This window comes from Ammoniphilus resinae (assembly GCF_017873965.1).
GTDB lineage: Bacteria > Bacillota > Bacilli > Aneurinibacillales > RAOX-1 > Ammoniphilus_A > Ammoniphilus_A resinae.
In genome coordinates this window covers 57,672-113,232 of record NZ_JAGGKT010000006.1, presented here as the reverse complement: position 1 = coordinate 113,232, position 55,561 = coordinate 57,672, and the positions used below count along the sequence as shown (strand labels likewise).

The window sequence follows — 55,561 nt, the reverse complement described above, 5'->3', positions numbered from 1 at the left end:
GTTAGCCACGGAGCAAACAAAAATAAAAACATCAGCCCCAACGCAACTGCTGTTGCAATTATCGATTTCACTGGCACTGGTTCTCCCCCCAAATAAGCAAATCACCACTATCCCTTCTTTTCCTGAATGGTCTTTAAAATTTCTTTTAAGGTCGTATGGATATTGGTTAAACTTATTAAAATGATACCAAGCATCACAAATGTTACAATTTCACCTGTTAAAAAAGAGACGACACCGATCACGATAAAATACAATGTATATAACCAGCCGTTCATTTTCGTTCCTCCATTCATATAGATCATTTTACTGGCGTTTTTTAAAGGTTTACTGGCGAATTTGGAGGCTTTACTGTCATTTTTTTACCCGTTACTGGCAAAAATCATAGAAAGAGATGGTCTAGAGGAAGAAAGCGGGGGTATCTTTTCAGTCAAAGTGAAATATTTAAGTCTATACTAGACGCCATGTATTCTCCCCTAATTAATTGGCTGTGATTGATCTGTTTACTGGCTATTTTTAAGATTTTACTGGCGTTTTTGATGACTTTACTGTCATTTTTAACGGGTTTACTGTCAAATTCCCAACGCCACCTCAAAATATACCTACACAGGTATCTCAAACCCCGCTAATTTAACCCAAGCTCACTCCTTACTACTCCTCCACCCTCTGCACCTCTTTTGCAAACCAATGAATGAACCCACAGCGGGTGCAGGCCAAAGTGATGGCTGAGCCGTTCAGCCAATCTAAATCCAAAAAGGTTAGTCCCCTTGTATTTAGCAGGGCTTCCCCTTTTTCAAAGTGATCGTGCTGGCAATGCTGACAGACGATTTCCATATCTGCAGCAGATTTATATCTACCACCTTTGTTTTCCTTTTCCAGTTCTTTAAGCTGTTCTTCTCCTTTTTCGCGAATCTTCTTCAATTGTTCTTTGTTATAGTACATCATTCCATCCTCCCCACTTTCTCTCGCTTCCTTCTCTCCCGCAGCTCCCGAAAAAATTGCTTTAGGATCTCTGAACACTCCTCAGCCATAACCCCTTCGACCACTTCTGCCTGGTGGTTAAATCTCTGCTCTTCAAGCAGGTTCATTAAAGTACCCGCACACCCTGCCTTGGGGTCCCCCACACCAAAAACAACACGTTCGATGCGGGATTGGACGATGGCACCCGCGCACATTGGACAAGGCTCTAGGGTGACATACAAGGTGCTTCCTATCAGCCTCCAGCCACCTAAGTGCTCACTGGCTTCGCGGATGGCGATCATTTCCGCGTGGGAGGTAGGATCTTTTGTTGTTTCCCGGAGGTTATGCCCGCTTCCGATGATTTCTCCGTCACGGACAATAACGGCCCCGATTGGCACTTCTCCTTTTTCTTTTGCTTTTTCTGCTTGCTCTAATGCTTTCTGCATAAAATAACGATCATCATGAACCAAAATAAATCACCAATCTTCTTTAAACTTTCTGATTCTTTGTTTGTATCGTAACACGGTCCCTAATTTAAGGCAAAAAAGGTCTGAAATTTTTAGAGTTTCAAAGATTAGAGAGCAACTTTTTGCAACCTGCTGCGTATAACCAAATAACTAAACTATCGAATGGTTTAGGTTGAGAGCTTGGCCCCACACGAGTGGGGCCTTTTTTTTCTCCTAATAGGTAGTCCCCTACACCAACTTGTACCTCCATCCATATCATGTTAGTAAGATCAAAAAGGTGGTGTGGAGATGTCCAAACTATCCCATGCGATCGAAGATGCTTATGGACTGAGAATCGAAAAGCTAGATAAGATAAAAACGGTGAAAGAATCTAGCTATGTCGCTAAAATTAAAACAACGGACGGCAAAAAGTATGTAGTTAAAAGTCTATTTATCCCTAAAGACAGGCAGCAGTTTATTGCGGAAACGGAAGTTTTGCTCGGAGATAGAGGTGTAAAGCTAGCTAATCCTGTTCCTACAGAAAGAAACCAGCTATATATCATGTATGAAAATTCACCATATGTGCTGTACGAATGGGTAAAAGGAAAAAGTCAGAGCCTGAGGCGAAAAAAAGAGCTATATGGTGTAGTGAAGTCGTTAGGACGATTTCATCATTCCTCTGTCGGATTGTCCTATTCCCGACATACTAATATATACTCGGAAAATGACTGGGTATCTGATTATCAAAATCGATTAGATACGATGAAGAACTGGAAGGAAAGGCATGCCGGGAACAGAACACGAAAGCACAAATATATTTTAAAGACTATTCCGTTCTTCCAAAAGATGGGCAGACTGGCTTTAAAAAAATTAAAATCCAGCTCCTATCAATCCTTAATCTCAAAGCCCTATCCAAAACTAAGCCTTGTACACGGCGATTTCCACCAAAACAATATTATCGTCAATAAGAACCGAAAGTTCTTCATTGATTTTGAAGATGTCCGTTATGACTTGCCCTCTAAAGATTTGATCCGGATCTTTGAAATGTATACGAGAATTCACACATTTAACGGAAAAGAATTTAAAAAAATGCTAAAAAAATACGAAGAAACCAATCCTCTTTCCGCAAGAGAAAAACAACTTCTGTTTATCGATTTTCTATTCCCCCATATTTTCGAAAAAAACCTCCGCAAAGGGAAATACAGCAAACTCCCATTATCTCGAGTCAAGCATCAGATCGCACAAGAAAAAAGAAAGATCCGCTTTATTTATCGTGAGTATTTTAAATGAGTGAATAAAAAGTAGAAAGTTAGGGAATAAAGGAAAAGTGTAAAGGATGTTGGCCAACATCAGCTTTATGATTGGCATACACGAATCTACGAGCTCTAGGATGTTGGAATTGCGCCCTCTGCGCACTTCGCGAAGAATTCCACATCTAGCCTGATAACGACGGTTATCGGGCTATTCGTGTTTGTACTACACATTCCCCGCAATCGGCTGATCAACCCCATCGGTATCGAGCGTATTGGTTGCACTCACCCCATTAAGTGTATTAACCACATTTCCTGTATTCCCACCCCCTTGACCAGAGTAGGTCTTGGAGGAGCTTTTCGGTGAAATATTAAATACATCACCCACATTTAAATTTCCGGAGTTGCTGTTCACATTAATCGCTCCAACAACGGATGGCAAGGCTTAGACCTCCTCTTCTGTCATGTTTCCTTCCCTTATTAGATGACGAATCGTTACTACCCTGGCTTCCGCATGTAATTCTCGACTCGAACCGATATGAATGATTGAAGACGAGGCGACAAAGGGAACCTCCACCTTTCCAACCTGGATCAAAGGGTTTAGATGATAGGTTTCCCTTTCCATCTCCTCATCAGCTGATCTTACTGGAATGTCCCGGGCAAATATCGGATAATCCTCAAAGTTGAATTCATGTTTCCAAAAGACAGCCTGCTCTCGCTGCACGGAAATGGCCTTGGTCAGAGGGTTCAGACACTCCGAATCACCGATTTCCAGTATCGATGTATCGTCGAGTGAAATAATTTGAATCTGATCGACCTTCGATGTTCTTTCCATATTCTACCCCCTACTCCATTGTCCTTACCATAGGCGTCACACCAACAATTACATTTTCAGGTGGCGATTCAAACCACGAAGTAAGGGTAATCTTCGGAACATCCCCAATAATCAGATTGGAGGAAATTTCAATTCCATCAATTTTTATCTTTTCCACTGAGATTTCATGATTGATTACCGTGAATTTCATGGCTCCTTCGTATCCCTTCCAGGTAAGTTTCTAATAAAAGCTTCGAAGGTTTTTTCAATATCCCTTTTCACCGATTGGATCGTGGATCTCTCCAATTGTTTTAACTGTTCTTCACTGAGCGATTGGGATGGCGTTTGCTTTAAATAATAGTGAATTCGCTTGTCAATCTGTTTTTTCACATCGTCAACTATAAAATTCCGATAGGAATCGTCCAATGGATAGCCGCATCTTTTTTCAATTTCTTGCATCACAGTGAACGCTTCCTGTTTTAAATAATCATAAATTTGCCTTTGCACACCGGCAAACACGGGGTTTTGGTTCGGATTTTGGGGTACGTCCACAGATTGCTGAACGTCGAACTCCCCGACGGCTGAATCGGAACCGTTTGGATTTAATCCGATATTTAATGTCCCCTCCAGTTTCTCCACCTTTAATAGATCAAATTTATATTCATTGCGGACGACAGATGGCTGGCTTTTTTCTTTTAACTGGACTATTTCTTGACGAAGTTGATTGATTTGCTCATTTAGTTGCTCTATTTTTTGATTTTGCGCGTGTAGGTAGGCATTTAACTGTTGGAAATAATAGTGGAGTTCACGATTCATATACATCTTACCTCACCCCTTTGCCCCTTCCTAAAATGAATCACTGCTTAGCCCGATGGAGAAATTAAAGGAACGTATGGGACTGGCGGTATGACACCTTCACTCGTTGTTCCTGTCGTTATTCCGGGCCCTGCTGCAGGGGCGGGCCCTGTAAAACCACCTGTATTGTATAATTGGGATAAGGGCTTAATCATCCCTGCACTTCCAATCTGCAGTACAGAGGAATTCGATAATCCATCAATTTTTAATTGGTGGATCACGATGCTTTGATTAATGAAGAAATTCATATTCATCAGCGTACCCGCTCCTTTTGCGTATCAAAATCCAGCCGTGGGCTCCCCCTGTCATAAACATGGATCACACTATTTTCGTTATGGACATTGAGATTATCCCCTGAATTAAAGGAACCCCCGCCAGCAAAAGTTTTCGAGTAATTTCGTGGGGCAATCTTGTGGACATCACCAATATTCATAATTCCGCTCAGACTATTAATATTGACCGTCCCAACCATCGCCGGCATAATTATAGCTCCTTTTTTAGGGTACTTCATATTATCCTATGGCCCAGTCAGGCTGGGTGTTCATCCCGATTTCGCAAAATAACGGGAGTCTACACATCATCCTAATCACCCGCATACGTATGGTAGAAAAAGAGTGCAAAAAAGGAGGGGAAGTATTCGATGAATATGAAGGTAACCAATAAAAAAATAAGCGTTGAGCAGATTGACATTGGAGGGGTAAGCCGGTCTTCCATTGTGTTAATCGGAGATACAGAGATCATTCGTTGTTCTTCTATTTTTGACACACCGGAACATTCGCTGCACATCACGCCACAGCTTCCTTTAAAACCAACCAATCATCCCCCCATCTATGAGCAAATTACGATTCCTCCCCAACAGCCAAAATAGTCTCCTGTAAATGTTGGTTAAGGTCTGTCAAATGCTTTATCTTTTCTTTCAGGCTCCAATCAAACCTTTTGGCCATATAGGAAATAACGGGCTGCTTCCATTCTTCTACCCACTTTCTTCGAAAATATAAAGCACCTGTTCTTCTCACAAAGAAATCTGCCGGCGTCACCGCCATTTCCTCACGAATGGAATATTCGAGGATCGCTAGAAGCTCGATGGGCAAGCCCAAATCCTCTTTATTTTTAGCTAATTCTCTTGCAAGTGAAAAAATGGTTTTCGCATTTGACCCATATTGGCATACGATCTGCTTCGCCCATTGTAAAGAAAAACTTGATGCCTTTGCCGTTTCTTCTACATAATGAAGAAAATTATCCGCTCTACCTACCTCCCCTCCGGATATAGGCATTTGCCTCGTCTGACAGGGGCCCCAATTTCCTGGAATGCGATCCACAACCATTTCCGCCATTTTTCGGTATCCTGTCAACTTCCCACCAGCCACGGTTAGCAGTCCTGAAGAAGAATGCCAAATTTCATCCTTCCTGGAGATCTCTGAAGGCTTTTTCCCTGCTTGCGCGATCAAAGGACGTATCCCTGCCCAAGAAGATTCGATATCCTTTTCCGTTATATAGAGCCCTGGGAAGGTTCCACTGATTGCACCTAGCAAGTAGACTCGATCTTCCACTTCCATTCTCGGGTGCATGGGGTCCCCATGAAAAATGGTATCTGTAGTCCCAACATAGGTTTTCCCATCTCTTGGAATAGCGAAAACCATCCGTCCGTCGAAAGTATCAAAATAGATAGCTTGGCGCAATGGAAAGCGGCGTTGATCAAAAACAAGATGGATTCCTTTCGTCCACTGAATTGTTTTTTTACGGCTTCCATCCTTCTCCCTTACCAGATCCACCCACGGACCTGCGGCGTTGACAACCTTATTAGCTGGTATGACATATTCCTGTTTGGACAGCTGATCCTTCACCCGGACCCCTGCGATCAGCTCTTTGTTATAAACAAAGGATTCCACCTCTGTATAGTTCACGGCAAGGACTCCCTTGGCAACGGCTTTCTTGGTCACTTCAAGCGTTAAACGGGCATCATCTGTACGATATTCAACATAATAGCCACCGCACAGAAGACCCGTTTTATTTAATAATGGTTCTTTTTCAAGAACTTCTGCCACGGTTAACATCTTCCTTCGTTCCGACCGCTTCACTCCCGCTAAACGATCATAAAGCCAAAGCCCAAAAGATGTTCCCCACCTGCCCAATGTCCCACCCTGATAGATGGGGAGAAGCATCCACTCCGGCTTGGTTACGTGTGGCCCATTCTTATATACAATTGCCCTCTCCCTTCCCACTTCTGCCACCTGCTTGAATTCTCCTTGTTTTAAATAACGAAGCCCCCCATGGATCAATTTGGTCGACCTGCTGGAGGTCCCCCCGGCAAAATCCTGCATTTCTACAAGCGCCGTCTTCATCCCCCTTGTGGCCGCGTCCAGGGCAATCCCCGCTCCGGTAATTCCCCCTCCGATTACAAGAAGATCAAAGGAGGTATCTGACATCTCCTGCAAAATCTGCGATCGCTCTAAACCAGAGAACTTCAGAACATCCACCTCCTATTTCCAAAAGTAAAGAAGGGCTATCATCGAGGATATGGAACAAACCAACTCCCGAAACAATAGCCCTAATTAAATAAAATATATGTAAACAAAATCAAACAGATTCCTATTTCATTGCATGATTATTTATAAATTCATTAATTAATTTTACCTTTTTATATAAAATAAGACGGGTTTGCCAGCTTGTATTCTTGTCAACAATTTCGTCCTTAATTTGCTCTTTTAAAGCGAGCAGAGTATTCATATCCTGGATTGTTTTGATCTTTTCTGTGAAATCTAACATTCCTCTAGAATCCCCTTTAAAAGTTCTATATTTATACCATACAATTTTTGAGTCGAGTTGTCTACTATAGTTTTAGCATAACAAAAAAAGGGCATTCGCCCTTTTTCTTTAATCCACATTAGTGACTCATTGTTTTTCCGCCATGGTCCAAACCATCCTCAGTGACCCTTAAAACAGCAGCGGCTCCTTTTTGTACATCATTAAACTGGTGGGTTACAATCGTATAATCGCCTGCTTCTACCACTTTAAATTCTACAACAGCCCCTCCGCTCGCAGGCAACATAACCGTTTGCATGCCGTGTAACACGTTTTGCGGATTTCCATCTAAATATACAGTATCCAATACGGTTCCAACGACGTGGAACGAACTTACTCTGTTTGGTCCGACGTTATTAACATAGATCCGAACGGTATCTCCTACTTTAGCAAGCAATGGTTTTTCCTTTAAAGTAAAGGTATCACCGTTTGTATTCGGCATTCCCTCTTTCAATGCCTTGGTCGAGAATACAACTTGCGAAGGTTGCCCATTGGTCATATCATCTAAATCTTTTTCACGGTACCACTCGTTTTGGATGATCACATATTCTTTATCCACTTGTTTATCAGTTGGGTAGCCATTTTTCGGTTTTACAATAATGACACCATGCATTCCATTTGCAATGTGTGCAAGAACAGGTTTTGTTCCGCAGTGGTACATAAATACACCAGGGTTACTTGCTTTGTATGTGAAGTTCCCTTCTTCATTAGGCATCACATCGATGAATTTTTTGCTAGGTGCGGCATGCACGGCATGGAAATCCATCGAGTGCGGTACAGCGGGATCCATATTCTTCAAGTTGAAATGGATCGTATCCCCTTCATTTACTACCACTAGTGGGCCGGGCGCTTCACCATTGAAAGTCCATGCATTGTAGGTTACATTCTTATCGATTTGGATATTCGTAATTTGCGCAGTCATCTCAATGAAGACATCTGTACCCTTCCGATCCATCTTCATTGGGATTGGTGCTTGGTTAATTTTTTCCGGTGCCTGCTGTTGGTCAGCAGCTGCTTGTGCTTTTGGCGCTACGACTTCCGTTGGATTTACTCCTCCGCATCCAGTTGTCAAAAGAACAGTTGTTAACGATAATGCTAATGTAGCCTTTGCGAATGGTTTCATTGATAATCGCCTCTTTTCCCTTCAAGTGGTTAGTTGTTTTAGGGGCGCGCTCCTTATGCTTTAATTATATCCGGATAGCGATTTAATTTTGTGATTGATATCACAAAATCCGCGCACCATTGTTACAACTATGTGAATTCATTCACAATATACCATTACCACTTGTTATATGGGAAAAACGTTTGGCACTCTCTTCAATCGAGGTGGCATGGGTGATGGCGGAGATTACGGAAACCCCATCTGCCCCTGCTTGCATGACCAAATGGGCGTTATCTAAGGTAATCCCCCCGATCCCAACAATAGGCAGTTGGATCCCACTCTGGCGAAACTCGATGATCCCTTCAGGCCCCTTCACTTCCTTAGCATCTGCTTTACTTTGGGTAGGGAAAATAGGGCCTACGCCAATATAATCGGCTCCGTCTGCCATAGCTTGGCGAGCTTCTTGCGCAGTATGGGCGGAAACCCCTAAGATCTTATCCGGACCCATCCGCTCCCTAACAACGGAAGCAAGCTCGTCTTCCTGACCCACATGAACCCCATCTGCATCCAATGCTAAAGCAAGCTCGAGGTCATCATTAACAATGAAGGGAACCCCGTAGGATTGACACAGAGCCTGAAGCTCTTTGGCCAGCTCCAGCTTTTGTTCCCCAGTCCGGGCTGCTTTCCCCTTTTCCCGAAACTGAAACATGGTAATCCCTCCAGCCAAGGCTTGCTTTAAGACATCCACAGGATTTTGCAGGCAATCCTGACTGCCCGCGATAAAGTACACACGTAACGCGGCCCTTACTTTTTCGGAATCCATTCCATTTCTACTCATTGCATCATCTCCCCTCTACGTCGATTTTGATAGGCCCAATGGTTGGTTGGTCCATGACCACTGCCGATGCCTAATTGATCTTCAATCGCGGCTTTAATGAAAGATTTTGCTGTTTTTACTGCTTCGGCCACTGGGATCCCTTTTGCTAGTTCAGCGGTAATTGCAGCTGCGAAAGTACAGCCCGTACCATGCGTATGGCGGGTATTGATTCGTTCTCCTTCCAGATAATAAAATTGCTTTCCATCATAAAGGAGGTCAACCACCCGTTCCGATTGTTCGTCATGGCCACCTTTAATCATGACGTTTTGGGCTCCCATTTGGAAAATGGCTTTTGCTGCTTCTTCCCGCTGCGCCAAGTTTTCGATCGTCATTCTGGTGATGGTGGCAGCTTCCGGAATGTTAGGGGTCACGATAGCCGCTAGTGGAATGAGGTCACGGACCAAGGCGGTTAGGGCCTCTTCTTCCAGTAATGTTGCGCCGCCTTTGGCGATCATCACCGGATCAACGACTAGGTTGGTCCATTGATAATGCCGAATCTTTCTCGCTACCGCGGAAATAATTTCACTCGAGAAGAGCATCCCTGTTTTTACTGCATCCACTCCAAGGTCTTCCCCAATGCTATCCATCTGAGTCGTCACAGCATCTACAGGCAAAGGATAGACCCCTTGTACACCAAGAGTATTCTGTGCCGTCACAGCGGTAATCGCGGACATGCCATACACCCCTAGTTCCTGGAAGGTCTTCAGATCTGCCTGAATCCCTGCTCCGCCTCCGCTGTCCGATCCAGCAATGGTTAGTGCTTTATAAACCTTCATTTTCATTCTCCTCCTTCAGCTTGAAATTGCTCTACTCTTGCCAATTGTTCTATTTCCTTTGGGGTCACGAGGGATAGTTGATTTAACAGCTCTATTTGAAAGCTTCCTGGCCGGTTATCCCCTGTTTCTTTCACCGCACATTCTGCGGCTACCCCATAGTAAATTAATGCTGCAGCTGCAGCCTCCAGTTTATTTAATTCGACTGCTGCAAATGCTCCAATGACCGAGCTCAGCAAACACCCAGATCCTGTTACCTTGGTTAAAATCGGGTGCCCGTTGCGGATGGAATAGATTTGCGTACCATCCGTAGCAATATCTTCTTCACCGGTTATGACCACGATGCTTGAAAATTGCCGAGCTGCTTTCACCGCCAACTGTGCTACATTACCTGTCGCATCACCAGCATCTACCCCTTTAATGGACCAGTCCTCTCCGGTTAGATTGGCAATTTCCGCTGCATTCCCGCGAATAATCGTTACCTTCAGTTCCTCTAGGATCCGTTTCGCTACCGCTGTTCGATAGGGTGTTGCCCCCACCCCCACCGGATCAAAAATAATCGGTACTCCATATTCATTGGCTGATTTCCCGGCAATGATCATCGCTTGGACTTCACTTTCTGTTAGCGTGCCAATATTTAACACTAGGGCCCCGGCGATTTTTGCCATATCGGCAACTTCCTCCTTAGCATAGGCCATAACCGGAGAAGCCCCAAGAGCCAACAATCCATTTGCGGTAAAATTGGTAACCACTACGTTCGTAATGTTATGAATGAGTGGCTTTTGCTCACGAACAAGAACTAATTTCTGTGCAAGATATTGTATTGTCATCCCGATACCTCCTTTTTAATAAAACAAAAAAACCAGATCCCATCTTGGACCTGGCTTTGAACGAAAGAAATAGACATGAAAACACTACTTCCCTACGCTGGTATAATCCAGATCAGGTCCATAGGGTTAAAAAACTTCATCGCGTTTTTCTCTCAGTCCAGGCTTATGGACACCCCTAGTAGTTCCTTGTATTCTATTATGTTTATCATAGCAAAAAAGAAGAAATTTGAAAGTGTTTTTCCCCTTCTATAGAAAGGATGAGGGTACATGATGGAAAGGGATAGTGACCAAAGGGCGTGAAGTCATTCATCTAAACCACTTCAGATAACGCCTAACCCACTTGGTTAATTGGCCGCTAAATAATCTTTCCCGCCAATACAGGTCTGCTACCTGTTGAACTGCTCCGGCCTTAGTCGGATATGGATGGATCACATGGGATAGATCGCCAATCTTGTGTCCGTGTTGTTTGGCAAACACCACTTCCTGCATGAACTCCCCTGCCCCGTCTGCAACGGCATGGGCTCCTAATATATATCCTTTACGGTCCGTAATGATTTTGATCATGCCTTCACGCTCTCGATTGATGACAAAGCGGTCCACCTCATCCAACATAACTTTATAGACTCGTATGGCCCCTATCGTTTCCCGTGCTTCTTTTTCTGTCAATCCAAGATGAAAAAGCTCCGGATCACTGTAGGTAACCCAAGGCAAATGCTGATAGTTAGCCTTTCTCTTCCATCCAAACAAGGCATTCGAAACGACGATTTTCCCCTCGTATCCGGCCGTATGTGTAAATGGATATCTCCCGTTCACATCACCCACGGCATAAATATGTGGGACGTTTGTTTGCAGGTAATCGTTAACCTCAATAGAACCATTGGCTGCCGTACGGATGCCGGCATTCTCCAAATGGAGGCGTTTGGTATTCGGCTCCCGTCCCACAGCAACAAAGACTCGATCTACAGAAACTTGGCTTTCCTGACCGTTTTGCATAATGGTGACTCGGCTGTCGTTCACCGACGAAACCACCGCATTTGTCATCAACCGAATGTTTTCTCTTTCTAACGCCCTTGCCACGAAAGGAACCAGTTCGTCATCTTCTTTAGATAAAATCATGGGACCTTGTTCAACCACCGTAACCTCTGTCCCAAACCGTGCAAAAGATTGTGCAAATTCCACGCCAATCGGGCCGCCCCCGATGATTAGGAGGGAGTGCGGCCGTTCATCTAGCTGCAACACATTCTCATTGGTCAAATAATCGACCTGATCCAGGCCAGGGATTTGCGGAATAAAGGGTCTTGATCCGGTAGAAATAACGATCCGTTTGCCATAGATTGTTTCGCTATTTATGGTTATTTCGTGTGGTCCCATAAAAGAGCCAAAACCCTGATAAAGATCCACACCCAATTGACGAAAGCGGTTGGGATCATCATGTCGCCCAATTTGTTCAATGGCTTCCTGCATCCGGGTTTGCACCTGTTCGAAGTTGGGGACGCCTGTGAAATCCAGCCCAAATTCTGCAGCCCCTCTGGACTGATGGATGATTTCCGCTGAATGTATGAGGGATTTCGTCGGCACACATCCCGTCCAAAGACAGTCCCCGCCAAGGGGACCCGCATAGACGAGGGCAACTGCTGCCCCTAAACTAGCTGCCCCAGCTGCTGCGGTCAGTCCGCCGGCCCCTCCCCCAAGCACAATCAAGTCATACTTTTTCACCTTATTTTCCTTGCTGTCTTCGGGATGTGATCGATTCTCCTCCGATCCCCCAATTATCGGTATTCACCTCATCAATAACAACAAACGTGCGCTCTGGATTTTTCCCTAGAACATCTACCATGACTTGTGTTACCCCTTGAATCAGCTGTTGTTTTTGTTCAGAAGTTACGTTATCATCGGTGATTTTAATGTTTATAAATGGCATTTTGTTAACCTCTTTTCTAATTTTTTTTCTTAGAGGAATATCCTCTGTTATCCTTATTTAACAACATTTTTTAATTATGAAGCAACAATAAAGAAATGGCCATAGTGGAGAATGATATCTTTTTAAACAATGCTCTCGGTATAAAATGAATAGCCTGTAACAAGATAAATAACGTCAAATAATATTTTTGAAAGTGGAGGGAAAAATGAAGTTTTGGTTTAAAACTCTTATTGTTTTACTTCTTGTTTTCGGCTTTAGCCTTCCTGGTTCAGCACAGAATATTGGACAGCTTCAAGTGGATGGGACGAAGGCTAAAGACGCAAAACATCTAGTAGAGATGTCACCCTTAATTCTAGTCGGCTGGGCAGATGTACCAAACAGAGAGTACCCAACAGGAAAAAAGGTGCAGGGACGAGAAATTGTAAATTTTGTGCAGAAAATCGATGTCAAGCAAACTTTGAAAGGAACGGCGAGCCCTCTGATAGATCTCTTAACCACAGGTGTATCGCCACTTCCTGATGCCTCCGACCCTCTTAACCATTCTTATCCTGGTTCCGTAGCGGAAGGGACTTATGTTTTTTTCCTACGGCCTGTAACGGGAACAGACCTTTATTCGATCGTTGGGATTTGGCAGGGACTTTATCCCTTTGATGGAGGACAAACAGTAGGACTAGAGGGCTATAGTTACCCTGATTTCCTTAATCTAACAGCTAAGGAAATTGAGAGTAAAATTAAAGCTTATTCCCGATAATTTATTAAAAAATATTTGATCTTTCACGTGGTACGTAATATGATGGAATTATACTCTACGATAATAGCAAACTTAGCGAAAGATAAGGGCGCAAAGCCACGGGCCTAAGGTATTACCTATACTACGGCAGCCGGGTTACCGAAAGGAGAAGGGAAAAGTGAACCAGGTCATTAGCAATAGTACTTTAGTCAGGGTTTTAGAATGTCTACGCAAGGACATTAAAGACCCTATGCTGAACTGGGTAGAAAGAAATGAACTGCACCAGGTCATTCACAATCTCGAAAAGCTTGTGAAATAATAGTAGAGGGCTGCCCCTGAAGATGGGGTTAGCCTTTTTTATATTTTTACGGGATATTTGTAATAATGGGGGATCGATTCCGTGATGGTTTAGTAGGTCTGCGGGGTGGGGACCCTTTATCTATGTACCTTTGGCTTTGGGTACTATCCCTTTCCATCAGACGTTTTTGGAGTGGTATTAGCGAGGGCCTACCAACTTGCCCAATGTGGTGCGAATAGGAGATAGACCTATTCGCAACTAGCGGCAAGATTTTTTATGCTACCTTGTCTCGATTCCGGCCTATTCGGGACTAGTGGCAAAGTTTTTTATGCTAACCTGTCTCAATTCCAGCCTATTTGGGACTAGAGGCATAGTTTTTTATGCTATTTTGTCTCAATTCCGGCCTATTTGGGACTAGTGGCAAGGTTTTTTGTACTAACCTGTCTCGATTCAGGCTTATTCGCGACTAGCGGCAAGGTTTTTTATGCTAACCTGTCTCGATTCAGGCCTATTCGGGACTAGTGGCAAGGTTTTTTATGCTAACCTGTCTTGATTCAGACCTATTCGGGACTAGTGGCAAGGTTGTACTTACCTGTCTCGACGCAAAAACTCCTATTCAACTTTTTCAATTGAATAGGAGTAACATTCTTATGTATGGTGGAGCATAGCGGGATCGAACCGCTGACCTCTACACTGCCAGTGTAGCGCTCTCCCAGCTGAGCTAATGCCCCAGGATAGTAGTAAGATTTCTTTAAAGTTGCTACTGATATTATTCCAGCAAGATGCTTAATCGACGTAGTTGGAATAATTACTAATGGAGCCCTAAAGGACTTCTTTATTTCATCCAACGAAGATGTGGTTCGACGTAGTTGGAATGAAAATTAATGGAGCCCTCTTCGAGGACTTCTGATATTATTCCCGCAAGATGCTTACTCGACGTAGTAGGATTCATAGCATATGGAGCGGGTGAAGGGAATCGAACCCTCGCGACCAGCTTGGAAGGCTGGAGTTCTACCATTGAACTACACCCGCATATTTGGCGCGCTCGGAGGGATTCGAACCCCCGGCAGACGCGGTACCGGAAACCGCCGCTCTATCCAGCTGAGCTACGAGCGCCTAAAAATACGCTAAAACATATGGCATGTGAAACGGCTATAAGCCAGATTTTGTTCCTGTGTGCTACTGCGATGCCAATCTTGCACATCAGGTGTAGTCATTTGACTATCGGCAATGAAAATGCCGATCTATCCCTTCAGTTTGATTCCCTCGGGATAGTGCCCCTACCAAATTTGGGTTGCTCGCTCGTGGGGTTTACCTCGTTCCATCCCATCCTTTTCAAGACAGGTTCGTCTCTGTGGCACCTTCAGGTTACTCTTAGCATATCCAAAATGGACGTAGCTTATTTCACCGCCGTCAGTCAACTTCCGTTAACTGCCCTACCTTTCAGCAGGCACGAACACTCCGGGCATCTCAGCACCGGGCGAGTCCAGACTTTCCTCAGCTCATGAAATCATGAACCGCAACTACTCACCGTTTCAACTGATGTTTATCAGCGACAAGTAATAATTTATCATATTTCATCAATCATGTCATTAGGTGGTGATTGGGATTCATGGAAAATAACAGTATAACTTGCTAATCACTTAAATTATTGTAATGTAAATTTAAATCTTCGTCTATAAAAAAGTTCTACCAGAAAAAATGATTCAATTGCCTTCCGTAATTTGTCCCTTTCAAAACATAACAAAAATGCATTCATTGTAAGGAAACTGTTTTGAAAGGTGGTAATCGATTTATGGGGAAAAAAGCTCGTACTTCTCAAAGGTTTAGTCGAATTCAACACAGAATGCAAGGTGTGACAGCTGTTGCAGATGCACATCGGCATTTGTTTAGCAATGTCACGGATCTTCTCATTCGCATTCCTGGCGGAACGCACCGACACACTTTTCAGGGGGTAACCAACACCACTCTGAACCATAGGCACGCCTACTCTGGCAGCACTGGACCTGCCATTAACGGTCAGGGGGCAAACCATTTTCATCGTTTTCGAATCACCACGCAAGTTGCTGACGGCCATAGACATGTCATTACAGGTAGAACAACGGTCCCCATGCTAATTAATGGCGTGATGTCACATGGATTAATCGTTGAAAAGGTAAAAAGGGTAAAGGTAAAAAAATAAATGGTGAAGTATTTAAAAAACCGAGGAGCACCCTCGGTTTTTTAGTCCTCAGCAGCCATAGCAATAGCCTTTGTTTGGTGAACGGTACCAAAAGGATGATGAGGCGGTGCGTAGATCACGTAAACCTTAAGCGGTACATTTCCCGTATTCGTAACATTATGCCATTTTCCAGCTGGGATCATAATAGCATATCCGTCATAGGCCATCTGCTGAAAATCTAAGTTATTTTTTGTATCACCCATTTGCACAAGTGCCTGCCCTTGTTCAATACGTATAAATTGATCTGTCGTCGGATGGATTTCTAACCCGATGTCTTCTCCCACATTAATACTCATAAGGGTTACCTGAAAGTATTTACCCGTCCATAAAGCTGTGCGGTAATTATTGTTTTGCTTTGTCGCTTGATCGATATTAACCACAAACGGGTTTGGTCCATAATCTCGCAATGCAGTCTGTTGCTCCTTGGAGTGATAGTTCCAGTACATGTTGTTCCATTGTTGATAATAAGGGGCCCAGTTATTACGCCAATGATCGTAATGGCCGTTCATTTGATTTTGCCATTGATGGGGATAACATGATTGACAGTAGTACATATTGTTTCTCCTCCCAGGGTCTCATGTTTACCCTTTTATCCTATGCAGTTGCCTACCTATTGGGTTGGAAAATGGGTAAGGGCCCATCGCCTTAAAGAAAAACACCGGAAGGAGATAATGTTTTATCCTGCATCCGCTTGTCGTGTATGCATCTCAGAAATCTCTTCAGAACGAACAGTTCTTCTGCCATGAAGATATTGATAAAGAAAAATACAAGCAATCATTACGACTGCCATGGACACATATAGCCCACGGTAACCAATGGTTGGGATGAGCAAGCCTAAGATGAATGGTCCCACGCCGATCCCTCCATCGAGGAAAATATAGTAGGTAGAGGTTGCTAACCCTGCCCGTTTCTTTGGAGAGACCTTTATGGCAATAGCCTGGGCGCTTGCCGACAATGTTCCGTATCCAAGACCGACAAAGACACCTGCTAATAGAAGGAAAAATCCTTGATGAACTTGGCTTAGGATGACCAAGCCAACGCCAAATAACAAGAACGATGGATACATCACAAAGTTTTCGCCTTTCGTATCGAACCATCTGCCTGTAAACGGTCTTGATACTAAAACCGCTGCAGCATAGGCAATAAAGAAGAAGCTAGCCACATCCACTAAATCAAGCTCTTTAGAATATGATGTAAGAAAGGAGAGCACACTGGAATAACCCAAGCCTAAAAAAGCACTAATCATTGCAATGGGAATCGCATTGGGTTCAAAGAAACTGCTTAACTTAAAGCTTTGCATTTTTCCAAGTTCTTCTTTTGTTAATTCTATTTTGGGGATTTTTAAGAAAAGAGAAGCAACAAAGCTAATCACCAGCAGGATCGAACATAAAATAAAGTTCATGCTAAAGCCCGCATGCTCTGATAAAAACATTCCCAAAAACGGACCGATTGCAGCTGCAAGCGTAAGACTTAATGCATAATAACCAATTCCTTCTCCACGTCGCCCGCTTGGAATTATACTGGCTACGATTGTACCTGTTGCCGTGGAGGCCAAGCCAAATGCCGCACCATTTAAGAAACGAATAATTAATAAAAAGGGCAAATTATTTACAACAAAGTATAGTAGGGTGATGACCAGAGTAAAGACAAAGCCAGTGTAAAGCAATTTCTTGCGCCCAATCCGTTCAATGGATCTGCCCGCAAAGAGCCGTGCAACAAGAGCCCCAATCACAAAAATCCCAGATGCAAGACCAGCCACACTAGGTGGAGCTTCAAATGTTTCTGTTGCATATAACGTAATAACAGCCATTAATAAGTAAAATGTAAGATACAGGAAGAAATTAGCTGTGGAAACAATTAAAAAATCCTTGGTCCACAATTTCTCATTATTCATTCTGTCTACCTTCTTCGTTTATAATATTTTCTCGTAACTTTGGCAGGAGTCGAAATGCAGCTTCTTGTTCTTCCTTGGAAATTCCCTTCATTACCTCAAATTCCAATTCCGTTATCTTTTGACGACAGGTCTGATAAATCTCTTCCCCTACCTCGGTCAGCTGTATAATCTTTTCCCGCTTGTCTTTTCCAGGCACTTGCATCACCAGCCCTTTCTCCTCCAAGCGTTTAACTGATCGCGTAATTGTAGGCTTCTCAACATTGAAGTGATTGGAAATATCAACAAGCAATGTTTTTTTATTATTCTTTACGTAAAAAATCACCGTCCACAATGAGTAGGACAAGTCATATTCAGCCAATAGATCATTCAACTTTGTAATTAGAGGCCGGTAAAGCATCAAATAACGTTGAAAAAAACCCTGCAATTCACACCCCACCTTTAAAAATCGCAAAATAAAAATAATAGTTACCTAAGGTAACTATTTACGAAGGAAACTATACTCTCTTTGATAGAAAATGTCAATAAGCTGGATCAGCACAAAGTTATATTTACATTTTATATAAGTCTAAGTGAAATACTTTATTTACTTGGACAAAATATGGAGGTCAAATATGCAAACAGCACATAACATAAAGCTTACATCAGCAGAGATAGCGCATCTATGGATAAATTACATAAATGACAGCCTGTCTACATGTGTCCTTCGATATATGTTTGAGAAAACAGAGGATACACAAATGAAAGAAATTATTGGTTTTGCCTTGCAGCTTTCCCAAAAACACGTTGAAACGATTAAGGAAATGTTCGAACACGAGAACTATCCCATTCCTCTTGGATTTACTAATGAGGATGTATCCTTAAAGGCACCACGATTATTTTCAGATATGTTTCATATACAATATGTTTTTCACATGACCAAGATCGGGATTCCGTCCTATGGGGTCTCTCTAGGTATGGTTTCGAGGTCAGATGTACGAGCTTATTTTTCAGAATGTATTGCTTCCAGCACGGAATTACAAAATAAAACAGTCGATTTATTACTGGAGAAGGGGCTGTTGGTTAGACCACCTTACATTACTACACCAAAAAAAGTGGATTTCGTAAAAGACCAGAGCTTTTTAAAAGGTTGGTTTGGAGAGCGGAAACCACTACTTTCAATGGAAATTGCACAACTTTGGCACAATATACAAACAAATGAGATTGGAAAGGCACTCGTGATGGGGTTTAGTCAAGTAGCAAAAACCGCTGATGTACGAGATTACATGGTGAGAGGTAAAAAGATTTCAGCAAAACATATAGAGATTTTTGGTTCACTCCTCACTGATAATGATCTTCCATCACCGGTTTCTTCCGATGCTGATGTAACGGATGCCACAATTCCACCATTTTCTGATAAATTAATGTTATTCCATGCTTCGGCTTTATCTGCTGCAGGAATGGGAAACTATGGAGCGGCCATAGCAACGAGTACGAGAAGAGATTTAGTTGCTCATTACCTTCGGCTAAATGCAGAAATTGGACAATATGCCGAAGATGGAGCAAATCTTATGATAAAGCATGGATGGATGGAACAACCACCTCAATCCGTTGACAGGGAAGAATTAGCAAGAAAATAGAGAATAGGACACAACAAACTCCTTACAATTAGTGAAGGAGTTTGCTTTTTTATATGCCCCTCTTAAATAATATCCACGGCTGTGTGGGCGATCTTCAAAGCTGTTTCATGAAAAAAGGGTATAACCGTTAATACAGTTACACCCTTGATTTTATTGATATGTATGGCGGCCCCGAGATGATTCGAACATCCGACTCACAGTTTAGGAAACTGCAGCTCTATCCCCTGAGCTACGGGGCCAAATTCAAATATTGTTAGCACTATATAAGTTACCATATGAATATCTATTTTTCAACTTTAAAAGTATGTCAGTCATTACAAATTGTGTATGGTTTTTTGAGGAAGTCCGTCCTGCCATATTGCAGGACGGCTCCATCCAAATCCACTACATAATCATCATTGCTACCAATCCTGTGACTAGCCCTATACACATCACCATACCGGTTATAAACAGCAATACCTTTGTAGGGAAAACCTTCCTCACCATTAATAGAGAAGGTAAACTAATTGCCGGCAAGGTCATCATGAGGACCGTTGCAGGTCCAGATCCCAGACCATAGGACATCATTGTTTTAACGATCGGGATCTCAGCAGCCGTTGGGATCACAAACAAAGTTCCGACAATGGCAAAACCGATCATCGCAAAAATGCTATTGCTCCAAGCGGGGCTAACCGATGGGAAGATCCATGCTCTGGCAGCTCCTAAAGCAAGAACGGTGATGATATACGCTGGAAGTACACCAATAAACAAGGACCACATAGAGGAGATCCAGCGGACAAACAAGGAACGATGACTGTCTTCGGCATGTTTCGGAAGCTCCAAAAATTCATCATCCATTTCCAAAGACTCCTCGTTCACAAAGCGATTAGCAAAATAGGAAACACCAAACACAAGAAGCAAGCCAAATACAATCCGTAAAGCGGTGAAATCCCAACCTAACACAAACCCCATAAAAATAAGGGTTGCCGGGTTTAATACGGGATTTCCTAACCAGAAGGCTAACGCAGCCCCGACAGATGCAAATCGTTTACGCAGGCTCACGGCCAGCGGTGCGGCACAGCATGTTCACATCATGCCTGGCAGGGAAGAAACCCCTGCAACTGCTGTACTGCGGAATGATTTCGAACCGAATACACGAACCAACCAGTTTTGCGGAATCAACACTTGCACCAATGAACCTAACACAATTCCAAGCAATGCCGCTTTCCAAATCGCTAGAAAATAGGTAACAGCATAGCCCCAAGCTGCATTCCAAGAAGGTGCAGGCGCACCATTATCCTTCCCGCTCACAATCGATGCACCAATATCGTGGGTGTTGGCAGCCAGGAAGGCTTTATGAAAGTACGGGTTCCATTTTACAAAGTATAGACCGATAAATGCTACTGCTAAAAAAACAATTCCCCATACTGCCCATTTCGCCTTGCCTCTAGCAGGTTGTTTCGCAGCATTGGTTTCAACATTTGTTTGCATGTTTCCTCACCTCCTTCTCCAACTAAAGATTTTTGTATTATAACATATCATTATCGTGTTAATAAATATATATAATTCCCACCAAATACTTGCCTGTCCTGGTCAGCAATTGAACAAAAAAATCGGCCCTCTATATTAGAGAACCGCATCACGGCAGACATTGATGCATTTATGTTTCCAATCGACGCACTCGCGTCTCCAAGTTATCGACCCGGCGATTCAGCTGATTGACTTCACGCTCCAAGGCGCTAACCCGTCGCTCCAACGATTGGTTTGAACCAGGCCCAGGTGATGGGGTGGGGTGCCCGATGGGATAAGGGCCGACTGGGATTTGGAGGACCGTACCGACAAAGACCATATTGGGGTTGGTAATCTCATTGGCACGCATAATTTGCTGAACGCTGATTCCGTATCTCGACGCTATGGACCATAGGTTCTCTCCAGGCTGGACTACGTGATTAATCAATTTCATTTCCTCCTCTGCGGATTTAATCCCTAACAAAGTATGAGTAAAAATAGTTATCTGCCCTAGGCTGGAATCCAAATTCTCTCCTCCTGGTGATATGACTATTTTCCTATACAGGTAGGCATACGACGATTCTTGGAATGATACCGTGACATACGCTGTAGTGTTCAAACCTAGAGAGGAGAATGCAGATGGCCAGTATGCGCGTAGCACATTTGCAAAAAAATAAGATCTCCCTGCAATTGCTCAAAAACCCGGAGGTTATTGGGGTAGGGGTTGGGCATGCGGATCCAAAAAGACCAAGTCGCGGCGGAGCTATTATTGTTTACACGCATCGAAATGTTGTAACAGCAGATGTGAGCCGAGCTCTATCTAGATTAATGGATACCCGGATGCCAACTCGAATTATTGAAGCAGGATTGCCTCGCCCGCATCCTGCCTTGATGGCGAGAAAGAAACGAAATTTCAAAGGACAAATCGGTATACAAAGAAGAAGGGCATATGCTAGTCAAATCGTTCCCCAGCGCAGATTCCGCCCGATCCCTGGTGGGGTGAGTATCGGCTATTTGGTCAACACCAATTCATCCTCCATTGGTACAGGAGGTTTAGTCACGATTAGAAATGGCCAATTATTTCTCTTAACAAACAATCACGTTGCGATTCGTGACAATCAGTTCGCCCCCAATATGTATCAGCCAGGCCCTTTTGAGGAGGGCAGTACGTTTAATCCAAATGATGTGTTTGGTAGAGCTGCCGAATACGTTCCACTAAGGGCAAATCAAGTAAACTTTATGGATGCTGCGATTGTCAGAGGGGTCTCCAATACTATACTTGAACCAAGGTATCTCAGACCTGTCCTCGGCACGTGGAGAACGATTATCGTACCTGGTCATTTGAATTCCGTACGGGTCGGAGAGAATGTATACAAAACAGGACGTACTTCCGGATTCGGAACGGGTGTGGTTGAATCGGTGAATGTAGACCAAAGAGTCGGTCCTTATCCAGAAGTGGGGGGAGCTGTTCTTCTCTTCCGTAATCAACTTGTCATTCGTGGGCAAAGCATTCCCGGCGATTCTGGATCTGTCTGGCTGCGTTCAGGTGATAATTGGGCAGTAGGCCTTAACTTTGCAGGTGGTGGAGGAGTTGCCATTGCTAATCCCATTGGAACGGTGATGAATACCTTTGGATTAAGGGTCGCCCTGCCGCCAGCCCATTCAGGGACAGTAAGAAGGGGAGCGATCAAAGACAACAGAGGTAAAGGGGACTACGGATACAGTTTACCTTTAACAGCAAACCAAAGAAAACAAATTCAGGTGGTTCGGCGAAAGTAACAAATGCTGTGCAGGGGTCTCTGATGGCAAGCCCATTCATTGAAAAAGAGCTTCACAAGAAGCCCTTTATCTCTTTTCTTCGACCGTTTTCGCATTCTTAATAATCAGGGATATATCATTTGCAATTTGTTCAGCCGGAATATTAGGGGAATGAAAATTCTTCTTTACCCGATCAATCGCAGATACGGCAGCAGGGTCTGTCACTGACAAAATCCGCACATCCTCACCCAACAAATCCCGAATCTCCTTTAATGCCTGCGGCATATTATACATGCCTTTGTCCATTGTACCAAGGGTTCCCGTTCCCTCAATTCTTGTATCAGGCCCTACTGCAGAGGTGCCCTCATTCCCATTAATCAGTTTGTTCTGTGTTGTATCATAGCGGTTTGAAGTAACTTCTTTTTTCACTTGGCCCAAAACCACGGCATCATCCATAACCAAAACGGTGATGCCCCCAATCCCTGTCCCATTTAATCTTGATTCCAAATGGGAGGATAATCCTTCCGTGTGTAATCCTGAACTGCCGATCATGCTATAAACAGTGGTGCCCATTCCGTACGATGACTCCCCTTGGTGATTCTTTGTCTCTAAAGGAAAATCATGTTCACTTTCCCCACCATCTTCACTAGGTATTTTCGTTATCTCCTGGTGATTATCAGAGCTTTTCGACATGGTAGCTCCTGCTGCATTCTGATCATCCTGGTTCGTTCCACAAGCCGTATTCAAAACCATGATACTTCCTAATAGAAAACTGGTGATGATCCATTTGTTTGCCTTCATATGGTACCTCCCTTGATCAAACTTATCGTTAGATATTCCCAAGTTTAACCAATTTTATAAACAACATATTTTTATTTTTTTATACCTTGTTTAACAATGAACTATTTTGTACAAAAAGATAAGGACTGGAGGTGTATATATGTCTATTCATAATGAGGAAGAATCAAAAGACCAAAATCCATCATCGGTAACACGAAGAAAATTCCTGAAAAACTCGGGTTATGTGGTGGGAGGCGCAATCCTTGGAGGGATTGTTGGAAATCTATTAGGTAGACCTGTACAAGAAAACAATCCTTCACAAGCTGCTGGGCCGACTACAGATTATAACCAGGCCTTGATGTTCTTTACGATCGAACAATTTCGAACGGTAGAAGCAGCTACGGAACGGATCTTCCCAGCGGATGAAATTGGGCCCGGGGCCAAGGATCTGGGTGTCGCTTACTTTATTGATCATCAATTAAGTGGTGACTGGGGATTCAATGCTAGGGATTATATGCAAGGACCTTTTTACAAAGGGGAGGCAGTACAGGGTTACCAGGGACGTTTGAAACGTCGGGAAATCTTCGACATTGCCCTCCAAGAAATGAATAATTATAGCAGGTCCAAATACCAAAAGAGGTTCTATGAATTAACGGGTGAACAGCAAGATGAAGTCCTAACTGCTTTTCAAAATGATGAAGTAAAGATTACAACCATTTCTCCCAGCGGCTTCTTCAATACGCTTCGTACAGCTACCATCCAAGGGGTCTATGCAGATCCACTATACGGAGGAAACCGAAATATGGACGGTTGGAAAATGAAAAACTTCCCTGGGAACCAGATGGCATATACCGATATTATTGAAGACGAAAAATTAGCAAAAATACCGCCAAAAAGTCTGAAAGATCATGTTCAGCATTAGGGAAATGAGGTGAGAAGATGGCAAAAAAACTGCCAAAAGTCGATGTTGTCATTGTCGGAGTAGGTTGGGCCGGAGGAATCATTGCCGCAGAATTAGCCAAACAAGGTCTCCAGGTTGTCGGACTGGAACGAGGAAAAGAAAGAAAAACAGAAGACTATTTTATGGTTCATGATGAACTTCGTTATGCTTATCGATATGAATTATTTCAGGATCTTTCCAAAGAAACCGTCACCTTTCGCAGCAACGAAAAGGTTCGCGCCTTGCCGATGCGCCAATATGGTTCTTTTCTGTTAGGAGACGGACTTGGGGGCGCAGGAGTTCATTGGAATGGACAAACCTATCGCTTTTTGCCATATGATTTTCAGATTCAAAGCAAAACGGTTGAGCGGTACGGAAAAAATAAAATCCCAGCCGGAATGACCATTCAGGATTGGGGTATTACTTACGATGAAATGGAGCCTTACTTTGATGCCTTTGAGAAAATGGCGGGCATCTCAGGTGAAGAGAATCCACTTGGAGGAAAGCGTTCTGATAAATATCCGACCCCTCCGATGAAATACTCTCCCCAAATGAAGATGTTTCAAGATGCAACGAAAAAATTAAATCTCCACCCCTATGCAACCCCATCGGCGAACCTTTCGGAAGCCTACACGAATCCCGATGGAATTGCCCGGACGGCGTGCCAGTATTGCGGTTTTTGCGAACGTTTTGGATGTGAGTATGGAGCCAAGGCTGATCCGGTTGTCACCGTCATCCCGGTAGCCAACAAGACCGGGAAGTTTCAAATTCGTACTCACTCCTATGTGCGGCGTATATTACATACTGGAAACAAGGCGACAGGCGTTCTGTACACGGACGTCACAACAGGTGAAGAAATTGAACAGCCTGCGGATATCGTTGTTCTTACCAGCTATGTATTTAATAATGTCCGTTTATTACTAAATTCCAAGCTCGGCCGCCCTTATGACCCAAAAACAGGGACAGGCGTGATCGGTAAGAACTATGCCTATCAAGTGCAAAAAGGAAATGCATTAGGTTTTTATGAGAACATGGAATTTAATAATTTTGCTGGCGCGGGTGCCCTTGGAGTGACCATTGATGACTACAATGGAGATAACTTTGATCACGCCAACCTAAACTTTATTCACGGGGGCGGGATCCGAATCAGTCAAACAGGAAAAAGACCGATCGCTTCCAATTCAGTCCCGAAAGGAACACCAACCTGGGGGAAAGAATTTAAAGCCAACTCCATTAAATATTACAATCGAACATTGTCTGTATCCGGACAGGGAGCCAGTATGCCATTTCAACATCATTACCTCGATCTGGATCCCGAATATAAGGATGTATTTGGAGATCCGCTGATTCGCCTTACTTTCGACTTTGAAGAGCAGGATCGGCAATTAGCTGCTTTTCTGGCAGAAAGATGTGGGGAGATCATGAAGGAAATGGGGGCAGATCTCATTCAGGTAGCGAAAGATCTTGGACCATACGATATCGTTCCCTACCAGTCCACACATAACACCGGCGGAGTGATCATGGGAGCAAGTCCAGATTCTTCAGCTATCAATAACTATGGACAGTTATGGGATGCGGAAAATGTGTTTGTCGTTGGCGCCTCTTCCTTCCCACATAATAGTGGATATAATCCGACGGGAACTGTAGGGGCCTTATCCTATCGAACGGCAGAAGGAATTATTAAATATAGCAAGAATGGCGGGATACTCGTATGATCAATAATATCGGAATCCCCGGATTAATTATTATTTTAGTGATTGCCCTCATCGTCTTTGGACCGAGCAAACTTCCGCAAATTGGACGAGCCCTAGGGGACACACTTCGCGAATTTCGCAGTTCAACAAGAAACATCGTGGAAGATATCACCGAGGATCCGGATCAGAAGCGAATCGAAGGATCAGTAAAAGAACGATAAAAATGAGATGCCCCAAGGAAATATGCAAAGATTCCTTGGGGCTCTTGTTTATCCTTCTTGCGATTTTTGTTCGACTACCTTTTTCTTTTTGGTAGGGAGAATCTTCACTGCCAGATTGTAAATGTTTTTCGACTCCTTCGTCAGGATGGGTCCAATGGAGGCTAGGATCAAAACATACAAGGCGGAAAAAGGTTTGATAATCGGCAGCAAGCCAGCGGCAATTCCAAGGTTGGCTACGACAATCGTAAGTTCCCCCCGAGAAACGATCGTCAAACCAATATTGGAAGAAGCTTTATAGGAAAGCCCGGCGTTTCTTCCGGCTATCAGCCCTGCTGTGATATTAATAATAATCGTTATCAATACTGCCCCAAGCGCTAACCAAATCGCCTCACCCAAGGAGAAAGGATCAATTCCAAGTCCAAAGCTGAAAAAGAAGAACGCGCCGAAGAAATCACGGAAAGGGACAATTAATCGTTCAATCCGTTCGCGGTGTTCTGTCTCTGAGTAGACTAATCCAAGCAGCAAAGCGCCCACCGCTTCGGCAACATGAATCGTTTCCGAGAACCCGGCAACAAAAAACAACGATCCAAAGATAATTAAGATGAAAATCTCATCCGAACGAACATTTAAGAGTCGATTTAATAGAGAGGTGCCTTTTCTTGCGATAATAAAAAAGAGAAGCATATAGCCGAAGGCAATGGCTACAGATCCTAATGTACCCATAAGGGATGTGGATTCGCCAAGAACAAGACCGGAAATCAAGGAAAGGTAAACAGCTAAGAATAAATCATCGAACATGACAATCCCAAGAATCAGTTCTGTTTCTGGATTGGCTGTCCTGCGATAATCCACCAATACTTTGGCAATGATTGCCGATGAAGTTACGGTGAACATCCCTGCAATGATCAATATTTCTGCAAGGGGAAAACCAAGCAGATACCCAAACAAAAGCCCGGAGCCAAAATTCATTAGTACATGGATCGAGCCGCCCACTGCAATATTTCGTCCGGAACGGATAATCTTGCTTACAGAGAATTCAATGCCTAGATAAAACAGAAGGAAAAGAACACCAACCCGTCCAAAAAAGTGAATGATTTCTGAACTGGCGATGAATTGGAAGTTAATGGTTCCAAAAGAGGGGGCATGTGGACCAACGATCATGCCGATCAAAATAAAAAAGGGGATCACCGAAAATTTAAACCTTCCAGCAAGTACAGCGGCCAGGGACACAAGAACGAGGGCAGTACCAACTTCTAATACCAATGGATCTATCATCGATACTATGTGTCCCCTTTCGCCAGAACTTCATGGACAAACCGTTTTAAATTTTTTCTTTCCCCGGAAACAACGACCGTATCTTCCCCTTGAATGATCGTTTCCGGACCCGGATTAATCAAATTTTGCTTGCTCTTGCGAATCACTCCAATCATAGAAACATCGTAAACTTGGCGAATCTGCATTTCCCCGATCGATCTGCCAACCGCTTTGGCCCCTGGTTCAACCTTAAACCACTCAATCACCAAATCATTTAGGGCTACCTCAATGGTTTCCAGCGCTTGTGGCTTATATATCATGCCACCTACAATGGCCGCCAATTGCCGCGATTCTGTATCTGTTAAGGTAAAGTTGGAGATCGGCTCCTCATAATCATCCCGGTCAAAATGGTAGATCTCTCTTCGTCCATCATCATGAATGATAATCACGATCTTCTCCTTATCACGTGTTTCAATTTCAAATTTCTTCCCAATACCAGGAAGTTCAATCTCTCTAATGTTCAAAATAACCCCTCCACTCTTTTTCATGTTAACCCTATACTAATAGGATTTTCTTATTTCATTTCTATTGTATCAAATAACTGATCAGAAAATTTTATTTATTACGCATTTCACAAAGTGTTCATAAGTCAGGAACCAAATTTTTTTTTATGGTTTGACAACTGTTCTGTTACCGTGTACTATATCACTAATACACTAATTCACAAATACAAAATGGGGTGTTTTCATTGAGTGCTTGGTCTGGTTTAGTACGTAAGGAATTTAGGTTAGGTCGTACGGCGGCATTGATTGCCTTTTTGATGATGGCTGTTTTTATGGGATTTGGCTTTTATATGTCGGGGAAAACCCACCCGGGGATTCTTATTCCTATGTCTTCCATGTTGTTAATGGGGCATATCATCTATCTCCCCATTTATCTAGGAATCAGTTTGCAACGTGAAAAACATACGATGCATCTTTGGCTGCACAATCCCCTTCCCGGGAGTACCCTTCTTACGGCGAAATTACTGAACGGCTTTGCGGCGCTGTGTTTTTCTCTCTTTTTGGCCTGTTTGTTTGCTCTTTATGCATGGCAGATCAACTCAGGGATCGTCGATGTGACTACAGAGCAAATATGGGCTACGGGGATTTTCATGCTGATTCATATCATTCTTGCTTCGATCTACCTGGGTTTCTGGACTTTATTATTCTCCATGATCGAAATTGTTTCGAAACAGAAGCTCGGCAAATGGCGCATATTGATTATCCTTTTCATCATCTTCATTGGTCCTCGTCTCTGGGGTACGCTTGAAGGAACATGGTTTTATAACCAATTAACACACTGGGGCGCAATCCCTCTTTCAACCAACAACCTTCTGCATCTGATGCATTTTGATGTGGTTTATGCAGGAATTTATGTATTTCATCTTATTCTGGCAGCTCTACTATTTTGGATTTCAAGCTGGATGCTGGATCGCAAGGTTGAGGTGTAGGCCATGGGGGAAGAGTTTAATCCATCAAAACCAATTTATCTGCAATTGATTGAGCGGATTAGCCACCAGATTGTTCGTAAAGAGCTTTCCGCAGGGGAAAAGCTCCCTTCCGTTCGGGAAATGGCGATCTCGTCTGGCGTGAATCCAAACACCGTGCAACGAACCTACAGTGAACTCGAGAGGATGGGCATCGTAGAAACAAGGAGAGGACAGGGAACCTTCGTGACAGAAGAGGAGAACATCTTATCCTCCTTAAGGGAAAATTTAAAGGAAAAGCAAGTTATCCAATTTATCAATGATATGCGAGAAATGGGCTATTCTGATCGGGAAATGGTCGAGGGGTTGCAGGAATATCTTCAAAAAGAGGGGGACACAAAGCATGATTGAATTTAAGCAGGTTTCCAAACGATATGGAACAAAACACGCATTAAAAGAGGTGTCGTTTTCCCTGCCAACGGGAAAAGTGATTGGAATCATCGGAGAGAATGGCAGTGGAAAATCTACGACACTAAAGTTGATTGCCGGATTGGCAAAACCTTCTTCAGGTGAGATTTTGGTAAATGGCAAAGCGGCTTCGCGGAGAATTAGTCAAATTGTCTCCTATCTTTCGGAATCGGATGGCTTCTACCCTTTTTTCTCCGTAGGCGATATGGTTGACTATTCCCACTCTCAATTTGCCGATTTCAGACCTGAAAAGGCAAATGAAATCTTGTCATTTATGAAGCTGGATCGCAGTCAAAAGATCAAGAACTTATCTAAAGGAAATCGCGGTCGCCTGAAGATTGTCCTTACCCTAGCCCGCGATGTTCCCATTATCCTCATGGATGAACCGCTTTCCGGGTTGGATCCGCTCGTTCGCGATTCGATTATTAAAGGGTTAATTTCCTTTATTGATATTGAAAAGCAAACGGTGTTAATTACCACGCATGAAATCGAAGAAGTGGAGCCCATTCTTGACACTATGGTGGCCATTAAGGATGGACGGGTAATATGCATACAGGATGTGGAGGAATTGCGCATACAGGAGAAAGCAGGAATCCTTGATTGGATGAAAAAGGTGTACCAAGAAGGCTAAGAATCTAGGATTACATGATACTAAACTTACACTTAAGATAGATATACAACCATTTTAAGAGAAACTGGTTTTTTTCCCTAGTTCATAATTGATCGCTCTTCATAGTTTATAAGAGAGGTGATCATATGAATAAAACAAAGGTAGTTTCCAGACCAAGCAGTTCAAGAAAACCCATGGTTTTAAAAGCAAAGATTGCTAATAAAACGAGGGTAGTAAAACTTCCAGCTCGATTGAGCCAAAGGGGAGAGAATTTAAGGCTTCAACTCTTTTCTGACATCAATTTTGAGGGAGACCGGATTGTTTTTAATGCCGGAGAGGTAGCAGTGCGTGACATGCGAATCCTTGGTTTCAACGATGTTTTATCGAGCTTCCGGATGAGAAACAGCGATGAGCGAAGAGAAGTCAGCCTTGTTCTGTTCGAAGATATTAATTATCAAGGAGATTTTAAGATTTACCGCGGCAGCCGAAATATTCGTAATCTCGTAGATGAAGGTTTTAATGATCTAGCTTCTTCATTGGTTTTTGTTGCTCGCCGAATTAGTAATAGTCGCGTTCGCCAAATTCAACGGGATCGAAGACCCCCTGGGGCTGTATTGGAAATTAGAAGGTAAGGAAATGTGGGCTGCATTCTGCTATGCAGCCCTCTATTATGTTTACAGCTCAACGCCCTTCGAGACGACGCACCCGATTCTCCAGATTCCCCACGCGGCGTCCCAATTGATTGACTTCCCGCTCCAAGGCGTCAACGCGCTGCTCCAATTGACGACCTGGAAACGGGCCTGGCGACGGACCGGGACCTGGTGATGGGGACGGATATCCAGGGACGGGAACAGAGGGTGGTCCGGATTGAATTGGAATTCTTATTGTCGTTCCCACAAAAACTAAATTAGGGTCGGAAATTCCGTTGGCACGCATAATTTGCTGTACACTTACCCCATAGCGCTGCGCAATCATCCATAAATTCTCACCGGGCTGGACAACATGACTAATCAATTCCATTCCTCCTTGTAGGTTAAAATCCATAACAAGGTATGAATAGGGTCGATCGTCTGTCCTAGGCATCCATCTATTTTTAAAAATTAATCAAGTATTTTTTCATCACCTCCTCGTTTATTTCGACTCCCAATCCTGGCTTTTTCGGTGTATCGATATATCCATTTTGAATGGTAAGCGAATCAAAACAATAATCCCGCAATGGGTCATCAAGGAATGGGCACTCATACAAAAAAGTCGGTTTTTCATGGGTCATCGAATAAAACTGCAATGTTGCTGCGTACAGCATCCCAGATCCCCATACATGCGGGGTAAGCGGCACCTGCGCTTGTTTGGCAAGTTCAATAAGGGCAGGAATCTGCGAGAATCCCCCACATAAAGAAAGCTCCGGCTGTAAAATAGAAACTTTCGATTCTATTAATTGCTCAAATCCAGTCAGTGAGTATTCATTCTCCCCAGCGGCAATAGACATTTTTGCGTTTTTCGTTATTTCTTGATATCGTCCATACTGATCCGGTTTGAAAGGCTCCTCCAACCAGTAAATTCCGAGATCCTCCAAACGCTTGACCAAATCTTTGGTTTCCTCTACACTTCGCATTCCGCAATTGGCATCAACCATTAACTGCATATGCGCAGGCATTTCCTTGCGGACCTGCCCGATCAGCCAAGCCTCTTGCTCTACCGGGTATCTTCCCGCCTTCATCTTAATTCCATGGTAGCCTCGATCCACGAAACCTTGCATTTCATCCATAAAGAAGGGCAACTGTTTTTGGTAATCTTCTACATCGCGATAGAATAAGCCCGTCCCATAGATAGGAATCTGATCTATTGGCTCAGCTCCAAACAGCTGACAAACCGATTTTCCCGCCATTTTCCCCTGGATATCCCAATAGGCTAAATTAAAAGCACTTTCGATACACCCTAGAACGTAAGGCGCGACTCTTCCTTCAAGGCTTCGGCGAATTTCCTTTTGGACAAGTTCCCATGAGTCAAAGTTAATACCGATTAAGGAAGGGAACAATTCGTTAAATAGCTTGTACAGCTGGGATTGATCGCCGTAAGCTTCACCATATCCAATAACCCCCTCATCCGTTACAAGCTGGATTACATTGCCGCACTTCCCCTGAAAGAACACGAGTGAATTACCTAGCGGTCTTTCAAAAGGAGAAAATAAAAATAGACATTTTAATTTGCTAATTTTCATCTTTAACCTCCCTAAGTCGTAAACCTTTATCTTCTCATTATATATTATATTTATTCTACCATTTTTATATTTTTTGAATAATGTTTGACCAGATTTACTTAAGACTGTACACTTCCTTATAGAATCTATTGTATAGGAGGACTTTCCTGTGAGATTGCAAGACAAAGTGGCTGTGGTTACAGGTGGCGGCGGAGGAATTGGTTGGAGTACGGGTTTATTATTTCTGCAGAAGGGAGCAAAAGTCATCTTAGCAGATATTGAGCCGCCCAATCCGGAAGTAGAGCGGGCATTGCTCAGTCAAGAAGGAATTACTTTTATTACCGCTGATGTGTCCCAAGAAGAAGGGGCAAAAGAAGTCATCGACACTGCCGTTAGGAAGTACGGTGGAATTGATATTCTTATGAACAATGCCGGCATTAATCCGGGCGGGACGGTTACAGATACACCTGTTGATCTGTATGATCAAATACTGAGTGTAAATTTGAAAAGCGCCTTTTTATGCAGTAAATTCGCTGTCCCACATATGCTTGAAAAGGGAAGAGGATCGATTGTGAACGTCTCTTCCATTAATGGGATACGTGGAAATACAAACCTTGTTGCCTATTCCGCCTCAAAAAGCGGAATTATCGGTCTCACCCAATCCATGGCGTTAGATTATGCGGAAAAGGGGATTCGCGTAAACTGCATCTGCCCTGGAACAATCAAAACCCGAATGGTCGACAATTTAATAGATACCACGGGTCCGGAGATCATTGAGGCTCTTCTCGCGAAAAGTCCGATGCGGCGATTTGGCGAGGCTGCGGAAATCGCGTATGCAGCATTATTTCTAGCGAGTGATGAAGCATCCTTTATTACAGGGGTTACGTTGCCTGTTGATGGGGGACGAAGTATTCGGTAGCAATAGGAGAGTGTGCTGGGGGTGTCTATGTATTTTTCTAACCCCTATGGGCACTCTCCCTTTTGATCAGGTGTGACGGTTTTATTGCTGTACCCTACCCAATAACCTCCAATCTTCCTTCCAATGCCTCCTGATAGATTGCCTCAATCTCCCGAACCGTTAACCAACGAGGGTTATTGTTTAACAGCCGATCAATTTTACTAGCTTCCTCCGCTAGCCCAGCAATATCCTCCTGTTTGACACCCACTTGTTTCAAATCGGTTGGAATCCCTACGTCAACAGAAAGCTGTGCCATGGCCCGAACGGCCTGTTCCGCCGCTTCTCTCAAAGATAGTCCTTCCACCTGTTCACCCATTGCCCTAGCCACTTCAGCAAATTTCTCCAGGTTTGAAATGACATTGTACTTCATCACAAAGGGCAGCAATAAGGAATTCGCAACCCCGTGTGGGACTTTGAACTTCCCTCCTAAAGGATAAGCCAAAGCATGCACTGCCCCAACACCGGCATTCCCTAGGGAGATTCCCGCCAACAGGCTGCCCATGGCGAGGTCTTCTCGTGCTGACAAGTTCTGCCCTTGGTAGACGGCTTGCCGAAGAGAGCGGCTGATTAGCTTTATCGCCTGTAAGGCAATTCCGTCTGTCAGTTCGTTAGATCGGATCGCAGTATAGGATTCTACGGCATGGACCAACGCATCCATCCCTGTTGCCGCGGTGACACTTGGAGGCATCGACATAGTCAACTCCGCATCTACAATGGCCACATCTGGCAGTAGGTACGGTGAAACAATCCCCTTTTTCACATTATCCCTTGTATCAGTAAAGATCGCATTGTACGTCACTTCCGACCCTGTTCCTGCCGTAGTTGGCACCAGAATGAATGGGGTCCCTTTGTTGGCTACCTTTTCAATTCCGACTAATTCCCGCACATCCCCAGAGTTTGTCATCATAACCGACAAGACCTTGGTAACATCGAGAGAACTGCCGCCCCCAAGTCCAATGAATAAATCGTAACCCTTGTCGCGAATTTTCCCAGCGATTTGTTCCACATTTTCAAACGGAGGTTCGGGAATCACCTCATCGATGATATCAACAGACAGATCCTCTTTTTTCAAAGGGGCAACCACCTTTTGAACTAAACCATTCTGATTTAAGATTTTATCCGTAACCAATAGTACCTTCGTTGCTCCTAATTTTTTCGCTTCTTGCCCAATTTGTGCGATGGAACCTGTACCCATAATTAACTTTGACGGTGTACGAAAAATGGATAGACTCATAAACCTTTTCCCCCTTACAATACTATCAAACTACTTATAAATTTCTGCATTTATCTTCTACTTCCTTCAAAAAGTATTCTGTCAACAATAGGGGGCGATATAATTTATATGAGGTGTATTTTGGTGAATATTTTTTGGAAATTGATTTATCGTTTTGGTAAATTAATCGGGATTACATGGATGATTGTGGGGATTCTTGGAGCCATTTCTGGATTATCAGTATATATCATCGGGGCAGTTCCTGGTTTAATTTTTGCATGGCTCGGCTGGAAAATCTATAGGATAGCATCGAATAAGCAGCCAGGTCTGGTGAGAATTAGGTTACTTGCTACTTTTGTTAGTGGATACATGATTGTAGGAATTGTTGCTGGGTTGGCTATGATCATTGCCATTATTGCGTTATTTCAATATGAACCATAACCACTGCCTATGGCGGTTTTAATAGGCGGAGAAAGGCTCTAGATTTGGACTGAAATACGCTGATTCCTCCCAATTCAGTCCGAATCAGACCCCGATTCAGACTCAAATCCGCTGGTTCCCCCCAATTCAGTCCGAATCACACCCCGATTCAGACTCAAATCCGCTGGTTTCCCCCAACTCAGTCCGAATCACACCCGAATTTGGACTCAAATCCGCTGGTTCTCTCAACTCAGTCCGAATCACCTACTGAGAGGAAGGGAGAGTCCTTAAAGGGATGCAGAAAATAGGTGAAGCCTCGGTTAATAATCCGTGCTAATTCAATCCACCAACGCAACTCTCAAGCAAACCCCGCCATCTAATTGCGAAGTATCCCCTGCATCCTGATTCAATTCCCATGCCTTCAACACCCTGCGCATAATTTTCCCGCTGATTCTCGTTTTCGGAAGCAGTTCGAGCACTTCAATTTCCCGCGGGGCACTATGGGTAGCAAGTTCCGAACGCACAAACAAGCGGATTTCCTCCAAAAGCCTAGCTGTCGGATTATATCCCGGACGAAGCACGATAAAAGCTTTGACAATTTCCCCTCGCAACCCGTCAGGTTTACCAATAACGCCTGCTTCCGCAACGGCCGGGTGCTCTATCAACTTACTTTCCACTTCAAACGGTCCGATTCTCTCACCCGAAGAATTGATCATATCATCATTTCGCCCCTGGAAGAAGACATATCCATCCTCATCGACATAGGCCAAATCACCTGATACATACCATCCATCATAAGGAAAATACGAACGATATTTCTCTGGATTGTTCCAAATCTCTTTCATCAAACCTGGATAGTCTGCCTTTACACAAAGCTGTCCGATTTCACCAACCGGCACCTCCCGGCCGCTTTCATCGAGAATGCCTACAGTAATCCCTGGAAAAGCACGCCCCATCGAACCGGGTTTGATCGACTGTGATGGGAGGTTGACGATTAAATGCGCACCTGTTTCTGTCATCCACCAGGTATCGTGAATCCGTACACCTAATTTTTCTACGCCCCACTTAATGGCTTCAGGGTTCAGTGGCTCCCCCACCGACAGCACGTGTCGGACAGAAGATAAATCAAAACTCTTCAGCTCCTCGTCCCCTTCGGCCATCAACATACGAAAAGCAGTAGGCGCACTATACCAGATCGTCACTTTTGCCCGCTGAATGATGTCGTACCAAAACTCAGCCCGAAAACGTCCCCCATTCACCACAACCGTTGCTCGATTCAACAAAGGAGCAAAGATCCCGTACACACTGCCTGTCACCCAACCGGGATGGGAGGTACACCAGTAAATATCCTCTTCATGGATATCGAGCACCCATTTCCCGGTGATATATTGGTGAATCATGGCTCGGTGGCGGTGCAAGACACCTTTTGGCTTTCCTGTTGACCCAGATGTGTAGTGAATAACGAACCCATCCTCCAAATCCACCCATTCTATAACATCCTGATCAGCACGCGTTTTTCGATATTCCTCATAGAGGGAGACTTCTCCTTCTGTACAATCTTCCGCTTCCGCTACCACAAAAACCGTTTGCAAATCAGGAAAATCACTTTTCGTTATCCTCTTGCCCAATACCGGATCGGTAATTAGCACCTTGGCCCCACAATCAAGCATCCGATCGCGAACAGATTCTTCCATAAACCCTTCAAACAAGGGACCGGCAATGGCGCCAATTTTAATTGCGGCAAGAATACTAATATAGCAATCTAAATTTTTTGGCAAAAAGATAAACACCCGATCTCCCTTTTGCACCCCATACTTCTTTAAAATCGTCGCTAAATGGTCCGTTCGATCCTTCAGTTCCTGATACGTGCAGCGGACTTCTTTTGAGCCGTGGAGATAATGCAGAGCCAGCTTCTCACCATATCCTTCTGCGACATGCCGATCCACGCATTCATAGACGATATTCACTTTTCCGCTCTCATACCAGCTGAAATCTTTCTCCACCTGCTCCCAGGAAAAGCCTTCCCGAACCTTAAGATAATCCTTTAAATGATAATTCCCGTCTAGCGGCGGGATGACGTTCCCATATGTTAGTGTCATCTTGCACCTCTCCTGTTTTCTCTGCTGTTAAGTGCAGAAGCTGTAAGATCTCTTGCTTCTGCCTGGCTAATCTCTCACTGCCTCGTGAGCGTGGGCGGGATTCCGTAACCTCGATGACTTCCACCAATTCTCCTGGCTGCCCCCTTAAAATGAGCAAACGATCTGATAAATAAAGGGCTTCATCGATATCATGGGTGACCAAGAGCATCGTGGATTGACATTTCTTCCAAACCTGCAAGAGTAAATCCTGCAGCTGCATTTTGGTGAAAGCATCGAGTGCACTAAACGGCTCATCTAATAAAAGAATATCGGGGGATGTCACGAGGGAACGAGCAATGGCCACACGTTGGGCCATCCCGCCGGATAATTCCTTAGGATAATGGCGTTCAAAACCCTCAAGCCCGACTAATTGGAGAAATTCCAGAGCCTTTTTCCGATTGGTGTCTGAATCACCTCTTAACCCAAACGACACGTTATCAATTACATTTAACCAAGGCATTAAGCGTGGTTCCTGAAAGATGACTCCAACCCTCTCATGGATTCCCTGCAATGGGGCCTGGTCGATCAAGATAGATCCTTGATATTCGCTGTCAAGGCCTGCAATCACACGCAGCAAACTGCTTTTCCCACAACCGCTCGTTCCCAAGATGCCGATTACTTCGTGAGGCTGTGCCTCAAAGCTCAAGTCGCGAAAGGCCATTTTTCCATTGGGAAACGTCCGAGTGACTGTTTTTAAAGTTAACATGAAAAACACCTCCTACTCATCGTTTATGTACGAGAGAATCCTGCCAATGCAGGGCCCTCCATTCCACCTTGGCTAACAAAGCATCCGTGAATTTCCCCAGGATGGCAAATAAAACAATACTGGCTAAGATAATTTCCGGAGCCGTTGTATTCTGTCCAAACACCAGAAGGTAACCTAATCCTTGGCTTGCTCCTAATAACTCTGCCGCGACTACAAACATCCAGCCAACACCAAGTCCTCCCCGCAGCCCCACTAAAAAAGACGGAAGAGAAGCGGGCAGAATAATCCGGTGAATCAACTGACGGTTACTAAATCGATACACTTTCCCGACCTCTATTAGCTTTCGATCCACACCTTGAATCCCACTTACCAGGTTGAGATAGGTAGGAAAAAACACCCCCACCGCAATTAATGTGATCTTGGAAGTTTCCGTAATTCCCATCCAGAGAAGAAACAAAGGAACCCATGCTAAGGAGGGAATCGAACGGAAGGCTTGCAAAGTCGGATCCAGTAACCGTTGGGCCAAAGGATAAAAACCTACGACAGAACCAAATAGGATGGCTAGCCCGACCCCTAGTAGAAAGCCAAGCAAAATTCGGTACATGGTAATTCCAATATGCGCCCACAAACTTCCATCCTTTGCTAACTCCACAATACTATCCAACACGGCCAACGGTGAGGGAAGTAGATAGGGCTGAAACACCCCCTGGGAGCAGAGAACCTGCCAAATGACAAGAAGGACCAGGGGGAGAATTCCCCCTAGGATGATCCCTGTAAAGCGAGCGGAATGGGTCATGGCTTCACTACCTTCTCTGCAAAGGAAGGCTCGATTAGTGCATCAACAACCTCTTCTAGATTGACGTTAGGCTTGATGATTTCATTGTTTTGCAGGACTTTCCCAGCCTCTAAAATCGTATCCCGCTGCATATCTCCTGGAATTGCCTGGGTAAAATCGTTTCGTTCTAGCTCTTTTTTCGCTACCTCTGCACTTAATTTGGCTTCCTTAGCCAAGATCTCCGCTGTCTCATTTGGGTGCTCGATAGCCCATAATCTTGCATTTTCATAGACTTGCAGCACCTTTTCGACATAGGTAGGGTATTTTTCAGCAAAATCTTTACGAACATTCAGAAAACCATAGGTATTAAAATCCGGATTGCGATAAAATAACTTCGCCTTATTCTCCAACTCCACCCGTGCCATATGAGGATCTAATCCAGCCCATGCATCGACATGTTTACCGACTAGTGCGGACGCACCGTCACCATGCTGTAATGGAACAACCTCAATATCCTTGGCGGTCAAACCTACTGTATCCAAAGCACGGAGTAAAAAGATATAGGGATCTGTTCCGACGGTCGCGGCTACCTTTTTCCCTTTCAAATCTTCTACCTTTTGAACAGGGGAATCTTCTCCCACCACCAGCGCCGTCCATTCCGGCTTAGAGTAGAGGTAAACTCCCTCAATAGGTGCACCATTGGATTTGGCTATAAGCGCTGCAGCCCCTGCTGTCGATCCGAAATCAACAGAGTTGCTGTTAAGGAATTCCAATGCCTTATTGCTTCCTTGGCTTAAAACAAATTCAACCTTCACACCGTCCTCAGCAAAAGCCTCTTCCGCCCAACCTTTTTCTTTGATCACTAAACTTAAAGGGGAGTAGTACGCGTAATCTAGGCGAATCTTCTCAGGCTTTGCCTCCCCTTTCGCTACGGATTCTGTATCCGTCTGCGAGCATCCCGCAAACAACCCTACACTAGCTGTTAATGCGAGACCTAGCCAAAACTTTTTCATCTTTATTCTCTCCTCTAATTTATAAGTTTACATACCTGAATACTTGGTTTTTCTATTAAAAATTTTTACAGTCATTTTAAAACCGACTACTGGAGGATTTCATGAGTTTACTGGCACTTTTTAAGGTGTTACTAGGAAAATGGCGAAGGTCTGGAAAGGGGGTGGGGAATATACTTAACAGAGCAAAACTTAAGTCCAACTCCATCGAAAAATTATGCCAAACCCCAACCCTATTTCCTAAATCCTATATTATTTAAGAAACCTTACTGATTGTTTCAGCTTTGGCTTCAACCTCTTTATTCGTAAACATACTGATCACGCCCATGACAATAAAGCTTGCAACGGAACTAAGAAACATCGCTAGATACATATTCTCTACAAACTTAAAGTTCATAAATGCTACATATAAGAGTGTTCCGGTTAACATTCCTGCCACCGCACCATAGCCATTTGCCTTTTTCCAGATATACCCCAAAGATATGGGAGCAATAACCCCACTGATAATCGCTGAGAAGCTAAACTGGATTAAGATGGACAAAGATTCGGGTCGATCTAATGAAATGTATAAGGAAGCCAACCCTACAAAGACTAATGCAATTTTGGATACTTTTACTGCCTTTTGGTCAATAGCCTGCGCGGTAAGCTGTTTTCCCCGATGGATGAAAGGTGCAGCTACCTTATAGATGTCATTCCCAATACTTGTTGTTACTCCTAGATACAATCCATCTGTACTAGATAGAATGGCAGAGATAATTCCCACGATCATAAAAGCCACTACAACTGGTGGAAATGCTTGTGTCAAGTATACCGGAATGGCTTGGTCTGCCGCTTCTAGGGTTGGAACCAATGCCCTTGCTGCTAACCCACCAAGCACCATGAGGGTCGAGATGATGAACAAGGTAATTCCTGCTGATAGTGTAAATGGTTTTAAATCTTTCTCTTCTTTAATAGAAAGTACTTTCGATAATAAGTGCGGCATCAACACAAAGCTAAACAACATAAACTGAACAGCGATAACAGCTAACACACTATTGTATGGTCCACCATTTGATATAGGAGCTACCAGATTCGGGTCGATAGAAGCTAAGCGTTCATTTAGTACCCCGAATACATTGAATCCTCCGCCGATCGTCCAAAACAAAGAAATAAGAACGAGTAAAGAAGTGACCGCCATTAAAATCCCCTGAATCCCATCTGTCACCATTTGGGCGTAAGCTCCACCTAAACCGATATAAAGAATCGTAATGGCCACACCGATAATAATTCCCCACGTATAAGGAATTCCCAGAATCGATTCAAAAATTGTCGCTAACCCAACATTTTGCCCCACGATGTAATAGACATTGAACAAAATAAGAAGAGATACAAGGATCTGTAAAGTCTTGCTATTATAACGTCTTCCCAACCATTCAGGAAGCGTATAAACTCCGCCAAATTTATTCCCGTATTTCCAAAATGTTTTCGCAAAAAGCAACAAACCGATCCAAGAAGCACCAAAACATCCCAAGGTATACCATAAAACAGCTGTTCCATACTGATACGCTAACCCTGGCACTCCAATAAATAAATTGGCACTTGCGTATGTAGCGGCAAAGCTCGCTCCAACAATCCAAGGATTAACCTTTCCTTTCGCCGTTGCAAATCCTTCCATTGTCTTGCTGTGAGCCGCTCCTTTTTTACCAATCCAAGATAGAAAGAAAAAGTAGATGACCAAAAGTCCAAAAATCAACCACAATAAACCACCAGTTAATACTTGCATCTTCTATCCCTCCTTTTCTACCTTCGAATAAATAGAATTCCATAGTATAATTCCTACGACCCAAACCAAACCTATAAGTCCCCAATACGTTGTAAACATCTATGTTTCCCCCTTAATCCTCGTTATTTTCTTCTTGCTTCCATCTTTGATTGAAACCGCTAGGCTTGTAATCTTCATCTGCAAATCGATCCTCTGTAAACGGATCGGCCGTCATTGAATATCCGCGTTGCTCCCAAAAACCTGCTTCATCTTCGGTCAAAAACTCAATCCCTGAGGCCCATTTCGATCCCTTCCACAAGTAGAAAGACGCCGGTGGGATAAAGCGAAGCGGATAACCATGCTTTGGAGTAATATCCTTCCAATCATGTTTTTCATCCTTCCAGCGGTAAACAAATAGCGCATCATCCCCGTATAGAGCATCCAAAGGAAGATTAGCCGAGTAACCGAACCAGTCCCCATCAAGGTACCCGTAGAGCTTCACGTATTTAACATCCGGTTTAATCTTCACCAATTTCAGAAACTCACTAAAACGAATTCCCTCAAAAGTCGTATCAAATTTGGACCAGGTCGTCACACAGTGCATATCCACTGTCGAGATTGATTTTGGCAGCTCCATCACTTGGTCGAAGGAAAGAGTCACTTCTTCCTCTACCTCGCCGAAGATCTTAAAGTGCCATGTTTCCTGATCAAAGGAATAAACATCACCTTGATGAAGAATCGGCCATTTTTCCGTTTGAATTTGTCCTGGTGGGATGATTTTGCTCATTCTCTGAAAGCCTCCTGCCATTTAGTTCCTTATCTGATTAATGTGTAGACGGATAGAAGGGAGATCATCTACAATAGAAATTGGGTTTTGCTTAGCATCCGTTCCGCGGGGCTAGTAAACCTACCGAAGAAAAGGGTGTTGCCTCACCTTTTTCTTCTTTTTTTTGCTCTCAGTCCGTCACCTCCTAAAAAGCAAAAGACCCTTCTCACACGAAGAGAGAAGGGTCCATAAAAGACAACATTCTCATCTTCGGAATAGCCATTTCTATTCCTCTGAAATTGGCACCGTGCCGTTCACGCCGGTTGCCGAGGTTTCGCAGGGTCAGTCCCTCCACCTCTCTGGATAAGAATTAAATCATAGTATTCAAATTGTGTTACTGGGATAATATTAACACATTTCAATTTGTTGTCAACATTTTTTTAAAATTAAATTTCGCAAGTGTAAGTGACGATACTTCCACGTAATCTTTGTGCTTCTTTGTACGTGCAGCGATTATGAACAACTTCTAGCCCAGCTTCTTTTGCTATGTTTGCTGCTTCATCGGAGACAACGCCTTCCTGCAACCAGAATAACTTCGGATTTACCGCGATTGCTTCTTTCGCTACTTCCACAGCAAATTCTGAAGCGCGGAATACCTGCACGACGTCAATTGGACCTGGAACAGAGGCCAAATCCGGATAAGCCTTTTCCCCTAAAACTTCTGTCTCACGTGGGTTAACAGGAATAATCTTGTAGCCAAGACGCTGCATCTTCCGTGCTAAACGATAGCTTGGGCGCACAGGGTTTCCAGAAAGCCCTACAACCGCTAATGTTTTCGGACGCTGTACCAATTCCCCATTCATGGTTTCTCGTTCCCATGGGGACTCAAGCAACCAACGAATGACACCTTCGTCATTAATTACGATTGGCTTCTTGCCATCTTCCCAAGTAGAGACACCGGTTGCCTTATACAAAGCTTTATCTAAATCATTTGTTAAATCGCGAACAGATTCAAGTCCAACAGAGAGACGAACAAGATCTTCTGTTACTCCTGAAGCTTCTAACTCTTCCGCACTGAGCTGCTGGTGGGTCGTTGAAGCTGGGTGAATAACCAAGGATTTCGCATCCCCTACATTGGCTAGATGTGACCAGAGGGATAAGCTGTCAATGAACTTCGCCCCTGCTTCTCTTCCACCTTTAATACCGAAAATAACCATCGAACCAAAACCATCGCGCAGATATTTCTTTGCAAGCTGATGGCTAGGGTGTGACTCTAATCCCGGATAGCTTACCCATTCTACTGCTGGATGGCTCTGTAAATGCTCAGCCACTTTCTGTGCATTGGATACATGCTCACGCATCCGCAAATGAAGGGTTTCAAGCCCCTGAATAAGCATAAAGGAGTTAAATGGACTAATACAGGAACCGAAATCACGCAACAATTGCGCACGAGCTTTTGTTATAAAAGCGAGTGTTCCAAAGTCAAAAGCATAGCGAACACCATTATAGCTTTTATCCGGTTCAGTAAAGCCAGGGAACTTTTCACTGTTCCAATCGAAACGTCCTCCATCGATAATTAAACCTCCAATAGAAGTTCCGTGCCCGCCAATCCACTTGGTTGCGGAATGAACGACAATATCCGCCCCCCATTTAATCGGTTGGCAAAGGTACGGTGTTGGGAACGTATTGTCAATAATTAATGGAATTCCATTGTCATGTGCGATATTGGCTACTTCTTCAATGTCTAGAATATGCAGCCCCGGGTTTCCAATCGATTCAGCAAAGATTGCTTTTGTTTTTGGCGTAATGGCCTTACGGAAATTCTCCGGATCTCTAGAATCGACGAAATGAACCTTAATCCCATACTTTGGTAAAGTCGTTGCAAAAAGATTATAAGTTCCTCCATAAATATGTGTGGAGGCAACGATTTCATCCCCTGCCCCAGCAATATTCATGATCGCCAAAGAAATCGCAGCCATTCCTGATGCTGTTGCCAGAGCGGCTACACCGTCTTCAAGAAGAGCAATTCGTTTTTCTAATACGTCGGATGTTGGGTTACCTAGACGTGTATAGATATTTCCCGCTTCATCCAAAGCAAAGAGCCCTCTAGCATGCTCTGTGCTATGATATACATATGAGGTGGTTTGATAGATTGGCACAGCACGCGATCCCGTTGTCGGATCAGGAGATTGACCACCATGCAGAAGAATTGTTTCTAAATCATAAGATTGTTTTAAATCACTCATTCTATTACCCTCTTTTCTTAGAATAAATAAAAACCCTTCTCGTCATCAGAGAAGGGTTGTTCGTCGTAAACGCCAAAACAAGCTTCTCATCTATCTGAAATTGGCACCGGGCAAATTAGGTTTGCTGGTTGCCGAGGTTTCACAGGGTCAGTCCCTCCACCTCTCTGGATAAGAAAAGGATCACTATTTTTTTATTACTTATATTGTAATCCCTGCAATTCCAATTGGTCAATATGTTTTTTAAATACTTTTTTCATCAACTATTGGACAAACGTTCCGACCCTAGTATAGTGTTAGTGTAGGATTTTTTTGAAGGGATGTATGGATTTTGACAGAGGCCCATCAGATCAAATTAACGATTTTAGAAACAAGTGATATTCACGGAAATGTTCTTCCGATTCAATATGCCACGAATCACCCCATCGAACGCGGGTTAGCAAAAATAGCCACGCTGATTAAAAAGGAGAGGGAGAAAGAACAAAATCTGATCCTGATCGATAATGGGGATTTGCTTCAGGGCAGTCCTTTAAGCTATTTCCATGCTCGTATAGACAATCAACCACGAGATCCGATGGTGACGATCTTAAACCATTTAAAGTATGATGCCGCTGTCCCCGGAAACCATGAGTTCAATTATGGTCCAGAGGTCTTGCACAAAGCGGTTCAGGAATCGGATTTTCCTTGGCTGTCTGCCAATATCCTTGATAAAGATAGAGGAGAACCTTCTTTTGGGAAACCGTACTTAATTAAGACGCTAGAAAACGGTGTGAGGGTCGGCATCATTGGGCTCACCACTCATTACATCCCCCACTGGGAAAACCCGAAACATATCGAACAATTTGACTTCCTTGATGCCTTAGAAGCGCTTCGACCATGGGTGTCTTACGTGAAGAAAAAGGAAAAAGTGGATGTCCTGTTTGTGTCCTACCACGGCGGATTTGAGCGGGATCTAGAGGATGGAAATCCGTCTGAGCCCTTGAATGGAGAAAATCAAGGCTATCAAATTTGTCAGGAATTTCCGGAAATTGACGTGCTGTTAACCGGGCATCAGCATCGGAGAATTGCAGGAAAACAAATTAATCAAACACTCATCGTTCAACCTGGTTCCCAAGGATTGTTTATCGGTAAAGTTTCCTTAACTTTGGAAAAGCACGAGGATGAATGGCGAATTGTTGAAAAAAAATCTGAACTCCTTTCCGTCGAAACGGCTACACCTGATCCACAAGTGCTGCATTTAATTCAACCGTATGAGACCAGAACGCAAAGCTGGCTGGATCAGCCGATCGGCATGGTTATAGGGGATTTGACCATTCGCAACCCGATGGACGTGTGGTTGAAGGATCATCCTTTCATTGAATTTATTAACAAAGTCCAGATGACCTATGGAAAAGCGGATATTTCCAGTACCGCCCTGTTTGATCATCAATCTGCCGGCTTTTCCTCCCATGTAACCATGCGCGATATCGTGTCCAACTATATTTATCCGAATACATTGCGTGTCCTGCGCTTAACAGGACAAGATATAAAAGATGCCTTGGAAAGGTCTGCTTCGTTTTTTCAAACGTATACAGGTGGCGACATTGAAATCAACCCAACCTTCACCACACCTAAACCCCAGCACTATAATTATGATATGTGGGAAGGGATTGACTACCTGATTAATATATCCAGGCCGATTGGCGAGCGGATCGTTTCTTTATCCTATAAAGGAAAGCCCATTACGATGGATGGAGAATATGAAGTGGTGATGAATAATTACCGAGCGGTAGGCGGTGGAGACTATCCGATGTATGTGGGTAAACCGGTTGTACGCGATATTCTCATTGACGTCTCGGAGTTGATTGCCAATTATATTTTGGAAAAGGGGACTATTGAAGCAACCTTAAACAACAATTGGAAAGTGATCGTTGATTAGTGATATTGAACACGGAAAAATTTCTATTCTTTTGCTACGGTAAAACCAAAGAGATTGGAAGTAGGTGTTCAAGATGAGCTGTGATCATCAAAACCACGCTGAAACTTGCGTTCGACACGTTCCTGTTTTTACTGAAATGACGGATGAGGAGGCCGAGCTCCTGCAAAAGGTGACATATCGTCATTGCTATGATAAGGGAGAGTACATTTTCCAAGAGGGCGATCCGTCCAATACACTGTTTGTTGTCCACGAAGGACTTATTAAACTTTCCAAGCTTTCTGACGAGGGAAAGGAACAAATTATACGGCTATTATTTCCCGGGGATTTTTTCGGACAATTTTCTTTGCTTGAAAATAAAAACCACTACGCCAACGCTGAAGTTCTCGAACCGACAACGGTTTGTGAGATTCATCGGGAGGACTTCATTCCCGTCTTGGAAAGGAACCCAGCGATGGCCATCCGCTTTTTGTTAGCTTTAAGTGAACGACTGCATCAAGCAGATGAGTGGATTTCGACCATTAGTCTCTTAGAGGTAGAGCGAAGATTAGCCAAAGCCCTCTTGTTATTCCATGAAAAAACCAAAATCAATCACCAACAAGTTCTATTGCCTATTTCCAAAAAGGATTTTGCCTCTTTGATTGGAACGACGCCAGAGACATTAAGTCGAAAACTGGTCTATTTTGAATCGCTAGGATTCCTTCGATTAATCGGCAAGAAGGATGTGCAAATCCTTGATCCTAAGGGTCTCCTCGATCTTGCCGGCTCCTAGCTTAGTTTGACAGAGATCAGACGGTAGTGATCATGATTCAATTGGTTCATAATACAAGTCATACCCATCGATTCAAAGCTTGCAACTAGCGGGGGAGCGGGATGTGGCAAATGCACCTCAAAAACTGTTCCCACTGGTGCCATCTGTACTTCTCGTATAATCTCATTTCGCGGATGTCTCCCGCTGTTAATCAACTCCCGAACATCAATTACTTTACGATTCCCTTCTTGTTTAACTTCAATCATTCTAGGCAACCCCTTTCCAATGTATAAGTCATCCACTGTTCCGCCTGCTCAGGTGGAACAGGTCTGCTAAGCCAAAAACCCTGAATAGCATCACAGTTTTTCTCGCGCATTTGATCTAACTGCTGTTCAGTTTCTACGCCCTCCGCCACGACACTTAAATCCAAATGATGGGCAAGAGAAATAATCGCATAGGTCACTGCACGTGAATTTTCATTCTCTTGAATATCCCGCATAAAGGACTGGTCGATTTTTAACGTATTTATAGGCAGTTCCTTAAGATAACTTAAAGAAGAATACCCTGTACCAAAGTCATCAATGGATAAATGAACCCCCATTTGTTTTAACTGATCTAGGACCTGAATGGCTGTCTGCTTGTCTTGCATAATCGCACTCTCGGTGATTTCAAGCTCTAGCCATTGCGGTTCCAGCTCTGTTGTCTGTAAGATCTTTGCAACGACTTCCGGAAGATTCTTTTGCAGCAAATGGGTGGCTGATAAATTGATGGCTACACGGACCGGAGGCAATCCCTGGTTTTGCCATGCTTTATTCTGGGTACACGCAGAATAGATCACCCACTCTCCAATCGATTGAATCAATCCCGTTTCTTCAGCCAAAGGGATAAACTCCCCCGGCGGGATTAGTCCTAAATCTGGATGCTGCCACCGCAATAGGGCCTCCATCGATAATATTTGATTGCTTTTTAGATCCAACTGCGGCTGATAGTGTAACAGCAATTGCTCCTGATCGATGGCTTTACGCAAGCTATTTTCCAGGATTAATCGTTCAAAACTCCCTGCCTGCAGCTCTGGCTTCGACCATTCATAAAGATTTCTTCCCTGCCTCTTTGCCCGGTACATCGCGGCATCTGCCCCAGTAATTAAGGTTTCTCGATCATCCCCATCGTAAGGGTAGAGACTAATTCCGATGCTTGCGGTAATGTAAACCTCCTGGTCTTGCAGGAAAAAAGGATTGGTTAGACTAGCTAATATTCTTTTCGCCACTTCTTCTGCCTCTTGCTGTCCTTTGATGTCGAGCAACAGGACAAGGAATTCATCTCCGCCCATCCGAGATACCATATCCCTTTCACGCAGGCAGGATTTTAGGCGCTGTGCCGCCTCTTTTAGGAGCTGATCCCCTGACGCATGCCCAAGCGTATCATTCACCATCTTGAAACGGTCTAAATCCACATAGAGGACGGCAAATATTTGCCGTTGATCATGGGCGGTGGCCAGGGCCGTGTTGAGATAGTCATGGATGCATCTCCGATTGGGAAGCCGGGTCAATGAATCCTGATAAGCCATAGTTTGCGGTTGTGCATAGAGGTAAACGAATTGAGTGACCCGCCCATTTTTCCTCACGGGAAAGATCTCAAGCCATAAGGTCCGCTGCTCGCCATTTTTACGGTCCATTTGCACCTCCCCCTGCCACTTCGTCTTCTTTTCACCTGGCATACGGCAGTCCACGATCTGCTCCTTGTGAATCTGAAGTTCATGGAACGGCAGCCCGATCAGCTCGGAAAGGGAATACCCTGTAAGGTTTGCAAACATGGCGTTGGCAGAAACAATTCGCCCTTCCAAATCAACAATGAGAATCCCTTGGTTAAATTGGTCGAACAAATGAATGAGTAGATCACTATCGATGATTCGTTTTTCCTTCAGGTGCGGAATCATCCGAACACCCCCTGGTTTCTCTTTTACCCTAATACTACCGATTGACTACCTGTAAAACCTTGATTTAGATCAAGTGATAATGATTGATTTTTTGCCATAATGAGGAAAATAGAGAAATGTAGGAGGAAATAGTTATGGATGGTTTCACCTTTGCAGATATGAAAGAAATCCGCCGCAGCAAACTGGGGAACCAGGTTCCACTGGAATTATTTCGGGCCATTCGATTAATTGGGATGTACCAAGGATTGCCGATGAAAGGGAAAAGCACCACCGTGACCATCGGCCGCAAAATTGGGGAAAGCTTGCCTGTGGAAACGGTTGAAGATGTTTTGGAAGTGTTTAAGGAACTGAAAATCGGCATCCCACGAATCGTCAAGGAAGAAGAAAGAGGAATCCATATTGCCGTAGAGGATTGTTTTTGTGAGGGTCTGCCTGCTCAATATGGGAATATGGTATGTGATTTAGAGGGCGCGATACTAGAAGGGGCCTTATCGAAGGTATGGAAGCGGAAACTTTCAATCCGCGAAGTGAAGTGTAATGTCAATGGGGATGAGCACTGTGAGTATCAAATCACGTTTTTATAGGGGGGGCTATAGCGGTAACCCTATAACAGGGAATCCTGATAGGGTGGGTGGGGTAGGAGGAGTCTCGGAGTCCAGGATTCGGACTCAAAACCACTGGTTTCCCCCAAATCAGTCCGAATCAGACTGGAATTCGGACTCAAACTCGATCATCCCTCTCATCTCAGTCCGAAAAACATACTGAGGGTAAGGGATAGCCCCCATAGAGCTGAAGAAGATAGGGAAAGGCTCGCACTATAAGAGAAATTTTTCCGCTATTGACCCGCCCAAAAAAGAAAAAGCGGAAGTCACCTTCCGCTCTACCGTTACTTACTAATCTTCTCTTTCCCACCCATATACGGACGAAGTACCTCTGGAATCATCACACTTCCGTCTTCCTGTTGGTAATTCTCAAGGATTGCGGAAACGGTACGGCCTACGGCGAGTCCTGAACCATTCAGGGTGTGGACGAATTCTGGTTTTGCTTTGGCTTCGCGGCGGAAGCGAATATTGGCTCGGCGGGCCTGGAAATCCTCGAAATTACTGCAAGAGGAAATCTCACGGTAGGTTCCATAGCTTGGCAACCAGACTTCAAGGTCATAGGTTTTTGCCGAGGAGAAGCCGATATCGCCTGTGCATAAAGACAATACACGGTACGGCAATCCTAACAATTGAAGAACTTTCTCCGCGTTGGCTGTTAAGCTTTCCAAGGCATCATAGGAATCTTCGGGTTTTACAAACTTCACCAATTCAACTTTGTTAAACTGATGCTGGCGAATCAGTCCGCGGGTGTCGCGTCCGGCAGATCCAGCCTCGGAACGAAAACATGCGCTGTAAGCTGTATATCTAATGGGCAGCTCTTCCCCAGGTAAAATTTCTTCGCGATGATAATTAGTTACCGGTACTTCAGCGGTGGGAATCAAAAAGTAATCCGTTCCAGCCACTTTAAAGGCATCTTCCTCAAACTTTGGCAATTGCCCAGTCCCGGTCATACTCGCCCGATTGACCATATATGGCGGCATGATTTCCACATACCCATGCTGATCCACATGAAGATCGAGCATAAATTGGATTAACGCGCGTTCCAGACGGGCACCCAAGCCTTTATAAAAGACAAAGCGGCTTCCCGTCACTTTTGCAGCCCCTTCAAAATCTAGAATCCCAAGGTCTGTCGCCAGATCCCAGTGGGCCTTCGGCTCGAAGGAAAAGTCCATCGGTTCCCCCCAATGACGAACTGGAATGTTATCCTCTTCGGATTTTCCAATCGGTACACTTTCGTGAGGCACGTTAGGGAGCGTTAACAAAAGCTGGTCCAATTCCTCTTCCACTTGGCGGATCTGTTCATCCAATTCCTTAATCTTTTCCGATACGCCTTTCATTTCAGCAATTAAGTCATCCGCATTTTCCTTATTGCGTTTCTTAACGGCAATCTCTTCGGAAACGGTATTGCGCTTGTTTTTCAACGATTCACTTTCCACCAGCAAGGATCTTCTCTTCTCATCTAGACCGGTGAATTGATTCAATTGCTCTGTGTAATCCCCGCGATGATTTAAGGCTTCTTTCACACCTTCTAAATCGTTCCTTAACCTTCTCACATCAAGCACTCTTCATTCCTCCTTTGAAAAGGGGCCAAAAGCCCTAATAAAAAAATCCCGTCCCCTAAATTAGGGACGAGATTTGAACCCGCGTTGCCACCCTACTTAAAGATAGCCCTGCAAAATAGCCATCTTCCTCTTTAAAACATCCAAGCTCAAGGGTGGATTCATTAACTAGCTAGTTCGACTTGCACCAACCGTCGACTCTCTAGACCAGCTATTGTCAACTACTATTCCCGTCATCGCTTTGTATATTATCTGCTAAACAGTTTCCACACCACGATATTCCTGAACCATCTCTAGGAAATAGCCATGCACTCTTTCATCGTCCGTCAATTCCGGATGGAAAGAAATCGCCAACAGATGATCCTGTCTCGCCGCGACAATCTGTCCATCATGACTAGCCAAGACATCGACATTCTTGCCCACTTCCAAGATCAATGGGGCACGAATAAAGACAGCCCGGAAGTCCTCGGGAATCCCTTTGATATCAAGATCTACTTCGAAGCTCTCGCGTTGTCTTCCGAAGGCATTTCGTTCAACCTTCATATCCATCAAGCCCAAATGGTTCCAATCTTGTCCGGCAATTTCTTTAGCCAACAAAATCATTCCTGCGCAAGTACCAAAAATGGGTTTCTTTTCTTGATGAAACTGCTGTAGTGCCGTATCAAAACCGTACTGTTTCATCAGCTTCCCGATCGTAGTGCTTTCCCCGCCAGGAAGAACAAGTCCCTGAATTTCTGCTAATTGCGAGACCTTTTTAACAGGAATGGCATCTGCCCCCGCCTGTTCTAACAGGCGGATATGTTCAGCTACTGCCCCTTGAAGGGCCAATACTCCAACTTTCATAGAGAATTCACCTTACCAACCGCGCTCAGCCATGCGCTCATTTTTCAATAAGGAAGAAATCTCTATTCCCTTCATTGCTGTGCCAAGGTCCTTGGAAAGCTGTCCAATCAATGCATAATCTTCATAGTGCGTAGTTGCTTCAACAATAGCTTTTGCAAAGCGTTCTGGGTTGTCAGACTTGAAGATCCCGGAACCAACAAACACCCCATCGGATCCTAAATGCATCATTAGAGCTGCGTCAGCAGGTGTTGCTACCCCACCAGCGGCAAAGTTTACAACAGGAAGCTTTCCGTTTTTATGGATGTATTCTAACAACTCGTAAGGAGCCCCAAGATTTTTGGCTTCCGCCATTAGCTCGTCATAAGACATCGCTTGAACCTTGCGGATTTGGCTTTGCATCATGCGTTGATGGCGAACAGCCTCAACGATGTTCCCTGTTCCAGGTTCACCCTTTGTCCGAATCATGGAAGCCCCTTCGCCAATACGACGAAGCGCTTCACCCAAGTCGCGAGCACCACAAACAAACGGTACAGTAAATTCCTTTTTATTAATATGGAATACCTCGTCAGCAGGCGTTAATACTTCACTTTCATCGATGTAATCGACGCCAAGTGCTTCCAATACCTTTGCTTCGACAAAATGTCCAATCCGAGCCTTTGCCATTACAGGAATGGAAACAGCCTTCATAACATCTTCCACGATCGTTGGGTCAGCCATACGAGCTACCCCGCCTGCTGCGCGAATGTCTGCCGGAACTCTTTCTAGCGCCATAACAGCTACAGCACCTGCTGCTTCTGCAACCTTCGCTTGCTCAGCATTGATAACGTCCATGATGACGCCGCCTTTTTGCATTTCTGCCATTCCACGTTTTACCCGTGAAGTACCTGTTTCTATCATCATTAATCCCCCTAAAATCGATTCATAGGAATGTTTTCACATTTTATCCCCATTTTACATAATCCCTTCGAAAAAGACAACCAACCCACTCAGAGATTGTAATATTTCACTAGAACCAACCGCTAATCGTATCGACGATTCCCCCGAAGATCCCGGCAATAAAGCTATTAATCGCCCGGAAGAATAAACGAATCCAGGATGCTTTCTCCACTTCTTGATTCGCCACCATATTGATTTGTGCAGCTTGTTCATCTGTAGGACGAAGGAATTCAAAACCGTCTTGTCCTGTATATTCGACATTCACTTTTCCAATAGCTTGCCCTTTTTCAACCGGAGCCATTACTTCATTGAATTTAACTACTGGCTTATAGTTGTTTTCATCGCCAACGCGTACAGGAAGCACCACTTCTTTTTCTGGTACAGCTTCCACGCTTAACTCTTTCCCTTTTTTCACTTCCGCTTGTTCAAAACCGTCAATGGTTTGACCCTTCGGAAGCATCGACATCATTTTAAAATTGGAAAACCCATAATCCATCAGCTTTCTTGTTTCACCGAAACGCTCGGCTTCACTTCCAGCCCCCATGATCACGGTAATGATCCGGATCCCGTTCCGTTCGGCTGTTCCTGTAAAGCAGTATCCCGCAGCGTCCGTGTGTCCTGTTTTTAAACCGTCTACCCCTTCATACCCGTAAACCAACTCAGGCAGCATCCAGTTCCAGTTATCCATTTTCACCTGGCCGGATTCCCCTTCACGGAACCATTTCTTTGGAATAGAGGAAATTTGCAAGGCCTCTGGGAATTTCGTAATAATTTCCCGTGCCAAAATGGCTGCATCCTTTGCAGACATCACGTGCTCGCTTGTATCAGATGGGGCGAATTCACCTAATTCTTCTGCAGGAAAGCCGCTGCTGGTCACGAAGTGCGTCCCTTGCATCCCTATTTCCTGTGCCTTCTGATTCATCATTTTTACAAAATTTTCTTCTGTTCCAGCGAGCGTTTCCGCCAGCATGACGGTCGCATCATTGGCGGAATAAATCGCCATCGCTTCATAAAGCTCTTTTATCGTTCTCTCTTCACCCATTCCTAGGTATACTCGAGAACCTCCATATCTCCCCATAAAGTATCCGTATTCAGAGGTTTTAACCTTATCCTCCCACTTTTTCGTTCCGCTTTTAATCGCCTCGAGGACAAGCAGTTCAGTCATCATCTTGGTCATGCTTGCCGGTGGGAGTGCTTCATTTTCGTTCATTTTATACAATATTTTTCCGGTTGAAGCTTCAACCATAATCGCAGATTTTACATTTAGATTAATCCCGGCTGAAGCAGCCGAAGCATATGGTGTTGATGGAGAAACAAACATCAGCAATAAAGAAAATACGAGAAATCCAAGGAAACCCTTCTTTGTCAAATTCAAACCCTATTTCACCTCTCTAATCAAAATTTAAACCAATGAACATTGTACCATAGCTTGTCCATTACGAACATCCGAAAAAACGGTTCGTGTTCTAGGACCAAAGTGTGGGGGGCCAAAAGAAAAAGCCGGGAAAATTCCCGACTTAGAAAGAGTAATTTGGTGCTTCTTTCGTAATTTGAATATCGTGCGGATGACTTTCTACAAGACCGGCATTGGTGATTCGGATAAACTTTGCATTTTCACGCAAAGACTCTAAATCAGGCGTTCCACAATATCCCATTCCCGCGCGCAACCCGCCAATCAACTGGAAGATCACTTCAGAAATCGGTCCCTTATATGGCACCCTTCCTTCAATTCCTTCAGGAACAAGCTTCTTCTCGTTTTCTTGGAAATAACGATCCTTGCTTCCTTCTTTCATTGCCCCTAGAGAGCCCATTCCACGATAGACCTTAAAACGTCTTCCTTGATAAATCTCGGATTCCCCTGGACTTTCTTCACATCCGGCGAACAGGCTTCCGATCATAATTGCCGTTGCTCCCGAGCCAATCGCTTTAGGAAGATCCCCTGAGTACTTAATTCCACCATCTGCAATAATCGGAATCCCATATTCCCGTGCTACGCTTGCACAATCGTAAATCGCTGTAATTTGCGGAACCCCGATTCCGGCAACCACGCGTGTGGTACATATCGATCCGGGTCCAATCCCCACCTTCACAACCGATGCTCCTGCTTCAATCAAAGCTCGGGTGGCTTCACCTGTAGCTACATTTCCAGCAATAATCGTTAAATCCGGGTACTTGTTGCGAAGTTCTTTGACCGTGTTCAAAACGCCTTGGGAATGTCCATGTGCCGTGTCTACGACAAGGCAATCGACGCCATGTGAAACTAACGCTTCAGCACGTTCAAACGTATCCTTTGAAACCCCGATAGCTCCACCAACTAGCAATCGACCTTGTTGATCTTTCGCCGCATTAGGGAATTGAATCGCTTTTTCGATATCCTTAATGGTAATCAGGCCTTTGAGAATGTTGTTCTCATCGACAAGTGGAAGCTTTTCAATTTTATGCTTTTGCAGAATGGTTTCTGCTTCCTTTAAAGTCGTACCGACAGGTGCTGTAACCAAATTGTCCTTGGTCATAACTTCGGAGATGGGTATAGAAAAATCATGGACAAAACGCATATCCCGGTTTGTTATAATCCCCACTAAATGATCTTCATGATCAACGATGGGAACACCAGAAATTCTGTATTTGGCCATGATTTCTTCCGCACGGTTTACCTGCTCTTCCGGACGTAGAGAAAACGGATTAGTAATAACCCCGCTTTCCGATCTTTTTACCCGGTCCACCTCTTCAGCCTGTTCATCGATGCTCATATTTTTATGGATGATTCCGATGCCACCCTGGCGTG

General features: G+C 44.0%; 62 protein-coding genes, 4 tRNA genes, 1 other RNA gene, 1 pseudogene, 4 riboswitches and 1 other annotated feature (2 of these 73 only partly in view). Of the genes and pseudogenes, 19 read left to right on the top strand and 49 right to left on the bottom strand.

The features are described 5' to 3' along the window. From J2Z37_RS11765 to tadA, 4 genes are all read right to left on the bottom strand, one after another. A protein-coding gene (locus J2Z37_RS11765) for a hypothetical protein (RefSeq protein ID WP_209810455.1) crosses the window boundary here: on the bottom strand, positions 1-77 show its 5' portion. It extends 256 nt beyond the left edge of the window; the window shows 77 of its 333 coding nt (coding positions 1-77); it begins with the start codon at positions 75-77; its stop codon lies beyond the left edge, outside the window. A gap of 30 nt (positions 78-107) precedes the next feature. Continuing rightward, positions 108-275 (bottom strand): hypothetical protein, encoded by a 168-nt coding sequence (locus J2Z37_RS11760; protein ID WP_209810454.1) that lies wholly within the window; start codon positions 273-275, stop codon positions 108-110. A gap of 373 nt (positions 276-648) precedes the next feature. Next, on the bottom strand, positions 649-939 hold the full coding sequence (locus J2Z37_RS11755; RefSeq protein ID WP_209810453.1) for a hypothetical protein: 291 nt from the start codon (positions 937-939) through the stop codon (positions 649-651). Further along, entirely contained in the window at positions 939-1,430 is a 492-nt protein-coding gene (gene tadA, locus J2Z37_RS11750; protein ID WP_209810578.1) for a tRNA adenosine(34) deaminase TadA, read from the bottom strand. The genes J2Z37_RS11755 and tadA overlap by 1 nt, the downstream gene beginning before the upstream one ends. Before the next feature lie 282 nt (positions 1,431-1,712). Between tadA and J2Z37_RS11745 the strand changes: the two genes are divergently transcribed. After that, complete coding sequence (locus J2Z37_RS11745; RefSeq protein WP_209810452.1) at positions 1,713-2,693, top strand: phosphotransferase; 981 nt, start codon at positions 1,713-1,715, stop codon at positions 2,691-2,693. A 186-nt stretch (positions 2,694-2,879) separates the two neighbouring features. On the opposite strand, the gene J2Z37_RS11740 is transcribed toward J2Z37_RS11745, so the two are convergent. The 6 genes from J2Z37_RS11740 to J2Z37_RS11715 are packed head-to-tail and all read right to left on the bottom strand — an operon-like array spanning position 2,880 to position 4,803. After that, a complete protein-coding gene (locus J2Z37_RS11740) occupies positions 2,880-3,095 on the bottom strand; it encodes a spore germination protein (RefSeq protein ID WP_209810451.1) in 216 nt (71 codons plus the stop codon). A 3-nt stretch (positions 3,096-3,098) separates the two neighbouring features. Next, positions 3,099-3,488 carry a spore germination protein GerPE gene (locus J2Z37_RS11735; RefSeq protein ID WP_209810450.1) on the bottom strand — a complete coding sequence of 130 codons (390 nt, stop codon included), beginning with the start codon at positions 3,486-3,488 and terminating at the stop codon, positions 3,099-3,101. Between the two features lie 10 nt (positions 3,489-3,498). Continuing rightward, positions 3,499-3,678, bottom strand: coding sequence for a spore gernimation protein GerPD (locus tag J2Z37_RS11730; RefSeq protein ID WP_209810449.1), 180 nt, complete (start codon positions 3,676-3,678; stop codon positions 3,499-3,501). Further along, positions 3,675-4,289, bottom strand: a complete 615-nt coding sequence (gene gerPC / locus J2Z37_RS11725) for a spore germination protein GerPC (protein WP_209810448.1) — start codon at positions 4,287-4,289, stop codon at positions 3,675-3,677. The genes J2Z37_RS11730 and gerPC overlap by 4 nt, the downstream gene beginning before the upstream one ends. Positions 4,290-4,330: 41 nt before the next feature. Further along, complete coding sequence (locus tag J2Z37_RS11720; RefSeq protein WP_209810577.1) at positions 4,331-4,570, bottom strand: spore germination protein GerPB; 240 nt, start codon at positions 4,568-4,570, stop codon at positions 4,331-4,333. Between the two features lie 5 nt (positions 4,571-4,575). Next, positions 4,576-4,803: a spore germination protein gene (locus tag J2Z37_RS11715; RefSeq protein ID WP_209810447.1), complete on the bottom strand. Its 228-nt coding sequence runs from the start codon at positions 4,801-4,803 to the stop codon at positions 4,576-4,578. A 159-nt stretch (positions 4,804-4,962) separates the two neighbouring features. Here J2Z37_RS11715 and J2Z37_RS11710 point away from each other — a divergent pair, with 159 nt between their 5' ends. Continuing rightward, on the top strand, positions 4,963-5,190 hold the full coding sequence (locus J2Z37_RS11710) for a hypothetical protein (RefSeq protein WP_209810446.1): 228 nt from the start codon (positions 4,963-4,965) through the stop codon (positions 5,188-5,190). On the opposite strand, the gene J2Z37_RS11705 is transcribed toward J2Z37_RS11710, so the two are convergent. The 8 genes from J2Z37_RS11705 to J2Z37_RS11670 all read right to left on the bottom strand — a co-directional run bounded on the left by J2Z37_RS11705 (position 5,162) and on the right by J2Z37_RS11670 (position 12,627). Next, a complete protein-coding gene (locus J2Z37_RS11705) occupies positions 5,162-6,748 on the bottom strand; it encodes a glycerol-3-phosphate dehydrogenase/oxidase (RefSeq protein ID WP_245203767.1) in 1,587 nt (528 codons plus the stop codon). The two genes, J2Z37_RS11710 and J2Z37_RS11705, sit on opposite strands and share 29 nt — an antisense overlap. Positions 6,749-6,911: 163 nt before the next feature. Continuing rightward, a complete protein-coding gene (locus J2Z37_RS11700; protein WP_209810444.1) occupies positions 6,912-7,088 on the bottom strand; it encodes a hypothetical protein in 177 nt (58 codons plus the stop codon). A 118-nt stretch (positions 7,089-7,206) separates the two neighbouring features. Continuing rightward, entirely contained in the window at positions 7,207-8,247 is a 1,041-nt protein-coding gene (locus J2Z37_RS11695; protein WP_209810443.1) for a multicopper oxidase domain-containing protein, read from the bottom strand. A 142-nt stretch (positions 8,248-8,389) separates the two neighbouring features. Continuing rightward, complete coding sequence (gene thiE / locus J2Z37_RS11690; protein ID WP_209810442.1) at positions 8,390-9,064, bottom strand: thiamine phosphate synthase; 675 nt, start codon at positions 9,062-9,064, stop codon at positions 8,390-8,392. Then, the gene (gene thiD / locus J2Z37_RS11685) at positions 9,061-9,879 is read right to left on the bottom strand and encodes a bifunctional hydroxymethylpyrimidine kinase/phosphomethylpyrimidine kinase (protein WP_209810441.1); all 819 of its coding nucleotides are present in this window, start codon (positions 9,877-9,879) and stop codon (positions 9,061-9,063) included. The genes thiE and thiD overlap by 4 nt, the downstream gene beginning before the upstream one ends. Before the next feature lie 2 nt (positions 9,880-9,881). After that, positions 9,882-10,706 (bottom strand): hydroxyethylthiazole kinase, encoded by an 825-nt coding sequence (gene thiM / locus J2Z37_RS11680; protein ID WP_209810440.1) that lies wholly within the window; start codon positions 10,704-10,706, stop codon positions 9,882-9,884. Positions 10,707-10,778: 72 nt separating this feature from the next. Continuing rightward, positions 10,779-10,893, bottom strand: a riboswitch (TPP riboswitch). Positions 10,894-11,012: 119 nt separating this feature from the next. Further along, positions 11,013-12,422, bottom strand: coding sequence for a dihydrolipoyl dehydrogenase family protein (locus tag J2Z37_RS11675; RefSeq protein ID WP_209810439.1), 1,410 nt, complete (start codon positions 12,420-12,422; stop codon positions 11,013-11,015). Between the two features lies 1 nt (position 12,423). Next, on the bottom strand, positions 12,424-12,627 hold the full coding sequence (locus J2Z37_RS11670; protein ID WP_209810438.1) for a 2-hydroxymuconate tautomerase family protein: 204 nt from the start codon (positions 12,625-12,627) through the stop codon (positions 12,424-12,426). Positions 12,628-12,832: 205 nt separating this feature from the next. On the opposite strand from J2Z37_RS11670, the gene J2Z37_RS11665 reads away from it, so the two are divergent. Continuing rightward, on the top strand, positions 12,833-13,378 hold the full coding sequence (locus J2Z37_RS11665) for a hypothetical protein (RefSeq protein ID WP_209810437.1): 546 nt from the start codon (positions 12,833-12,835) through the stop codon (positions 13,376-13,378). Positions 13,379-13,433: 55 nt separating this feature from the next. Continuing rightward, positions 13,434-13,521, top strand: a riboswitch (cyclic di-GMP riboswitch). A 14-nt stretch (positions 13,522-13,535) separates the two neighbouring features. Next, on the top strand, positions 13,536-13,676 hold the full coding sequence (locus J2Z37_RS11660; RefSeq protein WP_209810436.1) for a hypothetical protein: 141 nt from the start codon (positions 13,536-13,538) through the stop codon (positions 13,674-13,676). A 634-nt stretch (positions 13,677-14,310) separates the two neighbouring features. Here the strand turns inward: J2Z37_RS11660 and J2Z37_RS11655 are convergent. The 4 genes from J2Z37_RS11655 to rnpB form a co-directional block, all read right to left on the bottom strand. Then, positions 14,311-14,386: transfer RNA gene (locus tag J2Z37_RS11655), tRNA-Ala, on the bottom strand. A gap of 227 nt (positions 14,387-14,613) precedes the next feature. Continuing rightward, positions 14,614-14,687: transfer RNA gene (locus J2Z37_RS11650), tRNA-Gly, on the bottom strand. 5 nt (positions 14,688-14,692) lie between these two features. Beyond that, positions 14,693-14,771, bottom strand: a tRNA-Arg gene (locus tag J2Z37_RS11645). A 34-nt stretch (positions 14,772-14,805) separates the two neighbouring features. Beyond that, positions 14,806-15,190, bottom strand: an RNA gene (gene rnpB, locus J2Z37_RS11640) — RNase P RNA component class B. A gap of 260 nt (positions 15,191-15,450) precedes the next feature. Here rnpB and J2Z37_RS11635 point away from each other — a divergent pair. Next, positions 15,451-15,837: a YmaF family protein gene (locus J2Z37_RS11635; protein WP_209810435.1), complete on the top strand. Its 387-nt coding sequence runs from the start codon at positions 15,451-15,453 to the stop codon at positions 15,835-15,837. A gap of 41 nt (positions 15,838-15,878) precedes the next feature. Here the strand turns inward: J2Z37_RS11635 and J2Z37_RS11630 are convergent, their stop codons facing one another. The 3 genes from J2Z37_RS11630 to J2Z37_RS11620 all read right to left on the bottom strand — a co-directional run bounded on the left by J2Z37_RS11630 (position 15,879) and on the right by J2Z37_RS11620 (position 18,194). Then, entirely contained in the window at positions 15,879-16,430 is a 552-nt protein-coding gene (locus J2Z37_RS11630; RefSeq protein ID WP_209810434.1) for a cupin domain-containing protein, read from the bottom strand. 122 nt (positions 16,431-16,552) lie between these two features. Beyond that, positions 16,553-17,770 carry an MFS transporter gene (locus J2Z37_RS11625; protein WP_209810433.1) on the bottom strand — a complete coding sequence of 406 codons (1,218 nt, stop codon included), beginning with the start codon at positions 17,768-17,770 and terminating at the stop codon, positions 16,553-16,555. Beyond that, positions 17,763-18,194 carry a MarR family winged helix-turn-helix transcriptional regulator gene (locus J2Z37_RS11620; RefSeq protein ID WP_209810432.1) on the bottom strand — a complete coding sequence of 144 codons (432 nt, stop codon included), beginning with the start codon at positions 18,192-18,194 and terminating at the stop codon, positions 17,763-17,765. Before J2Z37_RS11620 ends, J2Z37_RS11625 begins: the two co-directional genes overlap by 8 nt. 187 nt (positions 18,195-18,381) lie before the next feature. Here J2Z37_RS11620 and J2Z37_RS11615 point away from each other — a divergent pair, with 187 nt between their 5' ends. After that, positions 18,382-19,386, top strand: coding sequence for a DUF3231 family protein (locus J2Z37_RS11615; protein ID WP_209810431.1), 1,005 nt, complete (start codon positions 18,382-18,384; stop codon positions 19,384-19,386). Positions 19,387-19,549: 163 nt separating this feature from the next. Here J2Z37_RS11615 and J2Z37_RS11610 read toward each other — a convergent pair. The 4 genes and pseudogenes from J2Z37_RS11610 to J2Z37_RS11600 form a co-directional block, all read right to left on the bottom strand. Further along, positions 19,550-19,625: transfer RNA gene (locus J2Z37_RS11610), tRNA-Arg, on the bottom strand. Positions 19,626-19,770: 145 nt separating this feature from the next. Next, positions 19,771-20,436 (bottom strand): annotated as a pseudogene (locus tag J2Z37_RS26010) (permease); the annotation flags it as partial. A gap of 15 nt (positions 20,437-20,451) precedes the next feature. Further along, a complete protein-coding gene (locus J2Z37_RS26005) occupies positions 20,452-20,856 on the bottom strand; it encodes a hypothetical protein (protein WP_342453816.1) in 405 nt (134 codons plus the stop codon). Positions 20,857-21,025: 169 nt separating this feature from the next. Then, positions 21,026-21,400, bottom strand: coding sequence for a LysM peptidoglycan-binding domain-containing protein (locus J2Z37_RS11600; RefSeq protein ID WP_209810430.1), 375 nt, complete (start codon positions 21,398-21,400; stop codon positions 21,026-21,028). Between the two features lie 113 nt (positions 21,401-21,513). Between J2Z37_RS11600 and J2Z37_RS11595 the strand changes: the two genes are divergently transcribed. Further along, positions 21,514-22,653 carry a chymotrypsin family serine protease gene (locus J2Z37_RS11595; RefSeq protein WP_209810429.1) on the top strand — a complete coding sequence of 380 codons (1,140 nt, stop codon included), beginning with the start codon at positions 21,514-21,516 and terminating at the stop codon, positions 22,651-22,653. 66 nt (positions 22,654-22,719) lie between these two features. Here J2Z37_RS11595 and J2Z37_RS11590 read toward each other — a convergent pair whose 3' ends face one another. Next, positions 22,720-23,433 (bottom strand): hypothetical protein, encoded by a 714-nt coding sequence (locus tag J2Z37_RS11590; RefSeq protein ID WP_209810428.1) that lies wholly within the window; start codon positions 23,431-23,433, stop codon positions 22,720-22,722. 139 nt (positions 23,434-23,572) lie between these two features. Here J2Z37_RS11590 and J2Z37_RS11585 point away from each other — a divergent pair, with 139 nt between their 5' ends. From J2Z37_RS11585 to tatA, 3 genes are read left to right on the top strand one after another with little or no spacing between them, the layout of a single operon-like run. Then, the gene (locus tag J2Z37_RS11585) at positions 23,573-24,334 is read left to right on the top strand and encodes a gluconate 2-dehydrogenase subunit 3 family protein (RefSeq protein ID WP_209810427.1); all 762 of its coding nucleotides are present in this window, start codon (positions 23,573-23,575) and stop codon (positions 24,332-24,334) included. Positions 24,335-24,351: 17 nt separating this feature from the next. Then, a complete protein-coding gene (locus J2Z37_RS11580) occupies positions 24,352-26,067 on the top strand; it encodes a GMC family oxidoreductase (RefSeq protein WP_209810426.1) in 1,716 nt (571 codons plus the stop codon). After that, positions 26,064-26,267: a twin-arginine translocase TatA/TatE family subunit gene (gene tatA / locus J2Z37_RS11575; protein WP_209810425.1), complete on the top strand. Its 204-nt coding sequence runs from the start codon at positions 26,064-26,066 to the stop codon at positions 26,265-26,267. Before J2Z37_RS11580 ends, tatA begins: the two co-directional genes overlap by 4 nt. Before the next feature lie 48 nt (positions 26,268-26,315). Here the strand turns inward: tatA and J2Z37_RS11570 are convergent, their stop codons facing one another. Together J2Z37_RS11570 and J2Z37_RS11565 are read right to left on the bottom strand one after the other, a co-directional pair. After that, a complete protein-coding gene (locus J2Z37_RS11570) occupies positions 26,316-27,539 on the bottom strand; it encodes a cation:proton antiporter (protein WP_209810576.1) in 1,224 nt (407 codons plus the stop codon). Positions 27,540-27,547: 8 nt separating this feature from the next. Next, complete coding sequence (locus tag J2Z37_RS11565; protein ID WP_209810424.1) at positions 27,548-28,045, bottom strand: cation:proton antiporter regulatory subunit; 498 nt, start codon at positions 28,043-28,045, stop codon at positions 27,548-27,550. 224 nt (positions 28,046-28,269) lie between these two features. Between J2Z37_RS11565 and J2Z37_RS11560 the strand changes: the two genes are divergently transcribed. From J2Z37_RS11560 to J2Z37_RS11545, 4 genes are all read left to right on the top strand, one after another. Beyond that, positions 28,270-29,013 (top strand): hypothetical protein, encoded by a 744-nt coding sequence (locus tag J2Z37_RS11560; protein WP_209810423.1) that lies wholly within the window; start codon positions 28,270-28,272, stop codon positions 29,011-29,013. 3 nt (positions 29,014-29,016) lie between these two features. Beyond that, positions 29,017-29,400 carry a GntR family transcriptional regulator gene (locus tag J2Z37_RS11555; protein ID WP_209810422.1) on the top strand — a complete coding sequence of 128 codons (384 nt, stop codon included), beginning with the start codon at positions 29,017-29,019 and terminating at the stop codon, positions 29,398-29,400. Continuing rightward, on the top strand, positions 29,393-30,088 hold the full coding sequence (locus tag J2Z37_RS11550; RefSeq protein ID WP_209810421.1) for an ABC transporter ATP-binding protein: 696 nt from the start codon (positions 29,393-29,395) through the stop codon (positions 30,086-30,088). Before J2Z37_RS11555 ends, J2Z37_RS11550 begins: the two co-directional genes overlap by 8 nt. A gap of 125 nt (positions 30,089-30,213) precedes the next feature. Then, a complete protein-coding gene (locus J2Z37_RS11545) occupies positions 30,214-30,699 on the top strand; it encodes a hypothetical protein (protein ID WP_245203747.1) in 486 nt (161 codons plus the stop codon). Positions 30,700-30,748: 49 nt separating this feature from the next. Here the strand turns inward: J2Z37_RS11545 and J2Z37_RS11540 are convergent, their stop codons facing one another. Continuing rightward, complete coding sequence (locus J2Z37_RS11540; protein WP_209810420.1) at positions 30,749-31,081, bottom strand: LysM peptidoglycan-binding domain-containing protein; 333 nt, start codon at positions 31,079-31,081, stop codon at positions 30,749-30,751. 79 nt (positions 31,082-31,160) lie between these two features. Beyond that, complete coding sequence (locus J2Z37_RS11535; RefSeq protein ID WP_209810419.1) at positions 31,161-32,285, bottom strand: mandelate racemase/muconate lactonizing enzyme family protein; 1,125 nt, start codon at positions 32,283-32,285, stop codon at positions 31,161-31,163. Between the two features lie 148 nt (positions 32,286-32,433). Here J2Z37_RS11535 and J2Z37_RS11530 point away from each other — a divergent pair, with 148 nt between their 5' ends. Beyond that, the gene (locus tag J2Z37_RS11530; RefSeq protein ID WP_209810418.1) at positions 32,434-33,183 is read left to right on the top strand and encodes an SDR family NAD(P)-dependent oxidoreductase; all 750 of its coding nucleotides are present in this window, start codon (positions 32,434-32,436) and stop codon (positions 33,181-33,183) included. Between the two features lie 94 nt (positions 33,184-33,277). Here the strand turns inward: J2Z37_RS11530 and J2Z37_RS11525 are convergent, their stop codons facing one another. Next, positions 33,278-34,456, bottom strand: a complete 1,179-nt coding sequence (locus J2Z37_RS11525; RefSeq protein WP_209810417.1) for an iron-containing alcohol dehydrogenase — start codon at positions 34,454-34,456, stop codon at positions 33,278-33,280. 123 nt (positions 34,457-34,579) lie between these two features. Between J2Z37_RS11525 and J2Z37_RS11520 the strand changes: the two genes are divergently transcribed. Beyond that, positions 34,580-34,876, top strand: a complete 297-nt coding sequence (locus J2Z37_RS11520) for a hypothetical protein (protein ID WP_209810416.1) — start codon at positions 34,580-34,582, stop codon at positions 34,874-34,876. A gap of 317 nt (positions 34,877-35,193) precedes the next feature. Here the strand turns inward: J2Z37_RS11520 and acsA are convergent, their stop codons facing one another. The 7 genes from acsA to J2Z37_RS11485 all read right to left on the bottom strand — a co-directional run bounded on the left by acsA (position 35,194) and on the right by J2Z37_RS11485 (position 44,237). Beyond that, a complete protein-coding gene (acsA, locus tag J2Z37_RS11515) occupies positions 35,194-36,954 on the bottom strand; it encodes an acetate--CoA ligase (protein ID WP_209810415.1) in 1,761 nt (586 codons plus the stop codon). After that, positions 36,887-37,699 carry an ABC transporter ATP-binding protein gene (locus tag J2Z37_RS11510; RefSeq protein ID WP_209810414.1) on the bottom strand — a complete coding sequence of 271 codons (813 nt, stop codon included), beginning with the start codon at positions 37,697-37,699 and terminating at the stop codon, positions 36,887-36,889. The genes acsA and J2Z37_RS11510 overlap by 68 nt, the downstream gene beginning before the upstream one ends. 16 nt (positions 37,700-37,715) lie before the next feature. After that, positions 37,716-38,495, bottom strand: coding sequence for an ABC transporter permease (locus J2Z37_RS11505; RefSeq protein WP_209810413.1), 780 nt, complete (start codon positions 38,493-38,495; stop codon positions 37,716-37,718). Beyond that, positions 38,492-39,487, bottom strand: a complete 996-nt coding sequence (locus J2Z37_RS11500; protein WP_209810412.1) for an aliphatic sulfonate ABC transporter substrate-binding protein — start codon at positions 39,485-39,487, stop codon at positions 38,492-38,494. Before J2Z37_RS11500 ends, J2Z37_RS11505 begins: the two co-directional genes overlap by 4 nt. Positions 39,488-39,740: 253 nt before the next feature. After that, entirely contained in the window at positions 39,741-41,246 is a 1,506-nt protein-coding gene (locus J2Z37_RS11495; RefSeq protein ID WP_209810411.1) for a sodium:solute symporter family protein, read from the bottom strand. 112 nt (positions 41,247-41,358) lie between these two features. Next, positions 41,359-42,012 (bottom strand): molybdopterin-dependent oxidoreductase, encoded by a 654-nt coding sequence (locus J2Z37_RS11490; protein ID WP_209810410.1) that lies wholly within the window; start codon positions 42,010-42,012, stop codon positions 41,359-41,361. A 240-nt stretch (positions 42,013-42,252) separates the two neighbouring features. Further along, a riboswitch (SAM riboswitch) is annotated at positions 42,253-42,361 on the bottom strand. Between the two features lie 76 nt (positions 42,362-42,437). Further along, positions 42,438-44,237, bottom strand: coding sequence for a PLP-dependent aspartate aminotransferase family protein (locus J2Z37_RS11485; RefSeq protein ID WP_209810409.1), 1,800 nt, complete (start codon positions 44,235-44,237; stop codon positions 42,438-42,440). Between the two features lie 83 nt (positions 44,238-44,320). Then, a riboswitch (SAM riboswitch) is annotated at positions 44,321-44,412 on the bottom strand. Positions 44,413-44,565: 153 nt separating this feature from the next. Here J2Z37_RS11485 and J2Z37_RS11480 point away from each other — a divergent pair. Further along, positions 44,566-46,152: a bifunctional metallophosphatase/5'-nucleotidase gene (locus J2Z37_RS11480; RefSeq protein ID WP_245203746.1), complete on the top strand. Its 1,587-nt coding sequence runs from the start codon at positions 44,566-44,568 to the stop codon at positions 46,150-46,152. Positions 46,153-46,225: 73 nt separating this feature from the next. Then, on the top strand, positions 46,226-46,921 hold the full coding sequence (locus J2Z37_RS11475) for a Crp/Fnr family transcriptional regulator (RefSeq protein WP_209810408.1): 696 nt from the start codon (positions 46,226-46,228) through the stop codon (positions 46,919-46,921). Here the strand turns inward: J2Z37_RS11475 and J2Z37_RS11470 are convergent. Together J2Z37_RS11470 and J2Z37_RS11465 are read right to left on the bottom strand one after the other, a co-directional pair. Then, positions 46,918-47,166, bottom strand: a complete 249-nt coding sequence (locus J2Z37_RS11470) for an amino acid decarboxylase (RefSeq protein ID WP_209810407.1) — start codon at positions 47,164-47,166, stop codon at positions 46,918-46,920. The genes J2Z37_RS11475 and J2Z37_RS11470 overlap by 4 nt on opposite strands. Beyond that, positions 47,163-48,836 carry a putative bifunctional diguanylate cyclase/phosphodiesterase gene (locus J2Z37_RS11465; protein ID WP_209810406.1) on the bottom strand — a complete coding sequence of 558 codons (1,674 nt, stop codon included), beginning with the start codon at positions 48,834-48,836 and terminating at the stop codon, positions 47,163-47,165. Before J2Z37_RS11465 ends, J2Z37_RS11470 begins: the two co-directional genes overlap by 4 nt. Before the next feature lie 134 nt (positions 48,837-48,970). On the opposite strand from J2Z37_RS11465, the gene J2Z37_RS11460 reads away from it, so the two are divergent. Next, the gene (locus J2Z37_RS11460) at positions 48,971-49,420 is read left to right on the top strand and encodes a V4R domain-containing protein (RefSeq protein WP_209810405.1); all 450 of its coding nucleotides are present in this window, start codon (positions 48,971-48,973) and stop codon (positions 49,418-49,420) included. A 302-nt stretch (positions 49,421-49,722) separates the two neighbouring features. On the opposite strand, the gene serS is transcribed toward J2Z37_RS11460, so the two are convergent. The 5 genes from serS to guaB form a co-directional block, all read right to left on the bottom strand. Further along, on the bottom strand, positions 49,723-51,000 hold the full coding sequence (serS, locus tag J2Z37_RS11455; protein ID WP_209810404.1) for a serine--tRNA ligase: 1,278 nt from the start codon (positions 50,998-51,000) through the stop codon (positions 49,723-49,725). A gap of 59 nt (positions 51,001-51,059) precedes the next feature. Beyond that, positions 51,060-51,243 (bottom strand) — a binding site (T-box leader). A 9-nt stretch (positions 51,244-51,252) separates the two neighbouring features. Beyond that, positions 51,253-51,840 (bottom strand): pyridoxal 5'-phosphate synthase glutaminase subunit PdxT, encoded by a 588-nt coding sequence (gene pdxT / locus J2Z37_RS11450; protein WP_209810403.1) that lies wholly within the window; start codon positions 51,838-51,840, stop codon positions 51,253-51,255. Between the two features lie 12 nt (positions 51,841-51,852). Continuing rightward, entirely contained in the window at positions 51,853-52,737 is an 885-nt protein-coding gene (gene pdxS / locus J2Z37_RS11445; protein WP_209810402.1) for a pyridoxal 5'-phosphate synthase lyase subunit PdxS, read from the bottom strand. A 109-nt stretch (positions 52,738-52,846) separates the two neighbouring features. Then, positions 52,847-54,151, bottom strand: a complete 1,305-nt coding sequence (locus tag J2Z37_RS11440) for a D-alanyl-D-alanine carboxypeptidase family protein (protein ID WP_245203745.1) — start codon at positions 54,149-54,151, stop codon at positions 52,847-52,849. A 142-nt stretch (positions 54,152-54,293) separates the two neighbouring features. Next, positions 54,294-55,561: the 3' portion of an IMP dehydrogenase gene (gene guaB, locus J2Z37_RS11435; protein WP_209810401.1), read on the bottom strand. The gene runs 190 nt beyond the window's last position; only the last 1,268 of its 1,458 coding nucleotides appear in the window; its start codon lies beyond the right edge, outside the window; the stop codon is at positions 54,294-54,296.

Excerpts from the sequence above, each read along its gene's own strand:
- thiM (WP_209810440.1), bottom strand. The coding sequence starts at position 10,706 with ATGACAATACAATATCTTGCACAGAAATTAGTTCTTGTTCGTGAGCAA.
- J2Z37_RS11745 (WP_209810452.1), top strand. The coding sequence starts at position 1,713 with ATGTCCAAACTATCCCATGCGATCGAAGATGCTTATGGACTGAGAATC.
- J2Z37_RS11710 (WP_209810446.1), top strand. The coding sequence starts at position 4,963 with ATGAATATGAAGGTAACCAATAAAAAAATAAGCGTTGAGCAGATTGAC.
- J2Z37_RS11485 (WP_209810409.1), bottom strand. The coding sequence starts at position 44,237 with ATGAGTGATTTAAAACAATCTTATGATTTAGAAACAATTCTTCTGCAT.
- J2Z37_RS11670 (WP_209810438.1), bottom strand. The coding sequence starts at position 12,627 with ATGCCATTTATAAACATTAAAATCACCGATGATAACGTAACTTCTGAA.
- J2Z37_RS11635 (WP_209810435.1), top strand. The coding sequence starts at position 15,451 with ATGGGGAAAAAAGCTCGTACTTCTCAAAGGTTTAGTCGAATTCAACAC.
- J2Z37_RS11590 (WP_209810428.1), bottom strand. The coding sequence starts at position 23,433 with ATGAAGGCAAACAAATGGATCATCACCAGTTTTCTATTAGGAAGTATC.
- J2Z37_RS11475 (WP_209810408.1), top strand. The coding sequence starts at position 46,226 with ATGAGCTGTGATCATCAAAACCACGCTGAAACTTGCGTTCGACACGTT.
- J2Z37_RS26005 (WP_342453816.1), bottom strand. The coding sequence starts at position 20,856 with ATGCAAACAAATGTTGAAACCAATGCTGCGAAACAACCTGCTAGAGGC.
- J2Z37_RS11500 (WP_209810412.1), bottom strand. The coding sequence starts at position 39,487 with ATGAAAAAGTTTTGGCTAGGTCTCGCATTAACAGCTAGTGTAGGGTTG.
- J2Z37_RS11545 (WP_245203747.1), top strand. The coding sequence starts at position 30,214 with ATGAATAAAACAAAGGTAGTTTCCAGACCAAGCAGTTCAAGAAAACCC.
- J2Z37_RS11535 (WP_209810419.1), bottom strand. The coding sequence starts at position 32,285 with ATGAAAATTAGCAAATTAAAATGTCTATTTTTATTTTCTCCTTTTGAA.
- J2Z37_RS11580 (WP_209810426.1), top strand. The coding sequence starts at position 24,352 with ATGGCAAAAAAACTGCCAAAAGTCGATGTTGTCATTGTCGGAGTAGGT.
- thiD (WP_209810441.1), bottom strand. The coding sequence starts at position 9,879 with ATGAAGGTTTATAAAGCACTAACCATTGCTGGATCGGACAGCGGAGGC.
- thiE (WP_209810442.1), bottom strand. The coding sequence starts at position 9,064 with ATGAGTAGAAATGGAATGGATTCCGAAAAAGTAAGGGCCGCGTTACGT.
- J2Z37_RS11470 (WP_209810407.1), bottom strand. The coding sequence starts at position 47,166 with ATGATTGAAGTTAAACAAGAAGGGAATCGTAAAGTAATTGATGTTCGG.
- J2Z37_RS11525 (WP_209810417.1), bottom strand. The coding sequence starts at position 34,456 with ATGAGTCTATCCATTTTTCGTACACCGTCAAAGTTAATTATGGGTACA.
- J2Z37_RS11615 (WP_209810431.1), top strand. The coding sequence starts at position 18,382 with ATGCAAACAGCACATAACATAAAGCTTACATCAGCAGAGATAGCGCAT.
- J2Z37_RS11695 (WP_209810443.1), bottom strand. The coding sequence starts at position 8,247 with ATGAAACCATTCGCAAAGGCTACATTAGCATTATCGTTAACAACTGTT.
- J2Z37_RS11755 (WP_209810453.1), bottom strand. The coding sequence starts at position 939 with ATGTACTATAACAAAGAACAATTGAAGAAGATTCGCGAAAAAGGAGAA.
- pdxS (WP_209810402.1), bottom strand. The coding sequence starts at position 52,737 with ATGATAGAAACAGGTACTTCACGGGTAAAACGTGGAATGGCAGAAATG.
- acsA (WP_209810415.1), bottom strand. The coding sequence starts at position 36,954 with ATGACACTAACATATGGGAACGTCATCCCGCCGCTAGACGGGAATTAT.
- J2Z37_RS11585 (WP_209810427.1), top strand. The coding sequence starts at position 23,573 with ATGTCTATTCATAATGAGGAAGAATCAAAAGACCAAAATCCATCATCG.
- J2Z37_RS11495 (WP_209810411.1), bottom strand. The coding sequence starts at position 41,246 with ATGCAAGTATTAACTGGTGGTTTATTGTGGTTGATTTTTGGACTTTTG.
- J2Z37_RS11505 (WP_209810413.1), bottom strand. The coding sequence starts at position 38,495 with ATGACCCATTCCGCTCGCTTTACAGGGATCATCCTAGGGGGAATTCTC.
- J2Z37_RS11555 (WP_209810422.1), top strand. The coding sequence starts at position 29,017 with ATGGGGGAAGAGTTTAATCCATCAAAACCAATTTATCTGCAATTGATT.
- J2Z37_RS11550 (WP_209810421.1), top strand. The coding sequence starts at position 29,393 with ATGATTGAATTTAAGCAGGTTTCCAAACGATATGGAACAAAACACGCA.
- tatA (WP_209810425.1), top strand. The coding sequence starts at position 26,064 with ATGATCAATAATATCGGAATCCCCGGATTAATTATTATTTTAGTGATT.
- J2Z37_RS11510 (WP_209810414.1), bottom strand. The coding sequence starts at position 37,699 with ATGTTAACTTTAAAAACAGTCACTCGGACGTTTCCCAATGGAAAAATG.
- J2Z37_RS11720 (WP_209810577.1), bottom strand. The coding sequence starts at position 4,570 with ATGAATTTCTTCATTAATCAAAGCATCGTGATCCACCAATTAAAAATT.
- pdxT (WP_209810403.1), bottom strand. The coding sequence starts at position 51,840 with ATGAAAGTTGGAGTATTGGCCCTTCAAGGGGCAGTAGCTGAACATATC.
- J2Z37_RS11625 (WP_209810433.1), bottom strand. The coding sequence starts at position 17,770 with ATGAATAATGAGAAATTGTGGACCAAGGATTTTTTAATTGTTTCCACA.
- J2Z37_RS11595 (WP_209810429.1), top strand. The coding sequence starts at position 21,514 with ATGGCCAGTATGCGCGTAGCACATTTGCAAAAAAATAAGATCTCCCTG.
- J2Z37_RS11665 (WP_209810437.1), top strand. The coding sequence starts at position 12,833 with ATGAAGTTTTGGTTTAAAACTCTTATTGTTTTACTTCTTGTTTTCGGC.
- J2Z37_RS11715 (WP_209810447.1), bottom strand. The coding sequence starts at position 4,803 with ATGCCGGCGATGGTTGGGACGGTCAATATTAATAGTCTGAGCGGAATT.
- J2Z37_RS11730 (WP_209810449.1), bottom strand. The coding sequence starts at position 3,678 with ATGAAATTCACGGTAATCAATCATGAAATCTCAGTGGAAAAGATAAAA.
- J2Z37_RS11760 (WP_209810454.1), bottom strand. The coding sequence starts at position 275 with ATGAACGGCTGGTTATATACATTGTATTTTATCGTGATCGGTGTCGTC.
- J2Z37_RS11465 (WP_209810406.1), bottom strand. The coding sequence starts at position 48,836 with ATGATTCCGCACCTGAAGGAAAAACGAATCATCGATAGTGATCTACTC.
- J2Z37_RS11490 (WP_209810410.1), bottom strand. The coding sequence starts at position 42,012 with ATGAGCAAAATCATCCCACCAGGACAAATTCAAACGGAAAAATGGCCG.
- gerPC (WP_209810448.1), bottom strand. The coding sequence starts at position 4,289 with ATGTATATGAATCGTGAACTCCACTATTATTTCCAACAGTTAAATGCC.
- J2Z37_RS11630 (WP_209810434.1), bottom strand. The coding sequence starts at position 16,430 with ATGTACTACTGTCAATCATGTTATCCCCATCAATGGCAAAATCAAATG.
- J2Z37_RS11460 (WP_209810405.1), top strand. The coding sequence starts at position 48,971 with ATGGATGGTTTCACCTTTGCAGATATGAAAGAAATCCGCCGCAGCAAA.
- J2Z37_RS11700 (WP_209810444.1), bottom strand. The coding sequence starts at position 7,088 with ATGTTAGATTTCACAGAAAAGATCAAAACAATCCAGGATATGAATACT.
- J2Z37_RS11705 (WP_245203767.1), bottom strand. The coding sequence starts at position 6,748 with ATGTCAGATACCTCCTTTGATCTTCTTGTAATCGGAGGGGGAATTACC.
- J2Z37_RS11735 (WP_209810450.1), bottom strand. The coding sequence starts at position 3,488 with ATGGAAAGAACATCGAAGGTCGATCAGATTCAAATTATTTCACTCGAC.